The organism is Pseudovibrio flavus (assembly GCF_009711345.1).
GTDB lineage: Bacteria > Pseudomonadota > Alphaproteobacteria > Rhizobiales > Stappiaceae > Pseudovibrio > Pseudovibrio flavus.
Window position 1 is genome coordinate 102,713 of the sequence record NZ_SMMA01000065.1, and the last position, 56,776, is coordinate 159,488.

General features: G+C 53.3%; 55 protein-coding genes and 1 riboswitch (1 of these 56 only partly in view). Of the genes, 28 read left to right on the forward strand and 27 right to left on the reverse strand.

Translation table 11 applies throughout. The features are described 5' to 3' along the window. Window positions 1–100: 100 nt before the first annotated feature. Entirely contained in the window at window positions 101–1,192 is a 1,092-nt protein-coding gene (locus tag E1162_RS15620) for a TRAP transporter substrate-binding protein (protein WP_155133000.1), read from the forward strand. A 3-nt stretch (window positions 1,193–1,195) separates the two neighbouring features. Here the strand turns inward: E1162_RS15620 and mutY are convergent, their stop codons facing one another. Beyond that, window positions 1,196–2,257, reverse strand: a complete 1,062-nt coding sequence (gene mutY, locus E1162_RS15625) for an A/G-specific adenine glycosylase (RefSeq protein WP_371311996.1) — start codon at window positions 2,255–2,257, stop codon at window positions 1,196–1,198. A gap of 138 nt (window positions 2,258–2,395) precedes the next feature. Between mutY and E1162_RS15630 the strand changes: the two genes are divergently transcribed. Continuing rightward, complete coding sequence (locus E1162_RS15630; RefSeq protein WP_155133770.1) at window positions 2,396–2,917, forward strand: DUF721 domain-containing protein; 522 nt, start codon at window positions 2,396–2,398, stop codon at window positions 2,915–2,917. Window positions 2,918–2,969: 52 nt separating this feature from the next. Here E1162_RS15630 and E1162_RS15635 read toward each other — a convergent pair whose 3' ends face one another. Next, complete coding sequence (locus tag E1162_RS15635; protein WP_155133005.1) at window positions 2,970–3,467, reverse strand: hypothetical protein; 498 nt, start codon at window positions 3,465–3,467, stop codon at window positions 2,970–2,972. Between the two features lie 284 nt (window positions 3,468–3,751). Between E1162_RS15635 and E1162_RS15640 the strand changes: the two genes are divergently transcribed. From E1162_RS15640 to E1162_RS15675, 8 genes are all read left to right on the forward strand, one after another. After that, on the forward strand, window positions 3,752–4,393 hold the full coding sequence (locus E1162_RS15640; RefSeq protein WP_155133008.1) for a DsbA family protein: 642 nt from the start codon (window positions 3,752–3,754) through the stop codon (window positions 4,391–4,393). 187 nt (window positions 4,394–4,580) lie between these two features. Beyond that, the gene (locus E1162_RS15645; RefSeq protein WP_371311978.1) at window positions 4,581–5,225 is read left to right on the forward strand and encodes a DsbA family protein; all 645 of its coding nucleotides are present in this window, start codon (window positions 4,581–4,583) and stop codon (window positions 5,223–5,225) included. A gap of 78 nt (window positions 5,226–5,303) precedes the next feature. After that, complete coding sequence (gene smc / locus E1162_RS15650) at window positions 5,304–8,762, forward strand: chromosome segregation protein SMC (protein WP_155133012.1); 3,459 nt, start codon at window positions 5,304–5,306, stop codon at window positions 8,760–8,762. A gap of 200 nt (window positions 8,763–8,962) precedes the next feature. Further along, entirely contained in the window at window positions 8,963–9,334 is a 372-nt protein-coding gene (locus tag E1162_RS15655; RefSeq protein WP_155133015.1) for an AtpZ/AtpI family protein, read from the forward strand. 54 nt (window positions 9,335–9,388) lie between these two features. After that, complete coding sequence (locus tag E1162_RS15660; RefSeq protein WP_371311979.1) at window positions 9,389–10,156, forward strand: F0F1 ATP synthase subunit A; 768 nt, start codon at window positions 9,389–9,391, stop codon at window positions 10,154–10,156. Between the two features lie 78 nt (window positions 10,157–10,234). Next, window positions 10,235–10,462, forward strand: a complete 228-nt coding sequence (locus E1162_RS15665) for a F0F1 ATP synthase subunit C (RefSeq protein ID WP_008549639.1) — start codon at window positions 10,235–10,237, stop codon at window positions 10,460–10,462. Window positions 10,463–10,569: 107 nt separating this feature from the next. After that, entirely contained in the window at window positions 10,570–11,130 is a 561-nt protein-coding gene (locus E1162_RS15670; RefSeq protein ID WP_155133018.1) for a F0F1 ATP synthase subunit B, read from the forward strand. Window positions 11,131–11,144: 14 nt separating this feature from the next. Then, complete coding sequence (locus tag E1162_RS15675; RefSeq protein WP_155133021.1) at window positions 11,145–11,630, forward strand: F0F1 ATP synthase subunit B family protein; 486 nt, start codon at window positions 11,145–11,147, stop codon at window positions 11,628–11,630. 78 nt (window positions 11,631–11,708) lie between these two features. Here the strand turns inward: E1162_RS15675 and rnhB are convergent, their stop codons facing one another. After that, on the reverse strand, window positions 11,709–12,356 hold the full coding sequence (rnhB, locus tag E1162_RS15680; protein ID WP_155133024.1) for a ribonuclease HII: 648 nt from the start codon (window positions 12,354–12,356) through the stop codon (window positions 11,709–11,711). Between the two features lie 44 nt (window positions 12,357–12,400). After that, window positions 12,401–13,516 (reverse strand): PA0069 family radical SAM protein, encoded by a 1,116-nt coding sequence (locus E1162_RS15685; protein ID WP_155133027.1) that lies wholly within the window; start codon window positions 13,514–13,516, stop codon window positions 12,401–12,403. A gap of 114 nt (window positions 13,517–13,630) precedes the next feature. Between E1162_RS15685 and E1162_RS15690 the strand changes: the two genes are divergently transcribed. The 5 genes from E1162_RS15690 to E1162_RS15710 all read left to right on the forward strand — a co-directional run bounded on the left by E1162_RS15690 (window position 13,631) and on the right by E1162_RS15710 (window position 20,033). Next, the gene (locus tag E1162_RS15690) at window positions 13,631–14,227 is read left to right on the forward strand and encodes a glycosyltransferase (RefSeq protein ID WP_155133030.1); all 597 of its coding nucleotides are present in this window, start codon (window positions 13,631–13,633) and stop codon (window positions 14,225–14,227) included. An 89-nt stretch (window positions 14,228–14,316) separates the two neighbouring features. Then, window positions 14,317–15,006 (forward strand): ceramidase domain-containing protein, encoded by a 690-nt coding sequence (locus E1162_RS15695; RefSeq protein ID WP_155133033.1) that lies wholly within the window; start codon window positions 14,317–14,319, stop codon window positions 15,004–15,006. A gap of 34 nt (window positions 15,007–15,040) precedes the next feature. Continuing rightward, the gene (locus tag E1162_RS15700; protein ID WP_155133037.1) at window positions 15,041–17,332 is read left to right on the forward strand and encodes an NADP-dependent malic enzyme; all 2,292 of its coding nucleotides are present in this window, start codon (window positions 15,041–15,043) and stop codon (window positions 17,330–17,332) included. Window positions 17,333–17,516: 184 nt separating this feature from the next. After that, window positions 17,517–17,716: riboswitch (Lysine riboswitch) on the forward strand. An 86-nt stretch (window positions 17,717–17,802) separates the two neighbouring features. After that, window positions 17,803–19,395 carry a Na+/H+ antiporter NhaC family protein gene (locus E1162_RS15705; protein ID WP_155133040.1) on the forward strand — a complete coding sequence of 531 codons (1,593 nt, stop codon included), beginning with the start codon at window positions 17,803–17,805 and terminating at the stop codon, window positions 19,393–19,395. 155 nt (window positions 19,396–19,550) lie between these two features. After that, entirely contained in the window at window positions 19,551–20,033 is a 483-nt protein-coding gene (locus E1162_RS15710; protein ID WP_155133043.1) for an Mpo1 family 2-hydroxy fatty acid dioxygenase, read from the forward strand. Between the two features lie 27 nt (window positions 20,034–20,060). Here E1162_RS15710 and E1162_RS15715 read toward each other — a convergent pair whose 3' ends face one another. The 3 genes from E1162_RS15715 to alaE all read right to left on the reverse strand — a co-directional run bounded on the left by E1162_RS15715 (window position 20,061) and on the right by alaE (window position 23,561). Further along, the gene (locus E1162_RS15715; protein ID WP_155133048.1) at window positions 20,061–20,516 is read right to left on the reverse strand and encodes a GNAT family N-acetyltransferase; all 456 of its coding nucleotides are present in this window, start codon (window positions 20,514–20,516) and stop codon (window positions 20,061–20,063) included. A 112-nt stretch (window positions 20,517–20,628) separates the two neighbouring features. Continuing rightward, the gene (glyS, locus tag E1162_RS15720; RefSeq protein WP_155133051.1) at window positions 20,629–22,866 is read right to left on the reverse strand and encodes a glycine--tRNA ligase subunit beta; all 2,238 of its coding nucleotides are present in this window, start codon (window positions 22,864–22,866) and stop codon (window positions 20,629–20,631) included. 278 nt (window positions 22,867–23,144) lie between these two features. Continuing rightward, a complete protein-coding gene (gene alaE / locus E1162_RS15725; RefSeq protein WP_155133054.1) occupies window positions 23,145–23,561 on the reverse strand; it encodes an L-alanine exporter AlaE in 417 nt (138 codons plus the stop codon). A gap of 186 nt (window positions 23,562–23,747) precedes the next feature. Between alaE and E1162_RS15730 the strand changes: the two genes are divergently transcribed. Beyond that, window positions 23,748–24,572: a M55 family metallopeptidase gene (locus E1162_RS15730; protein ID WP_155133057.1), complete on the forward strand. Its 825-nt coding sequence runs from the start codon at window positions 23,748–23,750 to the stop codon at window positions 24,570–24,572. Between the two features lie 284 nt (window positions 24,573–24,856). Here E1162_RS15730 and E1162_RS15735 read toward each other — a convergent pair whose 3' ends face one another. From E1162_RS15735 to E1162_RS15755, 5 genes are all read right to left on the reverse strand, one after another. After that, window positions 24,857–27,055 (reverse strand): beta-glucosidase family protein, encoded by a 2,199-nt coding sequence (locus E1162_RS15735; RefSeq protein ID WP_155133060.1) that lies wholly within the window; start codon window positions 27,053–27,055, stop codon window positions 24,857–24,859. A gap of 204 nt (window positions 27,056–27,259) precedes the next feature. Continuing rightward, entirely contained in the window at window positions 27,260–28,189 is a 930-nt protein-coding gene (locus E1162_RS15740) for a glycine--tRNA ligase subunit alpha (protein ID WP_371311997.1), read from the reverse strand. Window positions 28,190–28,405: 216 nt separating this feature from the next. Beyond that, a complete protein-coding gene (locus tag E1162_RS15745; RefSeq protein WP_155133066.1) occupies window positions 28,406–28,618 on the reverse strand; it encodes a hypothetical protein in 213 nt (70 codons plus the stop codon). A 39-nt stretch (window positions 28,619–28,657) separates the two neighbouring features. Next, a complete protein-coding gene (locus E1162_RS15750; RefSeq protein ID WP_155133069.1) occupies window positions 28,658–29,518 on the reverse strand; it encodes a S49 family peptidase in 861 nt (286 codons plus the stop codon). Between the two features lie 160 nt (window positions 29,519–29,678). Then, window positions 29,679–30,620 (reverse strand): uracil-DNA glycosylase, encoded by a 942-nt coding sequence (locus E1162_RS15755; RefSeq protein WP_155133072.1) that lies wholly within the window; start codon window positions 30,618–30,620, stop codon window positions 29,679–29,681. Window positions 30,621–30,997: 377 nt separating this feature from the next. On the opposite strand from E1162_RS15755, the gene E1162_RS15760 reads away from it, so the two are divergent. After that, window positions 30,998–32,677, forward strand: coding sequence for an electron transfer flavoprotein-ubiquinone oxidoreductase (locus E1162_RS15760; protein ID WP_155133079.1), 1,680 nt, complete (start codon window positions 30,998–31,000; stop codon window positions 32,675–32,677). A gap of 75 nt (window positions 32,678–32,752) precedes the next feature. Continuing rightward, window positions 32,753–33,049 (forward strand): hypothetical protein, encoded by a 297-nt coding sequence (locus tag E1162_RS15765; protein WP_155133082.1) that lies wholly within the window; start codon window positions 32,753–32,755, stop codon window positions 33,047–33,049. Window positions 33,050–33,127: 78 nt separating this feature from the next. On the opposite strand, the gene E1162_RS15770 is transcribed toward E1162_RS15765, so the two are convergent. The 4 genes from E1162_RS15770 to nadA all read right to left on the reverse strand — a co-directional run bounded on the left by E1162_RS15770 (window position 33,128) and on the right by nadA (window position 37,631). After that, complete coding sequence (locus tag E1162_RS15770; protein ID WP_155133085.1) at window positions 33,128–33,571, reverse strand: glyoxalase superfamily protein; 444 nt, start codon at window positions 33,569–33,571, stop codon at window positions 33,128–33,130. A gap of 378 nt (window positions 33,572–33,949) precedes the next feature. Next, window positions 33,950–34,810 carry a carboxylating nicotinate-nucleotide diphosphorylase gene (gene nadC / locus E1162_RS15775; protein WP_155133088.1) on the reverse strand — a complete coding sequence of 287 codons (861 nt, stop codon included), beginning with the start codon at window positions 34,808–34,810 and terminating at the stop codon, window positions 33,950–33,952. After that, window positions 34,810–36,444, reverse strand: a complete 1,635-nt coding sequence (locus E1162_RS15780; RefSeq protein WP_155133091.1) for an L-aspartate oxidase — start codon at window positions 36,442–36,444, stop codon at window positions 34,810–34,812. Before E1162_RS15780 ends, nadC begins: the two co-directional genes overlap by 1 nt. A gap of 134 nt (window positions 36,445–36,578) precedes the next feature. Then, the gene (nadA, locus tag E1162_RS15785) at window positions 36,579–37,631 is read right to left on the reverse strand and encodes a quinolinate synthase NadA (protein ID WP_257099078.1); all 1,053 of its coding nucleotides are present in this window, start codon (window positions 37,629–37,631) and stop codon (window positions 36,579–36,581) included. Between the two features lie 408 nt (window positions 37,632–38,039). Here nadA and E1162_RS15790 point away from each other — a divergent pair, with 408 nt between their 5' ends. After that, window positions 38,040–39,263 carry an MFS transporter gene (locus E1162_RS15790; RefSeq protein WP_155133097.1) on the forward strand — a complete coding sequence of 408 codons (1,224 nt, stop codon included), beginning with the start codon at window positions 38,040–38,042 and terminating at the stop codon, window positions 39,261–39,263. Between the two features lie 114 nt (window positions 39,264–39,377). Then, window positions 39,378–40,373, forward strand: coding sequence for an acrylyl-CoA reductase (NADPH) (gene acuI / locus E1162_RS15795; RefSeq protein WP_155133100.1), 996 nt, complete (start codon window positions 39,378–39,380; stop codon window positions 40,371–40,373). A gap of 134 nt (window positions 40,374–40,507) precedes the next feature. On the opposite strand, the gene E1162_RS15800 is transcribed toward acuI, so the two are convergent. The 6 genes from E1162_RS15800 to E1162_RS15825 form a co-directional block, all read right to left on the reverse strand. Continuing rightward, on the reverse strand, window positions 40,508–41,413 hold the full coding sequence (locus E1162_RS15800) for a cell wall hydrolase (RefSeq protein ID WP_257099046.1): 906 nt from the start codon (window positions 41,411–41,413) through the stop codon (window positions 40,508–40,510). A 400-nt stretch (window positions 41,414–41,813) separates the two neighbouring features. Further along, on the reverse strand, window positions 41,814–42,800 hold the full coding sequence (locus E1162_RS15805) for an NUDIX hydrolase (RefSeq protein ID WP_155133106.1): 987 nt from the start codon (window positions 42,798–42,800) through the stop codon (window positions 41,814–41,816). A gap of 37 nt (window positions 42,801–42,837) precedes the next feature. Next, the gene (locus E1162_RS15810) at window positions 42,838–43,362 is read right to left on the reverse strand and encodes a tyrosine phosphatase family protein (RefSeq protein WP_155133109.1); all 525 of its coding nucleotides are present in this window, start codon (window positions 43,360–43,362) and stop codon (window positions 42,838–42,840) included. Then, window positions 43,363–43,998 (reverse strand): YfbR-like 5'-deoxynucleotidase, encoded by a 636-nt coding sequence (locus E1162_RS15815; protein WP_155133111.1) that lies wholly within the window; start codon window positions 43,996–43,998, stop codon window positions 43,363–43,365. Between the two features lie 24 nt (window positions 43,999–44,022). Next, complete coding sequence (gene ygfZ / locus E1162_RS15820; RefSeq protein ID WP_155133114.1) at window positions 44,023–44,886, reverse strand: CAF17-like 4Fe-4S cluster assembly/insertion protein YgfZ; 864 nt, start codon at window positions 44,884–44,886, stop codon at window positions 44,023–44,025. Window positions 44,887–45,036: 150 nt separating this feature from the next. After that, window positions 45,037–45,696: a hypothetical protein gene (locus tag E1162_RS15825; RefSeq protein WP_257099047.1), complete on the reverse strand. Its 660-nt coding sequence runs from the start codon at window positions 45,694–45,696 to the stop codon at window positions 45,037–45,039. Between the two features lie 160 nt (window positions 45,697–45,856). Between E1162_RS15825 and E1162_RS15830 the strand changes: the two genes are divergently transcribed. Continuing rightward, a complete protein-coding gene (locus E1162_RS15830) occupies window positions 45,857–46,513 on the forward strand; it encodes a LysE family translocator (protein WP_371311980.1) in 657 nt (218 codons plus the stop codon). A gap of 25 nt (window positions 46,514–46,538) precedes the next feature. Here the strand turns inward: E1162_RS15830 and E1162_RS15835 are convergent, their stop codons facing one another. From E1162_RS15835 to E1162_RS15845, 3 genes are all read right to left on the reverse strand, one after another. Then, window positions 46,539–46,859: a hypothetical protein gene (locus tag E1162_RS15835; RefSeq protein ID WP_306455047.1), complete on the reverse strand. Its 321-nt coding sequence runs from the start codon at window positions 46,857–46,859 to the stop codon at window positions 46,539–46,541. 218 nt (window positions 46,860–47,077) lie between these two features. Next, window positions 47,078–47,554 (reverse strand): TIGR02301 family protein, encoded by a 477-nt coding sequence (locus E1162_RS15840; RefSeq protein ID WP_371311981.1) that lies wholly within the window; start codon window positions 47,552–47,554, stop codon window positions 47,078–47,080. Window positions 47,555–47,875: 321 nt separating this feature from the next. Further along, window positions 47,876–48,388 carry a hypothetical protein gene (locus E1162_RS15845; RefSeq protein ID WP_155133120.1) on the reverse strand — a complete coding sequence of 171 codons (513 nt, stop codon included), beginning with the start codon at window positions 48,386–48,388 and terminating at the stop codon, window positions 47,876–47,878. A gap of 77 nt (window positions 48,389–48,465) precedes the next feature. Here E1162_RS15845 and E1162_RS15850 point away from each other — a divergent pair, with 77 nt between their 5' ends. After that, window positions 48,466–49,263 carry an SOS response-associated peptidase gene (locus E1162_RS15850; RefSeq protein WP_155133123.1) on the forward strand — a complete coding sequence of 266 codons (798 nt, stop codon included), beginning with the start codon at window positions 48,466–48,468 and terminating at the stop codon, window positions 49,261–49,263. A 114-nt stretch (window positions 49,264–49,377) separates the two neighbouring features. Here the strand turns inward: E1162_RS15850 and E1162_RS15855 are convergent, their stop codons facing one another. After that, window positions 49,378–50,790, reverse strand: a complete 1,413-nt coding sequence (locus E1162_RS15855; protein ID WP_155133126.1) for an FAD-binding oxidoreductase — start codon at window positions 50,788–50,790, stop codon at window positions 49,378–49,380. 175 nt (window positions 50,791–50,965) lie between these two features. Here E1162_RS15855 and fabI point away from each other — a divergent pair, with 175 nt between their 5' ends. The 3 genes from fabI (at window position 50,966) to E1162_RS15870 (ending at window position 53,079) form a co-directional block, all read left to right on the forward strand. Then, complete coding sequence (gene fabI, locus E1162_RS15860; RefSeq protein WP_155133129.1) at window positions 50,966–51,787, forward strand: enoyl-ACP reductase FabI; 822 nt, start codon at window positions 50,966–50,968, stop codon at window positions 51,785–51,787. Between the two features lie 228 nt (window positions 51,788–52,015). Further along, on the forward strand, window positions 52,016–52,642 hold the full coding sequence (locus tag E1162_RS15865; protein WP_155133132.1) for a histidine phosphatase family protein: 627 nt from the start codon (window positions 52,016–52,018) through the stop codon (window positions 52,640–52,642). Continuing rightward, window positions 52,639–53,079, forward strand: a complete 441-nt coding sequence (locus tag E1162_RS15870) for a GNAT family N-acetyltransferase (protein WP_257099048.1) — start codon at window positions 52,639–52,641, stop codon at window positions 53,077–53,079. The genes E1162_RS15865 and E1162_RS15870 overlap by 4 nt, the downstream gene beginning before the upstream one ends. Here the strand turns inward: E1162_RS15870 and E1162_RS15875 are convergent. After that, window positions 53,076–53,654, reverse strand: coding sequence for a YbhB/YbcL family Raf kinase inhibitor-like protein (locus E1162_RS15875; protein WP_257099049.1), 579 nt, complete (start codon window positions 53,652–53,654; stop codon window positions 53,076–53,078). The two genes, E1162_RS15870 and E1162_RS15875, sit on opposite strands and share 4 nt — an antisense overlap. Before the next feature lie 220 nt (window positions 53,655–53,874). Here E1162_RS15875 and aroC point away from each other — a divergent pair, with 220 nt between their 5' ends. The 3 genes from aroC to ribB all read left to right on the forward strand — a co-directional run. Next, entirely contained in the window at window positions 53,875–54,960 is a 1,086-nt protein-coding gene (gene aroC / locus E1162_RS15880) for a chorismate synthase (RefSeq protein ID WP_155133135.1), read from the forward strand. A gap of 4 nt (window positions 54,961–54,964) precedes the next feature. Beyond that, window positions 54,965–55,414 carry a VOC family protein gene (locus tag E1162_RS15885; RefSeq protein WP_155133138.1) on the forward strand — a complete coding sequence of 150 codons (450 nt, stop codon included), beginning with the start codon at window positions 54,965–54,967 and terminating at the stop codon, window positions 55,412–55,414. Window positions 55,415–55,590: 176 nt separating this feature from the next. Further along, on the forward strand, window positions 55,591–56,776 hold the 5' portion of the coding sequence (gene ribB / locus E1162_RS15890; RefSeq protein ID WP_155133141.1) for a 3,4-dihydroxy-2-butanone-4-phosphate synthase. Its footprint extends 134 nt past the window's final position; only the first 1,186 of its 1,320 coding nucleotides appear in the window; it begins with the start codon at window positions 55,591–55,593; its stop codon lies beyond the right edge, outside the window.

Consider the following 56,776-nt stretch of genomic DNA (forward strand, 5'->3'; position numbering starts at 1 on the left):
CCATGCCTAAACAGCACTGTAGAAACTTTTATCTTGCTGGTAGGCTTTGGTGTTCATTGCGGCTTTTCCGGCAAGTTATGGTGCCGGATAGGAGGATGCAATGGACCGACGCACGTTCATTAAAGGCGCAAGCTTTGCTGCCGGAACAGGTATTGCAACGAGCGCGCTCGCCAAGCCGTTTATTGCAAAAGGCATCCTCGAACTGCGCATGGTCACATGCTGGCCAAAGGACTTTCCTGGTTTAGGCGAAGGCGCTCAGCGTATTGCGGATCGCATCTTCCAAAACTCCGGCGGCAGAATTCTCATTAAGGTCTATGGCGCAGGCCAACTCGTTCCGGCGCAAGAAAGCTTTGATGCTGTTGCCGGTGGCTCTGCAGACCTCTACCACGGCGCGGACTACTACTGGCACGATAAGCACAAAGCCTACAACTACTTCGCCTCCGTTCCTTTCGGCATGACAGCAGATGAATTCAACGCATGGGTTCGTTTTGGTGGCGGTCAGCAGTTGTGGGATGAGCTAGGTGTAGCTTACGGCGTCAAGCACATGATGGCAGGCAACACCGGACAGCAACTCGCAGGTTGGTTTACCCGTCCAATTAATTCTGCTCAGGACCTTATCGGTCTGCGTATGCGCATTCCCGGAATTTCTGGCGAAGTACTGCGTCGTTTGGGTGGTAGTGCAGTAACCATTGCAGCAGATGAACTTGCCCTTGCTATGAAGACAGGCGGTCTCGACGCAGCTGAATGGATAGGCCCATGGTCAGATATGCGCCTTGGCCTGCATAAGGTGGCTAAGTACTGCTATTATCCGGGCTTTCACGAGCCGGGCTCGGCGCGCTCCCTCGGCATTAATCTGTCTCTTTGGGAAGGGCTTTCCAAGGAAGATCGAGCCATCATCCAAGGCGCCGCTGATGCAGAAAATGACGTCATGCTTGGCCAGTTCAATTGGCACAACGCACAGGCTCTTTCTCAGCTCGCCAAGTATAGCGGCGTCACTATGATGGAGATGCCGCAGGATGTTATGGATGCCTTCTCTGTAATGGCGCGGGAGGTCCTCCTCGACATCTCATCCGAAAGTGAGCTCTCCCGCCGTATTCACATGAGCTACTTCGCTGCGCGCGATAATATGGAGCGCTGGAGCGCAACCAGCTACCTGCCATATATGGCGGCGCGAATGAAGGCGAACAGCTAACAGCTAGGCGCGGCAGCCAATCTCAACGGCTTTCCTCATCACAGTTGGCAGCGCTTCTCCGGAAATCTCGGAGGGGCTCGACCACCAATGATCTTCCGGTGTCTCAAAGTCTTGGGCAACACTTGCGGTGTAGACACTCATTTCCAGATGGAAATGGGTAAACGTATGCCGCACCAATTCATCCCTTAGATCCCAGTCGAGAGTAAAAGGGGCCAACTGCAAATCATCAAGCGGGGCGTCAACGCTCCAAGGTGTGGTGAGGGGTTCACTCATACCTGCAAGCAGACCCTTGTCTGGACGCTTGCGCAGCAGTACCGCACCATCACTGCGCACCACCAAGAAGGCCATCCCGCGCCTTAAAGGTTTTTCCTTCTTGGGTGCCTTTCTTGGAAGGGTTTCAGCGATGCCAAGCTTTCGCCCTTCGCATACATCCATCCATGGACAGATGAGGCAGTTAGGGCTACGCGGCGTACAAACGGTTGCGCCAAGGTCCATGATGGCTTGCGCAAAATCGCCCGGGTGCTCATCGGGCGTTAGTTCGCCCATCAACTCCTTAACTTCTTTCTTCAGCGCGGGCAGGGGTGTCTCTATAGCGAAGCGACGGCTGAGAACGCGCTCCACGTTGCCATCGACAACTGCTGCGTGGCGTCCAAAAGCAATGGCGGAGATGGCTGCTGCGGTGTAAGCGCCAATACCGGGAAGCTTCAGAAGGCGTGCTTCTTCCTCGGGAAATCGCCCATTATGGTTAAGTTGGACAGTTTTTGCACATTTGAACAGGTTGCGCGCGCGGGAATAGTACCCCAAACCGGCCCATGCCTTCAGCACATCCTCTTCCTCAGCGCTTGCGAGGTCGGAAAGATCTGGCCAGTTTTGGGTGAAGTGTTCAAAGTATTTTTTGACAGCTGCAACGGTAGTTTGCTGCAACATGATCTCTGACATCCAGACATGGTAAGGGTTTGCTTTTAAACCGTTTTCCCTGTCACAAGGGCGAACGCGCCACGGCAGGTCGCGTGCATTTAATTTGTACCAGTCCAGTAGAATTCTGCTGTCAGATTTCACTTGTATATGCCCTGTCAAGTATGCTCCCCAAAAATCTATGGGATCCTTGGTATTTTAAGGTATCGCGGAAGTTATTCGTCGTTTAAAACTATAAATATCTAAAGGTCACATAAGCGCCGTATTTTTATGAGGTTGTGATAAGTGATGGTCAAAGCTGTGCAAAGACAAAGAGGAAAGCAATCCCAGCACCAACTCAGCGAGTTGGTTCGCTCCGCTATGCACCCTCTTGCCCGCAAAAGGGGCTTTGCTACTGCTGACCTTATCGGATCTTGGCCGGACCTTGTAGGTGAGCGCTACAAAGACAGCGTTCAGCCGGGTAAGTTGATTTGGCCTCGCCGTCAAGATGTTGACGGTATGTCTGTGCCGGAGCCTGCAACCCTTGTTGTTCACGCTGATGCCGCCTCCGCCTTGCTGTTCGCTCATGAACTACCGCAGCTCAGAGAACGCATCAATTCGTTTTTGGGTTGGAATGCCGTGGACCGTATCAAAATCGTCCAGCGTTATGCTCGCCCAAAGCCGAAAGTAGAACGCGCAAGGCCGCGTGCTTTGTCTTCGCAGGAACAGGCCACCATCAAAAACAAGGTGCAGAAGATTTCCAACCCGCGCTTGCAGGAAGCTCTTGAGCGCTTGGGTAAGGAAATTGCCTCCCGTTCTCCGGCAGCTTGAATTTCCCAGCAGTAGAAACAAAAAAGCGGCGCATATGACGCCGCTTTCTTCGTTATTGATGGCTTAGAACAAGGTCATGTCCCAGCGCTGTGTAGCCAAGCAGAAGGTCTGGGCGCTCCATCAGCAAAAAGGCGAGGCTGGTGTCGCTTTCGTCATGCAGTTCAATCGTGTCGCCATTGATCTGCCAGCCAACCGCCTTCGGCAATTCCTCGCTGGTGCAACCTGTTGCGGCCGCTTTGCCCTCTGGCCACATTAGGCCGTTGGCGCCTGCCGAGCTTGCAGTGCCCGCTGGCACTGTGCCTTTTTCAAAGCGGAGCCTGCAGTTACTGCTGCCGCCCCCTTCACTGACAACCCAGCTTCGACCGGTCAGTTCTTTCAATTCCACTGTACCAGTATAGACCTGTTGATTTGTCGACGCGGCCGCATCTGCATCACCTGCAGGCGTTTCAGCAGTCGTTCCCGCCTTGGTATCGACAAAATCTTCTTTCATTGAAGCTTGGCAGCCTGCAAGTGCAACGCCAAGTAGAGCAAGTAGTGTTAGCCGCAGCATGTTCCCCGGAATCGATTAGAATTTTAATGAATTAGATTATCTAATGGTTTATGACCTAGCGTGAAAAGAAATGGAAGCTTCCTCGCGCATAAACCATGAAAAAATCGCCGTTTTACAAAGTTTGAATGGCCACTTTAAACGAAATGTGCAAAGTGCGAAATTAGGTCACTAGGGCTAGAAGTTCACCCCTTTAAAAATACAATGGTGGTGGGCACACTGTCCAAAATTTGCCCCTAAAAGGTGCAGGTACAATAACGATAAACTTGATCCTGAAGGACAGAAGAATGAAATACTCCCGTCGTGCATTCGTTAAACTTTCGGGAGCTGCGTTGATCGCTGGTGCTCTTACTCTGGCGCTTCCATTCAAGGACGCAGCTTATGCAGCTTCGCAAGACGAGCTGATGGAAAAAACACAGCTCAGCGATATGGTTCTAGGTGATGAGAATGCGCCGATCACTATGATCGAGTATTCGTCTTTGACCTGCAGCCACTGCGCTTACTACAAAACGAACATCTACCCAAAGATCAAAGAGAACTACATCGACACCGGTAAAGTTCGCTACATCTACCGTGAACTCCCGCTCGATATGGTGGCGGCAGCAGCATCCATGATTGGCCGCAGCCTGCCGGAAGACCGTTACGACGCGTATCTGGGTGTTATGGCTGAGAAGCAGAAAGACTGGGCATTCACTGACAACCCTTATCAGTCGCTGCTAAAAATGGCGCAGCAGATGGGCATGACAGAAGCACAGTTTAAAGAAGCTGTCAGCAATCAGGAGCTTCTCAACGGCTTGAATGAAAAGCGCGAAAAGGCAATGGAATTCGGTGTGAATTCTACACCAACTTTCTTCGTGAACGGAGAAATGGTCAAAGGCGCGCTGCCCTATGAAGAATTCGAAGCGATCTTCGAGAAAGACCTGAAGTAATTTTGACAGGGCTTTGAGCTGGTTAAGCCACTCAAAGCCCTTATTGCATCACGAGTGCGTGAGTCAGGTGTGAGGGGACAACCAAAGAAGCGCTAGACAGGTGGGGTTGCAATCTGCTTTTGTGTAACTAGTTGGTATCACTAATGATGATGATACTCATTCGGTTTTACGAGGCAGGACGATAGTTGTGACCATTACCCGCAGAACGTTTCTTGAGCATAGTAGCGCCCTGAGCATTGGCGCAGTTTCCCTTTCTGCCGTTGGCTTTTCTTCAACGGGCGCTTTAGCGGCGACCGAAGAACAGCTGATGTTTGCTGGCCCGCTTGGTGAAAAAGAGCTGGGCTCCAAAGACGCCCCGGTCACAGTTATCGAGTACGCGTCCATGACTTGCGGACACTGTGCCACCTTCCACAACACGACTTACAAGCCATTTCTTGAAAAGTACGTGGATACCGGCAAAGTCCATTTCATTTTCCGTGAATTCCCGTTTGACCCTGTTGCTGCGGCAGCGTTTATGTTGGCTCGCTGCGCACCTGAAGAAAAATATTTTGATATCATTACCTTCATGTTCGAGCAGCAGCGCCAGTGGGCCTTCAGCGACAACCCGCGCGGTGCGATTTTCAATCTAGGCAAGCAGATCGGTTTCACGCAGAAAGAAATCGAGGAATGCTTGACGAATCAAGAAATTCTCGACGGAGTAACGACCGTACGTAACCATGCGGCAAATGTTTTGGGCGTAGACGCTACGCCGACATTCTTTATTAATGGCGAAAAGGTGAGCGGAGCGCTCTCGATTGACGAAATTAGCAAGTACGTGGACAAGCACCTGTAACAGGCTGTGGGCGGCTAAAAGCGCTGCCTGCTTTGCTACGTCTATTGCTCTTGCAAGCGTCTTTGCGGAGGGCGGGAAATGAAGTTCTCCCGCCTTCGCGTTCTCGGGTTCAAATCCTTCGTTGAACCCATGGAACTGGTCATTCAAGACGGTTTGACCGGTGTGGTCGGTCCTAACGGCTGCGGTAAATCCAATCTCGTAGAAGCGCTGCGCTGGGTTATGGGAGAGAACTCCTATAAGAACATGCGCGCCTCCGGTATGGATGATGTCATCTTCTCCGGCAGTTTGAATAGGCCAGCGCGTAACAGCGCAGAAGTTACTCTCTTTCTCGATAATACTGACCGCACAGCACCAGCAGCCTTTAATGACTCTGATATGCTGGAGGTTACGCGCCGCATTGAGCGCGAGTCCGGTTCTACCTACCGCATTAATGGGCGGGAAGTGCGTGCCCGCGACGTGCAGCTGCTGTTTGCTGATGCTTCGACTGGTGCCCGCTCTCCGGCAATGGTCCGTCAGGGCCAGATTGGCGAGATGATCTCGGCAAAGCCAACCGCACGCCGGAAAATTCTTGAAGAAGCGGCAGGTATTTCCGGTCTTCATTCCCGCAGAAACGAAGCCGAAAGCCGATTACGTGCTGCAGAAACCAACCTAGACCGTCTTGAAGATGTACTGGTGCAGATAGAGGGGCAGCTTGAGGGCCTGAAGCGTCAGGCACGTCAGGCCGTGCGCTATCGCAATCTTTCATCAGAAATTCGCAAAGCCGACGCGGCCATCTCTTATCTGCGCTGGCAAGAAGCGACACAGGCGCTTGAAGTCGCTCGCAAGCAGTATGTCGAGGCAGAGGTGGGACTGCGCGATATCAGCGTTACGCAAGCCCAGACTGCCCGAGAGCAGGCGATAGCTGCGCATGAGGTGCCAAAGCTTCGTGAAGCTGCTGCCGCAAAAGGTGCTGCTGTCCAGCGTTTGACCATTGCGAAGAACGATCTTGATGGTGAAGAGCGCCGCATCAAAGAGCGTCTTACAGATATCGCTCGCCGTCTTGAGCAGATTAATGAAACGCTCAGCCGTGAAGAAGAGCTACTGGAAGAAAACGCTTCCGTTCTGGCAAAGCTGGAAGAAGAGGCTGAAGGCCTAACTGAAGAAGCCGAGTTGGAAGAAGAACGTGCTCTGACAGCGCAAGAGACCGTCTGGCAGGCGCGTGGAGCTCTTCAGGAAATCGAAGTAGAGCATACAAGGAAGACACAGGAGCAGGCTGGCCTTATTGCCAAGCGACAGCAGCTCGATATGAATATGAGCAGCTCTCGCGCCAAGGTGCAGCGTTTTCAGAGCTTGTCTCAAGAACTTTCAGAGCAACTGAAGATCGTAAGTGAAGAAATCGCAATGGCGAGCGGTCCGCGCGAAACGCGAGAAGCTCTTGAGATGGCTCGCGAGGCACTTGCAGAGGCAGAAGAGGAGGCGGAAGCCGCCGCAAGCGAGGTTGTTGGCGCTCGTGATGCAGTGGAAACTGCAAAGGAACCGCTTGCGAACCAGCGGGCAAAGCTGAGCGAAGCCGAAACAGAGGCGCGCACGCTCTCGCAGATCCTTTCTGCTGGACAGTCGGATCAATGGACCGCCATTGTCGATGAAATCGAGGTGGATGCAGGGCTTGAGCAGGCTTTAGGCGCTGCTCTGGGCCAAGACCTCGATGTGCCACTGGAAAGCGATGCTCCGTCCCATTGGTCTGGTGCCAAGATACTGCCGGGTGATCCTTCTCTACCAAAAGGTGCCGAGCCTTTCAGTACGTTCGTTCGTGCGCCGAAAGCGCTTGGGCGTCGCCTTAGCCAAATTGGCTTGGTAACGGCAGAGCTGGGGCAACAGCTCTCACAGGAGCTGAAAACCGGTCAGGCGCTCGTAAGTAAAGAAGGTGCATTCTGGCGCTGGGACGGCCTCGTTGTCGCACCGGACGCTCCAACGCCTTCTGCAATCAAACTTTCTCAAAAGAACCGCTTGGCTGAGCTGGAGATCTTAAGAGAAGAGCTGGAGGAGCAACTTGAGGTTCTCTCTGAGCTGGTCGAGGACGCGCAAACCAAACTTGCTGTCGCAAGCGAGCGTGAACACGCAGCGCGTCAGAGTTTGCGTGTACAGCAAAGCAACGTTATGGCCGCGAATGAAGCCTTTGCTGCTGCCGAACGTGCGCTCACCCAGCTCTCCATGAAGCGCAGCAGTTTGGAAGAGCAGCAGCGCCGCGCCGAGCAGGACACAGAAGAAGCGCAGATGCTCGTTGAAGAGCTTATGCTTCAGCTTGAGGAGCTGCCGGAGACAGAAGAGTTGGAAGAGGCTCTGGCGGAGCTCGCAGCTTCCGTCGCAGCAAAACGCTCGGATTTGTCTCAGGCGCAACTCGCTGCCGATAGCATCGAGCGGGATCGGCAAAGCCGAAAACTACGCCTCGGGGCGATTGTTCAAGAAAAGCAGCGCTGGATCGAGCGTGGGGCAAAGGCCAAAGAACAACTCGAAACCCTGAAGGCACGCGAAACAGAAGCTCTTGAAGAGCGTGAAATGCTGCTTGAAGCACCTGAGGAGCTTGAGGGGCGACGGCTTATACTTTCTCGTGAACTAGATAAGGCGGAGCAGGAACTCAAAGCTGCTAACGACGCTCTTGTTGAGGGTGAGGCGAGACAGACTGAGGCTGATCGCAAGGCCAAAGAGGCACTGGAAGGCCTCTCCGGTATCAGAGAGCGAAAAGTCCGCGCTGAAGAGCGTCTTGAAGCTGCGAAAAGTCATCGCCGCGAGATTGAACGCTGGGTCGATGAGACCTTGGAAATTCAGGTCACGGAGCTCTTCTCTGTTGCTGAGCTCAAAGAAGGTGCGCCTCTGCCAGATCAGGCTGCTACAGAGCGCAAACTGGAGCGCCTCAAAGCCGAGCGTGAGCGTTTGGGTGGGGTCAATCTGCGGGCAGAGCAAGAGGTGAGGGAAGTTGAGGAGCACTTCTCTACCCTTATTACTGAGCGAGATGACCTGATTGAGGCGATTAAGCGCCTACGCGGTGGCATCGGCAATCTCAACAAAGAGGCACGTGAGCGACTTTTGACCTCATTCGAGATCGTCAATGATCACTTCCAGCGTTTGTTCACCCATCTGTTTGGTGGGGGTACGGCTGAGCTCAAATTGGTGGACTCTGAAGATCCTCTGGAAGCGGGTCTGGAGATCTTCGCGCGGCCTCCAGGGAAGAAGCCTCAGACAATGACGTTGCTATCGGGTGGCGAACAAGCCCTAACAGCAATGGCACTTATCTTCGCGGTGTTCCTGACGAATCCTGCGCCTATATGCGTACTCGATGAGGTCGATGCACCACTCGATGACGCTAATGTAGAGAGGTATTGTTCCCTACTTGAGGACATGTCAGCCAACACAGAAACGCGTTTTGCCGTAATTACCCACAATCCAATTACGATGGCGCGCATGAACCGATTGTTCGGCGTAACCATGGCAGAACGGGGAGTTTCTCAGCTTGTTTCTGTGGATTTGGAGACCGCAGAAGGCTTCCGAGAGGCCTCCTGAGTCTTTTTTGATCAGGCAAACCGCCGCACTTTGGGTGGTATTCCTTGTTAATAAAAGGCGAAAACTCAATAAAAACAACGATCTATACGAGATATGGTCGATCTTGACAGCTTTTATACTGCCTACTATGGTGCCCCCGTCTTTCAGGGGCAACGCTGACGAGATCAAAGCTGCTTGACACTTAAAGGTAAAATAGACACATGCCTGAAGAAGAAAAGCGCGAGAACCAGTTGGCTGATGACTCTGATAGTCACCTGTCTGAGCGATTGAAGAAGCTGGGACAGACGCTTGAATCCAAGGAGGAAGGTTCACGCAAGGGACCGTCTAAGGATACGGGTGCTGTTGCCGGGTTGTCTCAGGCTTGGAAGATGTCTTCCGAGTTTATTGCCGGTGTCTTGGTGGGGGCCGGTATGGGATGGCTAGCTGATACTTGGCTCGGAACCAAGCCATGGGGAATTGTTATATTCCTTCTGCTTGGGTTTGCTGCGGGGATTTTAAACATGCTGCGCTCACTTGGCCGTATGGCTGAACCAGAGCGCCGTTTAAATCAGCGCAAAGAGCAGGATAAATAATTCATCGCGCTCTTTGGGCGCACGTCTTTTAAGGCACTCTAGGGGATTTAGCCGGTGGCTGGAAATTCAAGCAACGCGATCGATCCGATCCACCAGTTCCAGATCAATAAGATCTTTGATTTGAATATCGCTGGTGTGGATTTCTCCTTTACCAACGCCTCTCTTTTCATGGTTGCCACAGTCGCTGTCGCGACTTTGTTCTTGGTCATGTCCACTTCTGGACGCGGCCTCGTACCAAGCCGCATGCAGCTATTGGCGGAAATGTCTTACGAGTTTGTAGCCAGCACGCTGCGTGGCTCGGCAGGCAACGACGGAATGCGATTCTTTCCGTTGGTCTTTTCCCTGTTCATGTTTGTTTTTGTGGCAAACCTGATCGGGATGGTTCCGTACTTCTTTACGGTAACCAGCCAGATCATCGTCACCTTTGCACTGTCTTTGGTGGTTATTGGTACGGTAACAATTTACGGGTTCTTCAAGCATGGCACTGGCTTCCTGAAGCTTTTCGTACCAAGCGGCGTTCCTGCCTACGTGGTTCCATTGGTTACCACTATTGAAATCATCTCGTTCCTCTCTCGTCCTGTCAGCCTGTCTGTTCGTCTTTTCGCAAACATGCTGGCCGGTCACATCACCCTGAAGGTTTTCGCAGGCTTTGTTGTCATGCTTACCGGCCTCGGTGCTATCGGCATCGGCGCAGCTATCATGCCGCTCATCCTGACTATTGCGATTACAGCTCTCGAGTTTCTGGTCGCGTTCCTTCAGGCCTACGTCTTCACAGTTCTCACTTGTATGTACCTGGCAGATGCGCTCCATCCGAGCCACTAACAGGACTACAGCTATCCGGGTCGTCAAACACCCACACTTAGTTACACACGCAATTTGCTAGTTTTAGGAGCACGTGTCATGGAAGCAGAAGCAGCAAAATACATCGGCGCTGGTATTGCCTGTCTCGGTATGGGCGGCGCAGCTCTCGGTCTGGGTAACATCTTCGGTAACTTCCTCGCAGGCGCACTGCGTAACCCTTCCGCAGCTGACGGCCAGTTCGGTCGCCTCATCCTCGGCTTCGCGGTAACCGAAGCTCTCGGCATTTTCTCCCTTCTGGTCGCTCTTCTTCTCCTGTTCGCTGTATAAGCAGCAGCCTAGAAGATTAGACGCCTAAAGAGTCTAGCGGTGCATCTCAAACAGGATGCACCGTCTCTTTAACAAACGGCGTTTTTAGAGCGTTCACGGAGAAGACCATGTCCAATACCCAGGGCGAACAACTGAATACCGGAACATTGGTACCAGCTGACGGTCATGCGGCGGAAGGTAACTTCCCTCCATTCGACAGCACTACCTATCCATCTCAGCTGTTGTGGCTGGCAATTACTTTTGGCGTCTTCTACTGGGTGATGGCAAAGGTGGTTCTGCCACGGATTGGCGGCATCCTAGAAGATCGCCGTGATCGAATTGCCGGTGACATGGCAGAAGCCTCTCGTCTGAAAAAAGAAACAGACGACGCAATTGCCAGTTACGAACAAGCTCTAGCTGATGCGCGCAAAAAGGCCAATAACATGGCCAGTGAAGCACGCACCAAGCTGTCTGCAGAAACTGAAGCCGCTCGCGTAGCAGCTGAAGACAAGCTGGCAGCAAAGCTGAGTGAAGCAGAACAGAGTATTGCCAAGATCAAGGCAGACAGTCTGGCTCAGGTGGGCGACATTGCTGCAGATACGACTGGCGACCTTGTTAAGGTGCTGATCGGCGGTAAAGCCCCAACCAAAGCTTCGGTAACTAAAGCCGTAGCTGACGTGCTGAAGTAAGGAGAACCCCAGACATGATGAGTGATTCCTTTTGGGCACTTACTGGCCTGATCCTTTTCTTCGCGCTTCTGGCCTATCTCAAGGTTCCTGGTAAAGTTACCGGTGCTTTGGACCAGCAGGCGGACAACATCAAGCAGGAGCTTGAAGGTGCCCGTAAGCTGCGTGAAGAGGCTCAAGCACTTCTTGCTGAGTATCAGCGTAAGCGTACTGAAGCAGAAGCTGAAGCCGAGCAGATCGTTGAAGATGCAAAAGCTGAAGCTGCCCGCATGGCAGAAGAAGCAAATGTTGCTCTTCAGGACATGATTGTCCGCCGTACAAAAGCTGCAGAAGCAAAGATTGCACAGGCTGAAGTGAATGCTATCGCTGAAGTACGTGCAAAGGCTGCTGACGTTGCAGTTGCTGCCGCCGAGCGTATCGTAGCCGATGCCCTCGCTGACAGCGCGAAGCAGGACGAAGTCCTCAAGGCAAGTATCAAGCAGATTTCCACTCGCCTTAACTAAGCGCGAGACAACGGATTTCATTAAAAAAGGCTCCGAATTCGGAGCCTTTTTTTATTGGCCATTAAAGCCGTTATTTCTTCAAAGCATTGCTGCAATAGGCCGGAACGAACGGCGGTGGTGCTCGGTCACGCCCAGCTTTTTAAGCGCTTCTTGATGGTCTTTAGTGCCGTAGCCTTTGTGCTTGGCAAAGCCGTACCCTGGAACGGTTTCTTCAAGACGAACCATCATACGGTCCCGCATAACTTTCGCGACAATTGAAGCCGCTGAGATTGCCAGACAGCGACCATCACCCTTAATCAGCGCCTGCGCCTTTGGCAGCAGCGGGGCAGGAGCATCGCGGCCATCGACAAAGAACATCTGTGGCTCGACGGCAAGAGACTTGGCGCATTTGACCATGCCTTCAAGTGTTGCACGCAGGATGTTTAGACGGTCAATGGTTTCTGGCGACTGAACGCATACGCTCACATGGGCCGAGCGCAAAATATCATCAAACAACGCTTCACGTTTCGCTTCGCTTAGCTTCTTGGAGTCATTCAGCCCGTCTGGCAGAGCATCGTAGTCTAGCGACACCGCCGAGATAACGACAGGGCCTGCCCACGGACCGCGGCCAGCTTCATCAATGCCAGCGATAATGCCGCCAAGCTGCTTTTGCACATCGCGTTCGTGTGCCGCGTCTGGCGCGTCTGGAAATGGAATGTCGAAAAGGGAACCGAATGCATTTGTCATGGTTCTGCACTAGGACAAGCACTCCGACACTTCAAGCAAAACCGTCAGAACAAGGAGAGCTGCACACCGCCTTTGGAAGGACGTTGGAACTGCTCGCAGTCCAGCTTGCTGCTGCGCGCCTTCAAGCCTAGCCGTTTACAGGCGAGTTGGAAGCGTTTCGATAGCTGGTCAGCATAAGGGCCTTCGCCGCGCATTCGCTTGCCCCACTCTGCATCGTAGTCCTTGCCGGAGCGCATGGATCGAATGAGGGAGAGGACATGACGATAGCGGCCCGGAACCTCCCGAAGTAGCCAGTCTTTGAATAGCTCACTTACTTCCATAGGAAGGCGCAGCAGAATGTAGTTCGCCTCTTGCGCACCTGCCGCCTGCGCTTCTTCCAGAATTGCTTCAAGTTCATGGTCTGTTAGGCCCGGTACCACAGGAGCGACCATAACACTGGTTGGAATGCCAGCATCCGACAGCGCTTTAATTGCACCAAGACGGCGGGCAGGGGAGGAGGCACGCGGCTCCATACTGCGGGAGAGCTTGTGATCAAGCGAGGTTATAGACAACGCAACCTTCACTAGGTTCTTCTGTGCCATCTTTTCCAGAATGTCGATATCACGCTGAACGAGCGCGGACTTGGTTACAATGGTAACGGGATGGCTACAGCGCTCTAAGACCTCCAGAATTTCGCGCATGTTTTTATGTGTGCGCTCAATGGGCTGATAAGGGTCTGTGTTGGTGCCGATAGCGATCGGGCGAGCCTTATAGGATGGAGAGGAAAGTTCCCGCTCAAGAACTTCCCCGCAATTCTCTTTGGCAAAGAGGTTGGTTTCAAAATCAAGCCCTGCTGATAGCCCAACGTAAGTATGACTAGGCCGGGCAAAGCAGTATGTGCAACCGTGTTCGCAACCTCGGTACGGATTGATAGAGCGGTCAAAAGGGATATCCGGAGAGGTATTTCGGGTAATAACAGATCGCGCCTTTTCAACTTGCACACGCGTTTTCAAGGGTGCAACGTCTTCAAGTGTTTCCCAGCCATCGTCGAAAGGAACAGCTTCTTCCTTTTCAAAGCGCCCTTTAGGGTTGGTTGCGGAGCCTCTACCACGGTGAAGATTCGTTGGTAGCGCTGCGCCTGCACCTGCCTGTTGCTTGGAAATCTGTGGGGTTATACCCATTTTCCGCTCTCTTTTATTCCGAGAAAATAGAACATAAAGAGAACATGTCCGAATTCACATGGAAATTCAAGCCTTCACGTTTTAGTCGCTCGCAAACGTCGGGTAAAAGAAGTCATGCTTACTGTGATTATTCCCAGCCTCAATAGTGAGAGCACTCTTGTGCCAGTCTTTTCTGCCCTTGTGCCAGCTTCTGCTGAAGGCGTGGTGAAAGAGGTAATCGTTGTGGATGCGGGTTCCAACGACAAGACTGCTGAGATTGCAGATGCTTGCGGCGCTCTTTGGCTTGAGCATTCCGGCACCGTTGGAGAGCGAGTTTCGTTCGCGGTGAGCCATGCCACCCGGGGCGAGTGGTTGATGTTCCTGTCGCCAGCAGCTGTTTTGGATGCCTCATGGACAGGCGAATTTACCGCCTTCACTGATCGCTTGGCGCGGATAGGCCGGCTCAACAAAATGGCAGCGACCTTCAGCTATCGAAGTGAGGACTTCGGTTGGAAGCCAAGGCTGAGAGAAAGGTCTTTGTCACTGAGCACCCAGCTTTTTGCTAAGCCTTCGGATATGCAGGGCCTTTTGCTGTCAAAGGCGCTTTATGATGCTCATGGCGGGCACGATCATTCAGCCCGTAGCGGAGTTGTCTCTCTGAAGCGCCCTCTAAAGCGCAGCGAACTTAAACAACTCGCATCTTGCGCAACGGACTTCTCCGCCATCGCTTAGTATAAGTGACCTTGCGGAAATAAGTTTGCCCGCGGCGCCCTCCAGCTGTTAGCCTACCCGAGATTAATCCCGTGGGGAGGGGCTGCACGATGGATTTAATGGCGCAAGTCAATCATTACTGCGAGCGGACCAATGCTGCGTTCTGGTCTGAACCGCTGAATGCCATAACCAACCTTGCTTTTATCATCGCGGCCTTTGCGCTTTTCCTACTGTGGCGCAAGCAAGAAAGTAGAGACTGGGCGCCCCTGTTGCTCATGGCGATTATCGCAATTATCGGCATAGGCTCTTTTCTATTTCATACCTACGCAACCATTTGGGCGATGCTCTCGGACACCATCCCAATAACCATCTTTATGCTGGTGTATTTTTACTTCGCTTTCACCCGCTTCTTGCATGTCAAATGGTATTGGGGGCTGGTAGGGGTGCTGGTGTTTTTCGCGTTCCTTTCCAGCGGCCCAATGCTGTTCGGCGCATACGTGGGCTCATCTGCTGGCTATGTGCCCGCACTACTGGCGATATTCGCATTTGCATTAATAACCAGTTTTACGCAAAGGAATGTTTCACCAGCCTTTTTGCTGGCAGGCATTGTGTTCACCATTTCTCTATTTTTGCGCACAATGGACACGCAAATCTGTGCTTCACTCCCCATTGGTACACATTTCCTGTGGCATATGCTGAACGCGGTTGTACTATACGTACTTACTCGCGCTTTGATCCTGTACCATGTGCATGCGGAACGTAAATTGACTTCTTCTTCTGCGCAGCAAAGAGCGGGCTGATAAAGTCATATATGGGACTGGCAAGAGCTGACGAATGACAGAAAATAACAAGCCTAAATCCGGCAATCTGGACGAGAACGCCCTTTTTTACCACGAATATCCAAGACCCGGTAAACTTGAAATACAGGCAACCAAACCGCTTGGAAACCAACGAGATCTCGCGCTGGCCTATTCGCCTGGTGTTGCCGCGCCTTGCCGCGAAATAGCAAAAGATCCTGATAAGGCAGCGCTTTATACAGCTCGCTCCAACCTTGTCGGCGTCATCTCCAACGGCACCGCAGTTCTGGGTCTTGGGGCCATCGGCCCGCTTGCCTCCAAGCCAGTCATGGAAGGTAAGGCGGTCCTTTTCAAAAAGTTCGCAGGCATTGATGTTTTCGACATCGAGGTAGATGAGCGCGACGTCGATAATTTTGTCAATTCCATTGCGGTTCTGGAACCGACCTTCGGCGGTATCAATCTGGAAGACATCAAAGCGCCAGAGTGTTTCCAGATCGAAGAGCGCTTGCGGGCGAAAATGAATATTCCGGTCTTCCATGACGACCAGCATGGAACGGCCATTATCGTGGCAGCGGCAGTTAGCAACGCCATGGAGCTTTCGCGCAAATCCATCGAGGACGTTAAGATCGTCGCCTCTGGTGCGGGTGCTGCAGCTCTAGCCTGTTTGAACCTGCTGGTTTCTCTTGGCGCTAAACGCGAGAATATCTGGGTAACCGACATTGAAGGCGTTGTTTATGAAGGCCGCGAAGCCCTCATGGACCAATGGAAGTCCGTCTTCGCCCAGAAGACTGACAAGCGCACCTTAAACGATGTGATCGAAGGGGCAGATGTCTTCCTCGGTCTTTCCGCAGCCGGTGTGTTGAAGCCTGAAATGGTTGCCAAAATGGCAGCACGGCCGCTGGTGCTGGCCCTTGCCAACCCGAACCCTGAGATTATGCCGGAAGAAGCGCTGGCCGTTCGTGATGACGTGATGATGGGCACGGGCCGGTCTGACTACCCGAACCAGGTCAATAACGTCCTTTGCTTCCCTTACATCTTCCGTGGCGCGCTGGATTGCGGCGCAACAACCATCAACGAGGAAATGAAGCTTGCAGCCGTTCGGGCCATTGCAGAGCTAGCACGGGAAGAGCCAACAGACGTTGTTGCCAAGGCTTACGGCGGCAACATGGAGACTTTTGGTCCCAAGTACCTCATTCCACTGCCATTCGATAACCGCCTGATCCTGCGCATTGCACCCGCCGTTGCAAAAGCTGCGATGGAAACAGGCGTTGCGACGCGTCCGATTGAAGACTTTGAAGCCTATATGGACCGGTTGAACCGGTTCGTGTTCCGCTCTGGCCTTGTAATGAAGCCGATCATCCAACAGGCGAAATCAGACATTAAACGTGTGATTTATGCCGACGGTGAAGACGAGCGCGTGCTGCGTGCTGTTCAGGTGATCATTGAAGAACGCCTTGCAACTCCAATTCTTATTGGCCGCCCAAGCGTTCTGGAAAGCCGCTGTGAGCGCTACGGTCTGAAGATCAGACCGGGTAAGGACTTCGAATACGTCGATCCGCAGGATGACCCTCGTTACCGCGATTATGTCGATACTCTGTTCTCACTGGTTGGCCGCAAGGGCGTAACGCCGGAAGCTGCACGAACCATCGTACGCACCAACAATACGGCGATTGCCGCTTTGGCGGTGTATCGCGGCGAGGCTGACGCACTGATTACCGGTCTTGAGGGGCGATTTGAAAAGCACCTGCGCGATATCTCCAACATCATCGGTCGCAAGGAAGAGGTGGACGACTTCTCGACACTCTCCCTGCTTATCAACAGCAAGGGCGCATTCTTCCTTGCAGATACCTACGTAACGGGGAACCCGTGCGCTGAGGAAATCGCGCAGATCACCGAGGCCGCTGCACGCCAGATCCAGCGGTTTGGTATCACCCCGCGCGCAGCCCTTCTTTCTCACTCCAACTTCGGCTCTAGAAATACCGAGACGGCTCGCAAAATGCGTGAGGCTCTGGAACTGCTTTGCCAGCGTTGTCCTGAGCTGGAGGTGGACGGTGAGATGCACGGCGATGCCGCTCTGAGCGAGGATGTGCTGACACGCTACATGCCGAATCCACGGCTTTCAGGGCCTGCAAACCTCTTGGTTTTCCCAACACTTGACGCGGCAAACATTGCCATGAACCTCATCAAGGCAATGACAGAAGCGCTTCACGTTGGCCCAATTTTGCTTGGCCCGAAAAAGCCTGCTCACATCATCACGCCGTCGATTACATCGCGCGGTATTGTAAACATGACAGCGCTTTCGGTTGTGGATGCACAGTCCGCGAAATAGGCTTCATTTCACGATAGAATAGTTGAAACCGGCTTTGCTAAACGGCAGAGCCGGTTTTGCTTTTTATGAGCAACTTCGCGTTTCTTTACGCTGCGAGAGTCATCCTCAATACACCTTATAGGTGTTTTCTCCATATTGATTTGCCAAGGTATGCCATGGTCATTAGTGGCCATCCCCCGAAAGGGGAGCAAGTAGAGGTGCATTGCCTATCAGTACTTTGGAAGAGGGGGGACCCTTAGAGGCCAAAGGAAAGGAGACGATGCCGAAGGATTTTGGGAGAGCCATCTCCGTATCCTGGGGCTGCATTTAACAGATGTAGCACTGTCATAGGAATTAAACCCCGTATTGCGGGGGCAACAATGACTATGGAGCGCTACTGGAGTAAAAAGCTGAGATTGCTCGGCGTTTACATCCACGACCAAAAAGGTCGTTCAGCAGCCTCCATCGTTTGAGAACAAGAAGTATAAACGATGGCACTCGTGAGCTACGCCGACTCGGCATTCTCCATTCTTCCTCCTGTAGTCGCAATCTCCATGGCGATTGTGACACGTAAAACTCTTATTTCGCTCGGCGTTGGTATTCTCCTCGGCGTGTTTATGCTCACTGATTTTTCCGTTGGTTTTGCATCCTCCGAAATCGTTCGCCGCGCAACCAATCTGTTCTGGGACGGTAGCTCCCTTCAGGTCTGGAACCTGAACACCATTGGCTTCCTGCTTTGCATGGGCGCACTGATGGCACTGATCTCCATCAGTGGCGGTACCCGCGCTCTGGCAGAATATGCTCGCTCCCGCATTTCCCGTGGTCGTGACGCAAAGCTGCTCACCATTGGTCTGGGCGTTGTTATCTTTATCGATGACTACTTCAACGCACTGCTCGTTGGTAACGCTGCCCGTCCTGTAACCGATCACTACGGCGTTTCCCGCGAAAAGCTCGCTTACTGCATCGACACCACTTCCGCACCTGTTTGCGTTGTGTCTCCAATTTCCACTTGGGGTGCGTACATCATGTCCCTGCTTGCTGGTCTTTTGGTGACCTACGAGCTTACCGATGCAACCCCGCTGTCCATCTTTGTTCAGCTGATCCCGATGAACTACTACGCGCTCACCGCTTTTGCGCTGCTGATCTGCGTTGCTGTGATGCGTCTGGATATTGGCCCAATGGCTGCTGCTGAAGAACGCGCTGCTCGTGGTCAGCTGTGGGATCCTGAAAAGGGCATTCCAGCAGGCGAAGAAGTTGGTCTTCCAGAAGCAGACAACGGCCGTGTTCTCAGCTTCATGGGCCCGCTCATCATGCTCGTGGTTCTCGTTGTAGCGCTGATGCTTTACTCTGGTACTCAGGGCCTAAACGGTAAGGGCGAAGCATTCTCCGTAATCGGCGCTTTGGAAAACGCAAACGGTTCTTGGGCAATGGTCACCTCCGGTATGATCACTGTAGCGGCAACCATCGTTGCGCTGCTTGCTCAGAGCACTCCGGTTTCCCATATCGTGATCGCACTCGGGAAAGGCATGAAGTCCATGCTGCCAGCTGTTTACATCCTGCTCATGGCTTGGTCTATCGCAGCTGTAGTGTCCGACCTTGAAACCGGTAAGTATCTGGCAAGCCTTGCAGAAGGTAACCTGCCTTCCGGCCTGCTGCCTGTGCTCATCTTTATGCTTGCAGCAGCTGCTGGCTTCTCCACCGGCACCAGCTATGGCACCTTCGCTATCATGCTTCCAATTGCTGCAAACATGTCCGCAGCACTTGACCCGACCCTGATGATGCCTGCAATGGCGGCAGTTCTGGCTGGCGGCGTATTCGGCGACCACTGCTCTCCGATCTCCGACACCACCATCCTGTCCTCCACCGGTTCTGGCTGTCACCACATCGACCACGTTTCCACCCAGTTGCCATATGCACTGTTGGCAGCAGTGGTTGCTGGTGTTGCGTTCATCGTGATTGGCTTCACCGGTTCCCAGCTTATCGGCTTTGCAACTGCTGCTGCTGGCCTCGTGGTTCTGGTTCTCGGCCTTCGCCGCGCTGCTGCTAGCAATGCAAGCGATACGGTAGCCGCTCCAGCTGAATAAGCTCGGACATACCAATCAAATCAACGAAGCGGGAGGCTCGAAAGGGCCTCCCGTTTTTTATTGCCTGACAGCGCGAAAACCGATCCTAAGAGGCAACTTGAAAGCGCTTTCCCTTTACGGCACCATGATCGCTCCATGAAACTGGGGAGGGAATCATGGGAGTATCCAATACAAACAGCCGCCGGATAGACCGACTGCTGGCAGAATACGGCGAGAGCCACCAAAACCATCAGAACAAGCTGATCCACTGGATCTGCGTTCCAGTTATTGTCTGGACCGTGACAGCATTGCTCTGGAGCATTCCAACACCTGCCATGTTCGAAGCTGTGCCTTACCTTAACTGGTGCACCTTGGTGATCGCTCTGGCATTCATCTACTATCTGACGCTCAGCTTTACGCTAGCGCTTGGCATGGCCGTTATCTCGGGCATCTGTATCGCCATTAACGCCAGTTATTCTGGCCCGCTACCGCTTTGGCAAACAGCGCTCATCGTGTTTGTTGTGGCGTGGGTTGGTCAGTTCATCGGCCACAAGATTGAAGGTAAAAAGCCGTCGTTCTTTAAGGACGTACAGTTCCTGCTGGTAGGGCCAGCGTGGCTTCTGTCGTTCCTTTATAAGAAGATCGGCATTCCCTACTAGGTTCGCCACATTGGAAGCGGTGCAGGGCTAGGACATGCGCCGCTTTCTAAAATATATGCGGTTGTAGCCGTCTTCTTCCCGCCGCTCGGTCTCTTCGTATCCAAGGCGGGAGTAGAGCGAGAGGTTATCGCTCATATGCTCGTTGGTGTAGAGCTCAATGGCATTCAGCTCATTCTTCTGAGCTAGCTTTTCTGCAAAGTGCAGCAGCGTTTTGCCATGTCCTTTTCCTTGGTGGACTGGGTGCACCGCGATGTTTTCGATGAAGAGATGATCATCCTGCGGGTAGACAACGATAAAGCCGCAGTCTTCTCCGTCAGTTCGCAGAATATGCAAAATGCCAGCACCGACCTGCGCATGATAGTCCGCAAACATCGGCGCAGGCTTCTTGCCTATCCGCGCCTCGTAAATGGTGTAGGCGCGGTTGGCGCACTCCTGCACCCATTCGATGTCTTTATGCTGCGCTCGCCTGATACCTGTTCCCATGGGCAGTTCTCCATGGCTGGTTTCCGATAGCCTAGAAGCAAGCATAGCACAAAATAAAAAGGCCCGAAGCGTACCTTCGGGCCTTTTCTTGTCTTCCTTAAGCGGGTGTCGCTTAACCGCTGATCTTGGAGAAGTCTGCCACCTGGTGTACAGCTCCGCGGATCTGGGAGAGAATTCTCAAGCGGTTGTCGCGGATCTCGGCTTTCTCTGCGTTCACATGGATATCTTCAAAGAAGGTGTCCACTGGAGCGCGAAGCTTAGCAAGCTCTGCCATAGCGCCGGAATAATCTTCTGCTGCAATGAGAGAAGACAAAGAGGTGAGGGCAACGTTGATCGCCTTGGTCAGTTCGATCTCTGCAGGCTCTTCAAGTAGGCCTTCTTCAGCTTCGCCATCAAAGGTTTTGCCGTCTTTCTTCTCTTCCGCACGAAGGATATTCGCCGCACGCTTGTAGCCCGCCAGAAGGTTCACACCATCTTCGCTGCCAAGCAGTTCTGCCAGCGCATCAGCGCGTTTAACGATAAGTGCGATGTCGTCCTGATCACCAAGTGCGTAAACCGCATCGATAAGGTCATAACGTACGCCCTTGTCTTTCAGAACCACTTTCAAGCGGTCCGCAAAGAAGGATAGCAGGTCGTCGATAAGGCCCTTTTCCATTGGCGCTTCTGGTACGATTTCGGAGATCTTGTCCAGAACAACGTCAGCCGCTTTAGAAACCATAGCGAACACGTCTTTAATGACATGGCCGGCTTTTTCGCTTTCCTTCACAAACGGCAGGTCAGCAAGTGCACCTTCACCGCGTGCTGCAGCAATGTCCGCAAGGTTGCGGCGCAGGCTCTGCACGAGCACATGGCGCAGTGGCAAACGCAGATCGTTTTCAAGCACAAGGCGGATAACGCCAAGCGCAGCACGGCGCAGTGCGTAAGGGTCTTTAGAGCCGGTTGGCTTCTCGTCAATCGCCCAGAAGCCGGTCAGAACATCGATCTTGTCTGCAAGGGCAACTGCAACGGAAACAGGGTTGTTAGGAACGCTGTCAGAAGCACCTGCTGGCTTGTAGTGATCTTCAATCGCCTGCGCTACTGCTGCATCTTCACCCTGAGCTGCTGCATAGTAACGGCCCATCAAACCCTGAAGTTCTGGGAACTCGAAGACCATTGCCGAGACAAGGTCAGCCTTACAAAGGCGGGCTGCACGCTTTGCCTGATCAACATCTGCGCCAACCAGCGGAGCCAGCTCTGCTGCAAGGTTTTCAAGACGCTGAACACGCGCTGCAACAGTACCGAGCTTTTCGTGGAACACGATGTCGGAGAGCTTGGCGTTGTTGGATTCCAGCTTGGTCTTCAGATCGGCATCCCAGAAGAATTTCGCGTCAGAAAGGCGAGCGCGAACAACCTTCTCGTTACCGTGAATGATCTGCTCGCCGCCATCTTTTGCAATGATGTTGGTGGTGAGCGCAAACTTGTTGGAAAGGCGGCCGGAGTTCGGGTCACGCAGAACGAAGTTCTTCTGGTTCACCTTAATGGTCAGCTGTACAGCTTCATCAGGGATCTGCAGGAACTCTTCTTCAAAGGAACCGATCAGCACGGTTGGCCATTCGTTAAGGCCAGCCACTTCTTCCAAAAGGCCTTCATCTTCAACAAGCTCTAGACCCAGTGCCATAGCAGCGTTCTTGGCATCGTTTAGGATGATGTCTTTGCGGCGGTCAGCGTCCAGAACAACCTTTGCGGCTTCCAGCTTGGAGACGTAGTCATCAAAGCGGCGCACTTCAAAAGCATCCGGTGCCATAAAGCGGTGACCACGAGAGACATTACCGGACTTGATGCCGTCAATCTCGAAGTGGATCACTTCAGGCTCTTCGGTTTCAGGACCGAAGGTGCAAACGATGGAGTGCATCGGGCGAACCCACTTCAGGCTGCCTGAACCCCAACGCTGCGGCTTCTGCCATGGGAAGTTGCGGATAATGACCGGCATAGCCTCGGCAATGATCTCGGTTGCCTCGCGCCCCGGCTTTTCGATAACCGCGACGTAGAAATCACCCTTTTTCGGGTCAGACTGGATCTGTGCTTCGTCGATAGAAGACAGGCCTGCGCCTCTCAAGAACCCCTCCAGCGCTTTCTCGGGAGCGCCAACACGCGGGCCTTTACGCTCTTCACGAGTTGCTTGGGATGCTTTGGACACGCCTGCGACGGTCAGGGCAAGCCGACGCGGAGTTGCGAACGCCTTGGCCCCTTCGTAGGTCAGGCCCGCGTCAACAAGAGCATTGGTCAGGAGGGACTTCAAATCCTCTGCTGCACGGCGTTGCATGCGGGCAGGAATTTCCTCACTAAAGATCTCTAGGAGTAGGTCGGGCATTGGAGAGACACGCCTTCAAATGGTGATCGTTTCTAACAAATATTGGGCTAGTGCCTAGCAATCCTAGGCCAAAAAGTCACCCCTTATTCAATAGTCGTGTCTACTTTTCGCAGGTTTTACGACGCCAAGGCAGGCAAGCTTCGCAAGAGCTCCGTTAAAGAGGCGTAATTTAACCAATCCTGCGGATTTTATCTCTCATACCCACCGGTTTTGAGGTGTCTTGCTGTGACTTACGGGGAAGAGGAAAAACCTTCTTAGCTCCGCTGAAATTGTACGCCTTAACTGCTGGGCGCTGCCTGCACCTTTGCCAGTTTGCGAACTAGCTCCAGAAAAAGGCCAAACGGTCTACTGCCAAGTACCATAAAGAAAATGCCGGAACTTACGGCCAGTGCGATCTCCTTCACGCCTGTGCCGGAGATAACAAGCGCACCGACATAAACCGGAACCTGAAAGCTGATGAAAGCGGCCACATCCACAAGTGTACGACTAAGAGTTCTGTTAGGCGCCAGCTTGGCAAATACCCAATCGCGCCAAAGGCCATAGGGCCTACCGGTTGCAATCATCATGGGGATCATGATTGCGCGGGTCATAACAACCTGCATCGGTTCCATACCCGCGATGAAAAGCTCTGTTGTAGCAGCGGCAATGGTGAAAAAGACAATCGTGGCAATGGTATCAACGAGAAAGGCATACATGCCTCCCACCTATCTGATTCCGGTAGGAAAAGTTAAGCCCAGCTCCATAATCACTTCGATAAAGGTCCCTTGAGGAAAATACAGGGAGTAGACATCTCCATTTTCCCAAGTCTTGTAAGGTGATACAAGGAACCACCTTTCCTTTAGCCCAAAATGGGCGCTCTCCTACTTACCGCTTGGGGTCCAATGCGTATTTTTATTAGTGTCGATATTGAAGGTGTGGCTGGCGTTTGCGAAGTAGAGCAGGGCCGACGTGGCAACGCGGAATATGAAGCTGCACGCCGCCTTATGACGGAAGAAGCCAACGCTGCCATTCGCGGTGCCTTTGCAGGCGGCGCAACCGAGGTGGTCGTGGCAGACTCCCATGGTCCGATGCACAACATGCTCAGCGAGCAATTGGACCCGCGTGCAAGCGTTATCAACGGCTCAGGCCGCGCTCTTTCCATGATCCATGGTATCGATAAGACCTTCGATGGCGCGATCCTCATCGGCTACCATGCATCTGCTGATCATATCGGCGTTCTTGCTCACACCATCAGCGGTGGTGCATTCCGCCGGATCGAGTTTAACGGTGTGCAGATGGGCGAGACTGCTCTGTTTGCTGGCCATGCGGCTGAAATCGGCGTTCCTCTTCTGGCTGTAAGCGGTGATGACCAGCTTGCAGCTGAAACCAAAGTACAGTTTCCAGAAGCTGAGTGCATCGTGGTGAAGAAGGCAATCGGCGCCGTTTCCGCCCATAGCTTGTCGCCAACCAACGCCCGCAAGCTGATTGAAGAGAAGGTAACCGAGGCGGTTGCTAGCGCAAAGACCGGCAAAGCTGCGGTTCCAACGCCGGCACCGCTGGATGTAACCGTTCACCTCAACAAGCAGGTCCTCGCTGACATCGCTTGCTTCGTTCCAACTGTTGAGCGTGCAGGTGCTCAGGCTGTCCGCTATCAGGCAGCATCCTACAAGGAAGCGATTGCCGTACTTCTGGCATTCATGTGGATGTCTGCTGGTGCGCTCAAGTAGACAAGTTCGCTTGTAGTGAGCTGCTGAGAGTTCCTTTAAAAAGGCGAGGGCAATACTGAAGCTTAAGTCTTCATTGCTCCGCTCTCGAAGCTCTAGTTCAGTTCTAGTAACTGAGTGGCGCAGGTGAATGCCTGCGCCTTTTTGTTTGCCAATTAAAGGTTATTGGGCGGGGTTGTTCAAGTCATGCAGCTAGCGCCATAGTTCTTTGCGCCAGTTAAACCTTCAGCCATCAAGCCTCTCAGCTGCTCTAGAAGTGCCGCAAGTGCTGCTCGCGATAGCAACACCTAACCCGCATCGCTGAGAGTGAAAGGCACCATAAGCCCATCGGGATCGTGGCTATGCTGCCCAACGAATAACTCATAGGTCGCCGGTTCAAGAAGAAGTCTGTCAGACTGCTCACAGTAATACGCAAGTCGCGAAAGAGGGATCGTCAGAGTGACTTTCTGCTTCTCTCCAGCTTTCACTGCCACGCGTTGAAACGCCTTAAGCTCCCTTGGAGGGCGCTCAATTCCGGAATGTGGCGTGTGAACATAGGCTTGCACTACACTCTCGCCATCCATCAGGCCGGTGTTTTCAACCATGAGATCAGCAAGCAGAACAGGAGTTTCGGGCTCTCCATTGTGGCGAATACTCAGCTCGCTGTAGCGATACTGGGTAAAGGAGAGCCCGAAGCCAAAGGGGAAGGCAGGGATAATGCCTTCCCGATCCATGCGCCGATATCCGTGCCAAAGCTCGATAAAGTCACGAGGCGTGTTCTGCGGATATTCGGGGTAATCTTCTTCCCGGCGGGCAAGGGCGAAGGGTAAGCGACCGCTTGGGTTTACGAGCCCTTGAAGCAGTCGGGTGAGGGCGATGCCGCCTTCTTGGCCGGAATACCAATTGAGAATGATCGCCTGAGGCAGGTCTTGCCAGTCGCCTGTCACGATTGGCCCGCCTCCTACCACCACAACAATGCAGCGGGCGTTAACAGCGCAAACTGCCTCTATCAAACGCCTGTCGTGAAGACTGAGGCGCAAATGATCGCGGTCGCCGCCATCCAGCTTAGTGGGCTTGCGTTTATCACTGTAGAGTTTTTGGAAAGCTTGAGCTGTGCGGGCGTCTTCCGTGGTCTCCGGCGATGGTATGCGCGTCTCGACAAGCTCATAGAGGTTATGGGGAACGTGTTCTCCCTCCTCTCCTTTAGCAAGGCCAACGAAAACAACAGCAGCATCCGCCAGCCCTGCGATCTTGCTGGCATCAGCCAGGTCTGTACCCCGCGTATGCATGATGTTGAGCTGGTGGCTAAAGTTCCGCTTCATAGCTTTCAGCGCACTGATAGTGCGTTCGGGAAATGTTGCGCTGCTGCCGCTATCGCCAAGGTTCGGCTCACCTGCCATGACGCCAATAACAGCGAGAGAGCTGATGTCGTCCAAGGGGAGGGCATCCCCTTCGTTTTTCAGCAAAACGAGAGACTTTTCAGCGGCTTCTTGCGCCAGCTTTCTGGCGGCACTATTGCCCAGTTCTTTACGGCTGTATTGCCCACGGCCTAGATGCTTGAGCTGGGGCAGTAATGCGCGGCTTGCGCTGCGTTCTTGTGAATGCGGATCATTCATGCCTTGAAGGACACTGTGCATCATTCCTTGGAAGGGCAGCTCGACATCTACACCCGCTGCGATGGCCTCATGAGCGTCTTCAATGGCAAATAAGAACGGCGTGACTACCATTCCCTGATAGCCCCAATGCTCCCGAAGAATATGCTCCAATAGCATGGAGTTCTGGCTGGATAGCGTTCCATTGACACGGTTGTAGCCACACATCACCGCTGCAATATTATCTTCTACCGCCATGCGGAACGGGAGCAGGTGGATTTCATGGAGCGCACGGCGCCCGATAATCGTATCGCCAGTAAACTTCGCGCGCTCTCTTATGCCGACGGTAAAGTACCTGCCGCAGGCCATCGCGTGCTTTTGGATGCCGCGAGCAAGAGCGCTACCCATTTCACCTGTAACAATGGGGTCTTCTCCATAGCTCTCCTGAGCCATGCCCCAACGAGGGTGATAGAGAAGGTTAAGGCAAACACTGGAAACGAAAGTTGCGCCGCAGGCGCGGGCTTCATAGCCCATAACAGCACCGATACGTTCTTCTAAGTCACTGTCAAAAGTTGCCGCTCGCGCTATGGGAACGGGAAACGTTGTTGCTCCCTTTGCCGTGATACCTTTAGGCCCTGCTATATAGCGTAGGCCGGGAATGTTCCGGTCTGGCAAAGCGCCTGCTTGAAAAACTGGCGGCCCACGCGAGGCGGAAAGCATCTCCTGAAGACCTGCCCAAAACGGCAAGCCGCTGGAGCGCAGAGCAAGCTTTTCACTGTCATCAAGGCTTTGTAGTAGCTCACGAGCGAAGTGCTCCAGATTAGGCACATGTGGACCAAAACCGTCAGCGACCCTTTCAGGTGCTTCGTGTTCGGATGGTTCCACAATAACGCTGTTTTGACGCTCGCCTGTCACTCATTGCCCCTTACGGCCTCGTTCTTGAGAGCACTCTAGGACGGGGCGAACGCTGAGCGAAACTGCTCAATACAGGGAGTGAAATCCGGCCTTGTTAATAATATTTAGCCAGAAAATATGAGCGCAATCAAAGGGCTGGAAACAAAAAAGCCGGAGGGGTTCCTCCGGCTTGAATTCAATAAAGCTGCAAGAAGCAGAGGGGGCTTAACCTTTGTAGTTTACGCCGCCTGCTTCAGTCTTCAAGAATGCGGTACCGCATGCTTTTGCAAGCTCTCGTACGCGCAAAATGTAGCTCTGACGCTCGGTCACGGAAATTACGCCGCGTGCATCAAGAAGGTTGAAGACGTGGGATGCTTTGATGCACTGGTCATAAGCTGGCAGAACCAGTTTATGAATGCCATCACCAGCTTCTTCCATCGCCTTTTCACCAGCTTCCAGAAGGCGAATGCACTCTTCTTCGTGGTCTTTGAAATGACGGAATAGAACCGCAGTGTCAGCGTATTCGAAGTTGTGACGGGAGTATTCCTGTTCAGCCTGAAGGAAAACATCACCGTAGGTGACTTTTTCATCGCCTTCGCGGCCGTTGAAGTTCAGGTCGTAAACATTGTCTACGCCCTGTACGTACATGGCCAAGCGCTCAAGACCGTAGGTCAGCTCACCGGAAACCGGATTACAGTCAAAGCCTGCAACCTGCTGGAAATAGGTGAACTGGGAAACTTCCATGCCATCACACCAGCATTCCCAGCCAAGACCCCAAGCACCCAAAGTCGGGCTTTCCCAGTCGTCTTCTACGAAGCGAACGTCATGGATTTCGGTGTCGATGCCAATGGCACGCAGGGACTCAAGGTACAGCTCCTGAAGGTTCTCAGGAGAAGGCTTGAGGATTACCTGAAACTGATAGTAGTGCTGCAGACGGTTAGGGTTCTCACCGTAGCGGCCGTCGGTTGGACGGCGGGATGGCTGCACATATGCTGCTTTCCAAGGGCGAGGGCCCAAGGAGCGCAAAGTGGTAGCAGGGTGGAACGTCCCCGCGCCAACTTCCATGTCATAGGGCTGAAGGATGACACAGCCTTTATCGGCCCAGAACTTCTGCAGAGTCAGCAAAAGACCCTGAAAGGACTTGGTGGGCTGCATGTGAGCAGGAACGGCGTCGTTAGACATCTGTTTAGCTTCCTAAAATCGAACAGGTAAGCGCTGGCACCGCGCAAATACATTGGCAGGACAGGTGCCATGCCCAGCAGCCAAGGTCAAGCATTGCCGCACGTTTAGGGCCTCCTCCAAACAGCAAAATGGAAAAGGAACCCCGGTTTCGAAAGAAACAGGCGCAGCCCTATGGATAACAGGTGGAAATTAACGCTCGATCGGGCGGTATTTACCGGTAATCGGATCCTGTACGAGGGTAGGGTAATCATTCTGCGGACGGCGTGCCTTTGCGTAGGCGTAGGCCGGTGCAGGCTTGGCTTGGTTCATGGCTTCACGAAAACGCTCGGCGTTCTTCTTAGCCATTTTGTAAATCGCATAGCCACCAGCAAACAGAGCAGCAGCACCCAATACTTCGGTCATCCAGCTTTTCCTTTTCTTCTTCCTGTCCCCACTCTCGCTCTACAGGCCAAAACGAGCCCAGAGCGAACGCTCTTCAACAACAGACAGAGCAGAGGCGGGAAGTGTCTCGCAAACCTCGTGGATCTGACTACCCAAATTTGACTTTGTCATGACCTTGCCAAAAAAACCGCGTTTGGCACTGAGGTATTTGGGTTTCACATCCTTACCGTACCGCTCTTGCAGCACTGAGTAGAGGTCATTAACGCCATCTACCAGTCCCAGCTCATGGGCACGGTGTCCGGTCCAGAACAGACCGGAGAAAATGTCCTTGTCGTCGCTTAGTACGTCACCGCGACGAGATTTGACCATATCGATGAAGACTTCATGGATCTCGCCTTGCAGCGACTTGATGTATTCAATGTCATCTTCTTTTGCAGGGGCAAACGGGTCCAGCGTAACCTTCTTTTCGCCGGCGGTATAAACGCGGCGCTCAACACCAATCTTGTCGATCAGATCGGTAAAGCCAAAGCCTGCCATAACAACGCCGATAGAGCCGACGATGGAGGTTGGGTCAACGTAGATCTCATCCCCTGCCAGCGCGATCATATAGCCGCCGGATGCCGCAACATCTTCAACGAAGACCAGAACGTCTTTGTTGTGTTCTTCAGCCAGCTGGCGAATGCGCTTGTAAATCAAGTGAGACTGGGCAGGTGCCCCGCCTGGCGAGTTGATCACAATGGCAACGGCAGGCGTGTCTTTTAGCTTGAAAGCCTGATCCAGAAGCGGCGCCACACTGGCGATATTCAGGCCCTTGCGGAATGTTGAGGGCGCGCCAATTGCTCCTTGCAGGCGAACAACCGGAACAACGGGTTTGATCTGACCCATCTTACCCGGAAGGTATTTTCGCAGCGAGTTCATCATGGCTTGAGGCGCTCCCGTTCCAACACTGTTAAACTGTGGTACGCCAACCAATATAGGAACATTCTGCGCGGATTTAAGAGGCAGAATTAAAGAAGATGCGCCAAAGGCAACTTGCCCACACGTTTAAAGCGCACTAGAGCCAGTGAAACCGGAAAATCAGTTACTTATCAGCCAATGCTTCCCTTAGGGCGAGCAGGTCGCGCCAAGAGTACCGCTTTTCAAGCGGAGATCGTAGTAGATAGGCCGGATGGAACGTCGCCATTGCCCGTCTTTCTCTAACTGGACTTGCATAGCTGATCCAGCGTCCGCGAAGACGGCGAATGCCCTCGCTGGCACCGCTCAGCGTCTTGGCAGAGGCAGCGCCAAGGAACACCACAAAGTCAGGGTTCACAAGCTCGATCTGCTGCTGAATGAACGGACGGCAGATCTCTGTTTCTTGCGGGGTAGGGGCGCGGTTCCCCGGTGGGCGCCACGGAACAACATTGGCAATATAGACCGAGCTACGCTCCATGCCTGCTGCTGCCAACATGCGGTTAAGCAGTTGACCAGAGCGGCCCACGAACGGAACGCCTTGCAGGTCCTCATCGCGGCCCGGAGCTTCACCAACAAACATCACACGGGCATTCGGATTACCGTCGCCAAACACAAGGTTCTTTGCAGTGAGGCGAAGATTGCAGCCGTGGAAGTCTGCCAAAATTGCCCGCAGTTCATCCAGCGATCCGGCTTTGGAGGCCATCTCACGGGCAGACGATACCGCTTGTGCATCCGGCACCACCGCGCCTGACCCTATAGGGGCAACAGAAGAGCCTGCTTGATCAGAAATCTGTTTCTGTCGCTGCAAAATCGTTTGTGCTGCTTTATGGGCATCAAAGTCTTCTGGCGGGCGATTTGGAACGGATACGGTGCGGCCGCGCGGTTGCTCAGGCTCGCGAAAATCTGACGGCATTGCAGATGCAACGCTGGCTGGCTGACGGGCGACTTCAGCAGAAACGGTAAAGCGATCAACAGGGGCATCGTCTAGACAGCAGTCAAAGCCTGCTGCCACCAGAAACTCCAGATAGGCCTCAAGTTGAGCCGAATCTATTTCGTGCGTTTCTGTCATTACCCGTGTTTACATCCAGCTAGTGTACCGTGAGGGATAAGCGCAGTACTTTATAACACTGCCTCATTCCACAAAGTCGCAACTTACCCCGTTGCGGTGCTTTTCATAGGTCTGTAGGACCAATCATGCGTAAAAACATAAGTTATCACCGTCTACGTGTGGAGAACTAGCCAGTCGTTCGCACGCCCCTACGGCATAACGTAGATCGCACTGCAAAAATGGGACCTTAATCTCATTGCATGAGGGGTTTCCCTCAACTAAAGAAAAACTAAGGTATTTTTGGCGGAGTGCTCGGAGGGGGCTTCCGTCTCGGGAAACTGCCCATCTTCTGGCATACGCGAATTTGCAAGAAGGGTCGGGCAGAGAGGGAGAAGCATATGGTTGAGGCTGAGGGCCTTCCTCCACGCGAGTCTATGGAATTCGACGTTGTGATTGTCGGCGCAGGTCCTGCGGGTCTGTCTGCTGCAATCCGTATCAAGCAGCTGGCTAACGAGCGCGGCGAAGATATCAGCGTTGTCGTTCTTGAAAAGGGTTCTGAAGTCGGCGCGCACATCCTGTCCGGTGCGGTTATCGACCCTATTGGTCTCGATAAGCTCATTCCTGACTGGCGCGAAGACGATAGCGCACCTATCAAAACACAGGTAAAGCAGGACAAGTTCCTTGTTCTTGGCCCTGCCGGTTCCATGCGCCTGCCAAACTTCATGATGCCTAAGCTCATGGATAACCACGGCAACTACATCGTCTCTCTGGGCAATGTGTGTCGTTGGATGGCAGAACGGGCCGAGGCGCTGGGCGTGGAAGTCTATCCGGGCTTTGCTGCTGCTGAAGTGCTCTACGATGATGAAGGCAAGGTCATCGGCGTTGCGACCGGCGACATGGGCGTTGGCCGTGATGGCCAGCCAAAAGACAGCTACATGCGTGGTATGGAGCTGCTTGGCAGATACACTCTCATCGCAGAAGGCGTGCGCGGTTCCCTCGCAAAGACCCTCATCGACCAGTTCGATCTGGACCGCGACAGCGATCCGCAGAAATTCGGTATCGGTATCAAAGAACTTTGGGAGGTCGACCCAGCGAAGCATCAGCCGGGGCTTGTACAGCATACCCTCGGCTGGCCGCTGAACAACAAGACCGGTGGCGGTTCTTTCCTCTATCATCTTGAAGATAATCAGGTTGCCGTCGGCTTCGTGGTGCACCTCAACTACGAAAACCCGTACCTGTCTCCGTTTGACGAGTTCCAGCGCTTCAAAACGCATTTGGCAATTCGCGATGTCTTTGAAGGTGGCAAGCGCATTTCCTACGGCGCTCGCGCGATCTCCGAAGGTGGTTACCAGTCAGTACCGAAGCTGTCCTTCCCGGGCGGTCTTCTCATCGGTTGTTCCGCAGGCTTTGTGAACGTGCCGCGCATCAAGGGCTCTCACAACGCAATGCTCTCCGGCATGTTGGCTGCTGAGCACGTTATGGAGTCTCTGGCTGCTGGCGAGAGCCATAAGGAGCTGGATGCCTACGATGCTGCGTGGCGTGCAAGCGAGATCGGCGCAGACCTGAAAAAGGTTCGCAACGCCAAGCCTTTGCTTTCCCGCTTCGGCACCATGCTCGGCACTGCGCTTTCCGGTATGGATATGTGGACCAACGAGCTGTTCGGCTTCTCGTTCTTCGGCACTCTGCATCACACCAAAACGGATGCGGCGAGCCTGAAGCCTGCAAGCGCGTGCAAGCCGATCGCCTATCCAAAACCGGATGGCAAGATTTCCTTCGACAAACTTTCCTCTGTGTTCCTATCCAACACGAACCACGAGGAAGATCAGCCGATCCATCTGAAGCTGCGTGATGAAGCGCTTCAGAAGCTGTCCGAGCATGACAAGTTCGATGGTCCATCAAACCGTTACTGTCCGGCTGGTGTGTACGAGTGGGTTGAAGAAAATGGTCAGGAGCCACGCTTCCAGATCAACGCCCAGAACTGCGTACACTGCAAGACTTGTGACATCAAAGACCCGAACGGCAACATCACTTGGACTGTGCCAGAGGGAACAGGTGGCCCGAACTATCCGAACATGTAATCGAAGTATTTGATTGGTGGCGGTGGGTTAAATGCTTCTTTACCCATCGCTTCTCAGATGATGGAGTTTTACTTTATGATGACTAAGCAAGAAGAGTTCCTATGGATTGTTCAAACTGCTATTTTGAGTAACTCCATTTCTTTGGCTGCAAATTCAGATACCTCGCACGCAAAAAAATACAGCTATGTGTACTCCGAGCGTGGTGTTCGCATTGTTATGCGTGAAGCGGTGCGTGCGAGCAGAATCATTCCCTCGACGATGGATGCCGCAGATGCGGCAGATGAGTTCAATGTCTATATGTTGAAGAACCTACGAGATATATTGGATAGTGATAGCTCCCTAAAGGAATGCCCTTCTTGGTTTGCGAGATAAATTTGTTTTAATCACGAGAAACCAAAAAAGCGGCTCCAAACGGGGCCGCTTTTTGTATTTGCATCAATAGCAGAAGCGCTAGTTCATACTCGCCAAATCCAGCTCAAGGTGCGGTTCGCCGTCAGAGCGCTTTTCGGTGGTCTTTCCATCCGGATTAACAGTCGCGTTGATGCGGCTACGGAACGAGGAAAAACTGTCAAAGCTCACCACATCAACCGGCTGATCAAGCTGAATGCTAAGCCGTGTGCGGTCATTGGTTTGAAGCGATGCACTCACCACTTTTCCAGTAAATGCCTGCCCAAGATAGGTGCCGTTAACGCGAGCTCCCGGAGTAAGTGAGAAAACCGGAGACTGGTCGCCAATAGCTGCCACAAACGTGTTCCAGTCACGGTACCCATGTTGCTTGGAAACAAGCTCCAGCGACTGGGAGTGGGAAACGGTGGTGCCTTGGTCAGCAAGACTTGTGCGAAGGCGTTTAGCCTGCGTCTTTACACCCGTAAGGGTAGGAAGTGCCTGTGTCATGAATATACCTCATGTCGCGCGGGGGCTGCATGATGGGGCTCGCATTTCCATCAACCCGCAAAACAATGGGTCGATTCAAGAAAACTCTAAGGCTGTCTTCACCAATGCCATAATCGGCACGCGAGCGGCAGGAGCCAGCATCCTGAGCGCATATTTGGGATGAGGAATACGTATTGTCAAGAGGTGGTGGAACCGCTTGTTCTGGATGCCGGATCGTAGTCCGGCATGACAGCAAGACGTGAGCTTGTGCTCTGCCTTGTTCTCTTTGTCAATTTGGGCAAGCCGAAAGCGCAGATCTTATATCCGGCGATCCCTGCAATAAAAAAGCCTCCCGTTCTTTCAAACGGAAGGCTCAAATCTTCAAGCTCTAAAGCGGGTTCAGAGGATCTCGATATCCAGACCAAGGTCTAGCACTGGCGCGGAGTGGGTGATCCAGCCAACGGAAACAAGGTCAACGCCGGTTTCGGCAATCGCCTGAATCGTAGAGAGGTTCACGCCGCCTGATGCTTCCAGTACAGCCTGTCCATCGTTGATCCGTACCGCTTCACGCAGCATGTCTGGGCCCATGTTGTCGAGCATGATCACGTCAGGGTTGGCCGTTAGCGCTTCACGCATCTGATCCAGTGTATCCACTTCCACCTCAACGCGTACAAGGTGACCAGCGAATGCGCGGGCGCGCTCGATAGCTGTCACCACACCGCCAGCAACCGCAATGTGGTTGTCCTTGATGAGGATCGCATCATCCAGACCGAAACGGTGGTTTGCACCGCCGCCACAACGCACTGCGTACTTCTCAAAAGCACGCAGACCCGGAGTGGTTTTGCGGGTACACACTACACGGCAATCTGTATGGGCAATCTTGCTTGCAAACGCATGCGTAGCAGTCGCAATACCGGAAAGGTGACCAAGGAAGTTCAAAGCCACACGCTCTGCGGAAAGCAGCGCTTGAGCGTTGCCTTCAATGCGCATGACTACGCTGCCCGGATCAAGCAACGCGCCGTCTTCTTCCAGAACGTCGATCTCGAAGTCGGGATCGCACTGGGCAAGGGCGCTGATTGCCAGATCAATACCGGCCAGAACGCCATTCTGACGGCTGACGATGGCTGCGCGGGCAGTAGCTTCCGCCGGAATGGTTGCCTGCGAAGTGATATCACCTGCGCGGCCGAAGTCTTCCAGCAGAGCTGCCTTAACAGCGTCGTCCACCTTGATCTGCGAGAGTGTTGGAAGGGATGCCAACATTATAGACCCTCAGCTTTAATCGCTGCCTGACCAGCTTCAGAAGCCTGCGCTTCTTTCACCAGTTCGTTGATCTGCTTGATGGTAACAGTAGAGCGTTTTGCCAGCTCTGGGTTCTTTATCGGGAAGTCGGAGCGGAAGTGACCGCCACGGCTTTCTTCACGAAGAAGCGCAGAACCAGTGATAACTTTTGCAGCTGTAACCATGTTGCGGATGGATGCGCGGCGGCACATCGCATCAGCCTGACCCAGAAGCGCAAGAACTGCCTGCAGGCCATCTCTGTCACGCACAACACCAACATGCTTGGACATGTTGTTGCGGATAAGGTCCACAACAGCGCGTTCCTGAGGGTTGCGGCGGGAATCCTGATCTTCGCTGTCGTCGATCTCTGCCCAGTGGTGAACACGTGGGTGAGGCATCAGGCCAGAAATGTCTTCAGCAATACGAGCTGCAAACACAACAGCTTCCAGCAGAGAGTTGGAAGCAAGGCGGTTTGCACCATGAGCGCCGGTGGAAGCTACTTCGCCACAAGCCCAGAGGTTGTCAACGGAGGTACGGCCAGAAGCGTCAGTCAGCACACCGCCCATGTGGTAGTGAGCTGCCGGGCTGATTGGCAGAAGCTGGGTAACAGGGTCGATGCCTGCTGCTTCACACGCTGCATAAACAGTCGGGAAATGTTCAGGGAACTTCGCACCGATGGCGCTGCGGGTGTCCATGTAAACGCTTTCGCCGCGAGCGATTTCGCTATGGATCGCGCGGGCAACAACGTCACGTGGTGCCAGCTCTTTAAGTGGGTGGAGAGCTTCCATGAAGCGCTCGCCCTTGCTGTTGACCAAAATAGCGCCTTCACCGCGCAGCGCTTCGCTGGCAAGTGGGGCAGGGTCAAGCGCAACGTTAAGAGCTGTTGGGTGGAACTGCACAAACTCCGCATCGGAGATCAGCGCGCCAGCACTTGCGGCGATTGCAAGGCCGTGACCGTTCGCTTCAATCGGGTTCGTTGTCGTACGATAAAGATGGCCAACACCGCCGGATGCAAGAACCACAGCCTTTGCAGGAATGGTGATGCGCTGGGTGCCGCCACGACGACGTGCGGTGATGCCGGTTACATAGCGGCCGTCGCGAAGAAGTTCGCAACCGATGTAGCCTTCGATAACGCGGATGGAAGGGGTGTTACGGGCAGCTGTAACCAGCGCCTCCATAATCGCCTTGCCTGCCATGTCACCACGCACGCGTACAACACGGTTTTCCGAGTGCGCCGCTTCGCGGGAAAGTTCCAGCTTGCCAGCCAGATCTTTGTCGAAAGGCACGCCATAGGAAAGAAGGTCGCGAATGCGGTCCGCCGCATCGCTGGTCATACCTTCTACAATCGCTTTCACGCAGATGCCGTCACCGGCTTCCAGTGTATCGAGTGCATGCTTTTCAGCTGTATCACCATCAGCCACAGCTGCTGCAATACCGCCTTGCGCCCACGCAGAGGAAGCGCCGCCGCCAATTGGGGCGTTGGTTACAATGGTGACCGGACGCGGTGCCAGCTTAAGGGCACAAAATAGACCGGCAAGACCGCCGCCGAGAATAACAACGTCATCCACGCCGCCGTTGACAACAGCGGGGGCCAGCAAAGATGAAACTTGAGTCATTGGCGCTCAATTCTGCTTCAGGAGTTCGGGTTTGGTGCAGCGTATAACTACGCTGCACGAAATTGGGGAGGTGGTAAGCCGCCGCACATTTCAAAACGGGCGGCACTTTACCCAAATCAGACCCGCAGGACTAGTTAGTTCTTGAGATTAATCATGCGTTCAACAGATGCTCGCGCTTTTTCCGCGACATCAAGGTCAACCACAACCTCGCCGGACATATTGACCAGTGTATCAAGGATCTTCTGCAAGGTGATGCGCTTCATGTGCGGGCACAGGTTGCACGGACGGATGTAGCTCACACCCGGCGTTTCAGAGGCAACGTTGTCTGCCATGGAGCATTCAGTAATCAGCATAACTTTCTCAGGCTGATTTTCCTTAACCCAATCAATCATATGCGCGGTGGAGCCAGCAAAATCTGCCTCATCGACTACCTCTGGCGGGCACTCAGGATGGGCAATGATTTTCACGTCCTTGTCGATCTGGCGGTAGTCGCGCAGCTCCTGTGCGGTGAAGCGTTCATGCACCTCGCAAGAGCCTGCATAGGTCAGAACTTCAACGTCTGTCTGGCGCGCAACGTTCGCTGCCAGATACTGGTCAGGAACGAGGATAACTTTGTCTGTCCCCATTGCTTCCACAACTTGCACAGCGTTGGAAGAGGTACAGCAGATATCACATTCCGCTTTTACGTCGGCAGAAGTGTTCACATAGGTGATGATAGGCACGCCCGGATGCTGCTCACGCAGCTTGCGTACATCAGCGCCGGTGATGGATTCAGCGAGGGAACAACCGGCATCCATATCAGGGATAAGAACGGTCTTCTCCGGGCTGAGGATCTTAGAGGTCTCGGCCATAAAGTGCACGCCGCACTGAACAATCACATCAGCGTCGGTTTTGGTTGCTTCTTTGGCCAGCTGTAAGCTGTCGCCAACAATATCGGCAACGCCGTGGAAGATATCCGGCGTCATATAGTTATGCGCCAGAATAACCGCGTTACGCTGCTTCTTGATCTTGTTGATGGCGTGGATGTACGGCGCAAGGGCAGCCCATTCAATGGCCGGAATGAAATCCTTGACCTTCTCATAGGCTTCGGCAGTGGCCTCGGCTACTTCTGGGGTGTAGGCAAGGTCTGGATACGCAATTGTTTCAAATCGCGCAGCGCCTGTTGCTGACGCGTTTGTTGTTTTCATTTCTTCTTGCGTTGCCTTGTCCAAGAGGGCTCTCATGCGCTGTTCCTTTGGCGACCCGATCTACTCAGCTACATATGCTCATTTTGAGCAAAAGGGGGTCAATAAAAATTGCGGCCTAAGCCGCCCTTATGCTCATTTGGTGCATATATAAGCATTGAACTTCGGAAAGCAAAGGTTTTCTCGCTCTTCCAACTTAAAATTCGCTGATGGAAACCTGTCTAATTGCCTGCAATTTTGCGTAAAATGCCGTCTCAAACAAAAAATTACTCAGCGGCTTCTACAAGGTGCTTCTATTTGGCATCTAGAAGCTTTTCTTATGAATGTCATTCATATTTGTAATTTCACTTATTTTATGCGTCCGGTTAAAGTAGTGGGTAATTGATCCTCTCTATTTTCTAGGAATTTTATATGAGTACGACCCGCTCGGATGCCGCTTACACAGCGCTTCTTATCTTCTGTGGCTGTATGATCGCCATGATCTCCTTTGGGCCGCGCTCAGCGATGGGTTTGTATCTGTCTCCAATGACGATGGAGCATGGCTGGACTCGCGAGAGCTTTGCCATGGCCTTGGCAATCCAGAACCTTGCGTGGGGCGCAGCGCAGCCGTTGGCAGGCGCGATTGCTGATAAGTTTGGCGTTGGCCGTACGGTTATCATCGGCGCGGTTCTTTATGCTGCTGGCCTCTATCTTATGACGCAGGTTTCCTCGCCACTGGAGTTCCAGTTGACCGCGGGTGTGTTGATGGGGGCGGGCATTGGCTTTAGTTCTTTCGGTATTATTCTGTCTGCATTCGCTCGCACTATCCCTGTCCAGCAGCGTTCCATCGCGTTTGGCCTTGGTACGGCGGCAGGTTCCTTTGGTCAGTTTCTGTTTGCTCCACTTGGACAAGCACTGATTGACGGGTTTGGTTGGCAGCAGAGCTTGTTGGTGCTGGCTGGCTTGTTCGTACTGCTGCCAATTCTGGTCATTCCGCTTAGAGGCAATGCTCAAAGCACTCCTGCGCAGGACAGCGGTGAAATTGAAAATCTACCTCAAGCACTGGCGCTGGCTTTCAAGACGCGCAGCTACCTTCTTTTGACAGCGGGCTTTTTCGTCTGCGGCTTCCATGTCGCCTTCATCACCGTTCATATGCCGGCGTACATCTCTGATCTTGGGTTTTCACCGGCATGGGGCGCGTGGGCTCTGGCGCTGATCGGCCTCTTTAATATCGTGGGGTCTATTGCCTCTGGCTTTATCAGTGGGCGCTATTCGAAGCCTTACTTCCTCTCGCTGATCTATCTAGGAAGATCAGTGGCCATTCTGGCGTTCATAATGTTGCCGATCACGCCAGCCAGCATTCTCGTTTTCTCTGCGGTCATGGGGCTACTGTGGCTATCAACGGTGCCACCAACCTCTGGCCTTGTTGTGGTGATGTTCGGTCCGAAATTCATGGGAACGCTGTTCGGCATCGTCTTCTTCTCCCATCAGGTCGGCTCGTTCCTTGGCATCTGGCTGGGCGGCAAATTTTATGACGAGACGGGCTCCTACGATCCAATCTGGTGGCTTGGAATCGCCCTAGGTATTCTGGCAGCGCTCATCCATTGGCCAATCCGCGAAACGGCGGTATCTCCAGCAAAAACTGCCTTAGCGTAAACACAGGCAAGTTGACGCATTGGTCACCCGATGTTTCTACCAGTGTTGTGTTCGTTTTTGGGGTATGGCAGTGTCATTCGGTCATACCCTAATCTTATAGGCAGGTAATACAACATGGATGCTTTCAAGGCTCTCTGGATTACAAAAGAAGAAGGCGCGAAAAAGCCAAATCCGGCCGAGTGGAAGGACATTACCATCGATGACCTTTCCGAAGGCGATGTGGTTGTTCGCGTAACCCACTCTACCGTCAACTATAAAGACGGTCTTGCAATGGCGGGCAATCCGGGCGTTCTGCGCAAATTTCCAATGGTGCCGGGCATCGATGTGATCGGTGAGGTTGTCTCCTCCCAGTCCCCTGATTTCAAAGAGGGCGACGCGATCATCATGAACGGCTTTGGCGTTGGCGAAGTGCACACTGGCGCTTACGCAAAATACGCACGCCTGAAGAGCGAATGGCTGATCAAACGTCCAGTTGGTCTTTCTCCTGCACGCGCTGCTGCTATTGGCACAGCTGGCTACACCGCAATGCTTTGCGTTATGGCGCTTGAGCGTTATGGCATCACCCCATCCCACGGCCCTGTTGCTGTAAGTGGTGCTGCTGGCGGCGTTGGATCTGTTGCTGTTAGCCTGCTTTCCAAGCTCGGCTTCCACACTATTGCAATCACTGGCCGTGAGAGCGAAACCGAATTCCTCAAGAGCCTCGGCGCTGCTGAAGTTCTGCCACGCGCTGAGTTCTCCGAAGCGGGCCGTCCTTTTGGCAAAGAACGTTGGGCAGGTGCTGTTGATGTGGCTGGTAGCCATACTCTGGCGAACCTGCTGGCACAGACCAAATACGGCGGAGCAGTAGCAGCATGTGGCCTTGCACAGGGCGCAGATCTGCCAACCACCGTTATGCCGTTCATCCTTCGCGGCGTCTCTCTGCTGGGTGTAGACAGTGTTCAGGCTCCTATCGCTTTGCGTCAGGAAGCATATGACCGTCTGCTCGCAGACCTTGATATGGACAAGCTTGACGCTCTGTCCACCACTTGCAAGCTCGATGACGTTCCAGAAAAGACCTCTGCGATCCTCAAGGGCGAGATTCGTGGTCGTGTGATCGTAGAAATCGACTAAGCACTTCAGACTGTTTCGGGAAAGGTCCAGTTTCCTGAACTAATGAAGGCGAAAGAACAAAAAACCGGCGTCAGATTTGGCGCCGGTTTTCTTTTATGAAACTCGCTAGGAAGCAGGCCGCTTTCGCGTTGCGATTAACTCCAGCCGCCTTTGTAAGTGCGGTAGAAGATGTGATCGCCAACCTTGCGAAGGCGCTTCATGTGCGGTGCCCACTTAGGGCTCACGTATGTAGCGTGGTAGTGAGTGGATGCACCAACTGAATCAAGGTGCACCTCACCATCAACGGCTTTGGCAGCAATTGCCTTTGCCTGACGCCAAGCGCGGCCAGGGAACACTGCTTCTGGCTGGCCGTCACAAGCGAAGGAGAACTGGCAGGCATTGCGCATGTGCTCGTTCTGGTAAACCACATCGCAAACTGTTGCTGGGTAGGCCGGATTTTTCACGCGGTTCAGAACAACCTGCGCAACAGCAACCTGTCCGTCGTAAGGCTCGCCGCGTGCTTCGAAGTAAATTGCTTCAGCTAGGCAGCGAAGTTGCTTCTTGTCTTTCACGGAGGCTGGCAATGGGGTGTGGTACCACCAGTGCGGGTTCGCCTCGGAAAGCTTGAACATGTTTGCCCGCGGTTCCGGTACAGAGATTTCCGTCTGCTGCTTGCCCTTCAAAAGAGCGTTGAACGGCGCGGAAATGTCTTCGCCAGTCGCTGGCGCGTAAGCGGTCACGAGAGAGGTGGTGGTTGGTGTTGCAACCGGCACCGCGTTCTCGTCAGCATCGATCATCGGCTTTGCTGCTGGCTGAAGAACCGCATGGGCGATGGCGATACGCTTCCGTGGAGGGATAAAGGTGTTTTGAGGCAGCAGGTTATGGTCAGGCTTCTGGAACATGGTGTCGAGTGTCACCATCGGCTGAAGCGTTTCGATACCCGTCTGCTTGGAGGTTTTCTCCGCCGCACCGCTGGCAAGGGAAGCAACCACGACAGGCGCTTCCGGCTTTGCTTCTGGCACAACACCTACTGGAATTACGGTTGCCGCGACAGACCACATCCACCGCGGCTTCTCCTTCTCTGCCACCTCATATGCGCTGCCCACATCTTGGAGGGCAATAGGCGCTGCTGAAGCTAGAAGAAACAGAAGGGCAGCTGCAGAACTGAAAGTCCAAGTCTGGCAATGTGCGCGCAAATAACCTGACCTGTTAAGTGGATCGCCCGACATACGCAATAAACTCCAAAATACTCAAGCAGCCCCATAAAACGCTGGGGTGTCGCAGCATGCAGAGAACTATCATCGGTAGATCTGCTAAACTGCAGGATGTGCCAATGATGTTCTGTTATGCTTTATAGATCGTTAAGAGCGTAAAGAAATGCTGCGAGAGGGGAAACTGGCAGTTCTCGTAGGTGTAAAGGCGCGGTAGAACAAAGCGCTGAAAAGAAGACCGAATTTTAAATCAGGAGCGCGTAACTCTAAGGCCCATGGATGGGCGTTCTTTGAGGATTTCTCTGCGAAAACGATACATTGCAGCGGGCCGACCTCCGGTTGTGGTGGAGGTTCTGCCGTTGGGTTCCACTAGCTTTGCAGCATCCACAAGGCGTCTGAAATTTTGTTTGTGAAGATGATGCCCTGAGATTGCTTCAACCGTTCTTTGCAGGTCCGTCAGCGTAAATTCAGGCGGCATAAGCTCGAAAACCACGGGTCTGTACTTCAGCTTGCCACGCAGGCGAGATACGGCTGTTGCCAGTATTCTGCGGTGATCGAAAATCAGCGGCTCGCCGAAGTCGGGCAGGGTAGAGCGAGTTACTGCCGAAGGGCGGAAGTCGTGAAGGGCCTCCTTGATGATTCCCGCACCGTACATCAGCTCATAGCGCTCAAGAACGCGCTCTTCATCCCAAGAGCTTGGGTTCTCGCCAAAGGCTAGGGAATATTGCAGCTGGCGGCGCGTAACCGTTGACGGGTCGTCGTGGTCAGCCTGTGGGTCCGCGCAGTAAGCTTCCAGTAGCGGGTAAACTTGCTCTTCAAGTATCTTGGGAGCGCCGGAGCGCCAGTCTTCCCATGGAAAGAAATCGTACCAAGGGCGCCAGCGGGCACCTTGAGCACTCAGCATTTCCTTGGATTCTGGCGTTTGACGGGTCAGGGCCAGATAGCCAACAGACACCATATGGCTTTCGCCTTCTTGCAGTGTCATGTGCCGGCCGCGATCACCAAAGGTGTAAAGCTGCTCAACGTGGCCGAGGCGTAGGGCTGTCTGCTGCTCCACAAACGCGCGCAGGCCTACCTCGAATGTGCGATGTTCCAGTGGGTCAAAGTGGCCGAAAGGAAGGCCCTCATAGCCGTCATACTCAGCGTGTGGAATGGTCAGAACATAGGGCGTCGACTTCTCTACAGAGACGATTACCGCATTCAAACCAATCTCGATAGGCGCATGAGTGGCGACCATGAGTATCAAACCCTTTTAAAATCAATCAGTAGCATGGCTACGCAGCTGAAACTGTCAGTAAAAACGGTGTCCCGCAAGACGTCTCCGCGCCTCTACCTATCTTGCTGACAGCTTCAATCAACGCCCCCTGCCTACCAAGCAGCTTATCTGCATGGGCAATCATAAGCGGATTTGGTGTCGCAAAGGGCGCCGCTTTCCGTAGCTCTAAGGCAATGCTATCAGTGCAAGCGTCAGGTTCACAGGCAGCTTTTACAATCACAGCCGCTGCTGTGGAGCGGCTAACCCCGAACCAGCATTGGCAAAGCAGAGGCTTATGTTTCGGCCAATTGCGAGCAAAAGCAATAATGGCAGCAACATCGTCTTCGCTGGGAGCAACGAGCCCTTCCTGCGGCGCTGCTATATCATTGAACCGCAGCACCAGCCGCTCACCCGTAAATCCGGCTGGCAGATCAGGCACGGTGTTTGCCTGCGACAGCAGACAAATGATGTGCTGGGCGCCTGTTTCCTTCAAAACCTTTTGAAAATCATCCAACGCGCAAACGTGGATTTCGGCCTCATGCATTTACTGCTGCCCGCTAAACGCTTTTTCGATTGCCTGAAAGCGGCCAATAAAGGCGGCCTGAGCAACAACAGGCTCCTGAGGAGTGACCATCTCTGCAATGATCTTCTGCTGGCTTGGCGTTAGATCATCAGGGGAACCGAAAAGCTCCTTAGCCTCATCCTTGGAGAACCCTGCAAGCTCAACTGCCTCGAAATAAGCGCTAATGATATCTGCGCGTTTGGCCAGCTTTGTAATCTTGACTGGAGGATCAGCTGGAAGGGAAAAACGCAGGTGTATGGCTTGGTGCAGGCCATGCTCCACTTCTCTGTAGTTTCCGCCAAGCACGTTCTTGAAGGGCGAGATCATGTCGCCAATCACATACTCTGGCGCATCATGAAGAAGTACCACCAACTGCCAGTCAGGTGTCAGTTCAGGCTCCAGCATTCTGGCAATTTCTTCAACGACAACGCTGTGCTGGGCAACGGAAAAAGCATGGTCGCCAATTGTCTGGCCATTCCAGCGTGCAACGCGGGCAAGGCCGTGGGCAATGTCTTCCAGCTCTACATCAAAAGGGGACGGGTCAAGCAGATCAAGACGGCGCCCAGAGAGCATTCTCTGCCACGCGCGTGCATTTGTTTTGCCTGCCTTCTTCGCCATAACCTTTATTCCTCCAATGCTTTGCTAGTCTTGGTTCTGAGGCCAATTGAACGTCGCGTACTGGGGAATGGAAAGGCGAACCTTCGTCTCGTCCACCATTAAGTCCGTATCTTGATCCATCGCGGTCTTGGCGCGGTCTAGCCGAATAACCGCAACGGCATGGTTGCCACTTGCGGGTCCCATGGTGCCAACGGGCTTTTCACCTGCATAGATTTCGCCGCCACCGACTGGCAAAGGCCCGTCAGCTTCAACAATCACCACACGCTTGCGGGCAGTGCCTCGGTGCTTCATACGCGAGACAACTTCTTGCCCCACAAAGCAGCCTTTCTTGAAACCAACGCCGCCGAGTTCATCCATGTTGACATCGTGCGGGAACACATCCCCCAAGGCGAAGTCCGTGATGCTTTCCGCAATTCCGAGCTGCACGCGGTGCGTGTCGTAAGCTGCCTTGTCTACAACAGTTCCCGTCTTGGAAAGCTCGCCGAATTGCTCGGCGCTTAGAATAGCGCGAGCACCAAGAGCTGCGAGGCGCGGATCTGCCGGAAGGTACTGCGGACTATCTTCTCCCCAAAACGCGGCCACAATCATCGCGCTGTCATCAGGTGAAATGGTAAGCTTGGAGCGGAGCTTATAGAGCGTAAGGCGCTTTTGCAGCGCATCTACTTCTTGCTTTGGCGCATCAATCAAAAAACCGTCTGGCGCGGTTTTGAAAATGAAAAAGTCCCAAAGGATTTTGCCTTGAGGCGTGAGCAGGGCGGTAAAGGCTGACTTGCCAACCTCCAGCTGCGAAATGTCCGCGCTAACAAGGTTTTGCAAAAAGTGCTCGGCTTCGGCGCCTTCAACCTTCAAAAGCGCTCTGTCTTCGAGAATGACTGCATTGAAAGCCATGATACCAAAATGCTCCGAATCTTGTGCCGCTTTAGATATGGGGTCCCGACAGATATAGGCACTCTGCTCACGAAAAGCAGCCCGTCTCTAACAACAATTGTTAGAGACCTGTCGCATGGTCTGTTTGCGCTTGGGTAAGCCGTAGTCGGCTTAGTCTCCTGCTACGAAATAAAGCAGATCACCCTTTGGAGAAATGGCGACCTTATAGAAGGTCCATGCACCATAATCGCGCATCTCGAAATAATCGATGGAGGTCACAACGCGGTACATCTCAACCAGCTGCTTGTTGTCTAGGCTGTCGAGCGGGTACTGCGCAAAGTACGGCCACACGTAGGCTTCGTCTTCTTTACCCTCGTTGATGTGAACGTATCCGGTCTCGAGAATGTCCTGCATGATCGCAAGAAGCTCCAAACCTTCACCATCACCTGATGTGTCTTTCAAGAAGGCGATCGGGTCTTCAACGCGGTCATAAGAAAGGATCGGCTTTACCTGCTGTGCATCGAAGATTGCGCGGAAAGCTTCGATGTTGCCTTCCTTGGCCGCATTGTTCAGCTTCTCGCGCATTGCCACAACAGGTGCGGGCAACGTCTCAGCCGAATACAGAACCTGCGGAATTGGAAGCGGTGCCCGTTCCTCGGTTTCCTCGTAAAACTCCTCTGCCGGGTCAAATTCCATGTGATTTGGAATTGACGGAACGTCAATTGCCGGAGGCGGGGTAATACGAATGGTTTCCGTCTCTACCGCGCGCGCAAAAGCGTTGGAGCAAAGACCAACTGCAACAACTGCAGCGAGAAAACCGGCTGGGAACATTTAAAACTCCGCGGGCAAAATTTAGAGGGCGAGTAATCATACTTTAGAAGCACCGGAGCCTTACTGCCAGATTCCAGATAGCTTCTTCACAAACCTTATCTGTTGAAGACTTCATCCGCGCCGTTGTATGCATGGTCCAGCCCACGATCAGAGGAAAAAAGTGACTAGCCTACTCGACAGTGAACTCGTTCTAGCCGGACTCGCAATTGGTGTGCTGACTTCAGCACCAGTGGGGCCGGTCAATGTAATGGTAATTAGAAGGGCGCTTCACTACGGGTTCTGGCCGGGCTTTTTTTCAGGCCTTGGGGCCGTGTTTGCAGATGGGCTATTCGCTGCCGCTGCTGCCTTTGGCATCGCAGCCGTAGTGCTGGTGGTCGATGACTACTTTACCATCATAGAGCTGGTAGGCGGTTTGCTGCTGCTCGTCTTCGGGGTGAGCGTGATGCGCTCACATCCACATCTGGAAGGGCAGGACCGGCCACGCTCGATAGCCCGTGGTTCTATCGCGGCCTTCTTTATGACGATTGCAAATCCGGGAACGTTTTTGGGCTTCGTTGCGATCTTTGGATCGCTCGGTTCGCTCGCCCTCAAACCCGATGATCCTGAAGCAACGGGCCTGCTTGTACTTGCAGTTATGGCGGGAGCAGTTTGCTGGTGGGCCTTTTTGTCATTCACCGCAGCGCGCCTGCGCGTTGCTATAAAGGACGAGTGGCTGGTTTGGATAAACCGTTGTGCCGGAGGTTTATTGCTTTTGTTCTCCGGCGTCATTCTACTTCGGGCATTTTGGAACATCGCGGTGCATATGAAGTGGCTTTAGCCTCCGCGATCCTGCCTTGGTAAACTTAGTGAACCAGACGATCGACGGAATAGTCACCCCGTTCCACGCGCATTGGCAACTCTTCCGCAAACTGTGTGACAGCTTCTTCGCCAAACTGCGAAACCAAGTCCATCATTGCACTAAAAAGGGCAGCGTGAGCCAGAGCAGAGGAGTCAATGCCGTGGGCCAGTCCTTCGTCCCAAGCTTCGCGGATAAAGCTCAGGGCTAATCTGCGCACGTCTGCGTCTGTGATCTCTACTTCTTCGCCATTGGCATCGACCATAACGCAGCTTGATTGATCTTTGATCATTGTATCCGGCAGTCCTCTCGTGTCTTCGCGCCGCATATCGACTGCCTCCATTATGGACTGGAAACAAGCGTTGCGACTCAATATCCGCGAATTCACGTTAACAAGGGTGCCGTTGGCGGGGAAGCGAATGTAAATGAAACCTAAATGCTGTCCAAAACTTCGCGAAGTTATGGTTAACGACTAAAATTACAACCATATATACACCGTTCATCAACAATGAAACCTGTGGATAAAGGGTGTAAGTTTTCAGGGTGCTATTCTCGGCTGTACCTGGCGGTCACATCTCGGGTAATCTCCGCGCCTTCAAACGCGTATCTGCGCGAAGCTTCCATCGCAGAAGCCGTACAGCGACGATAAACAGCCGCGAATCCCCTGTACCCTTGATTGAACCGCTCCACAAAACGGCGCCGGCGCAGCTCGTTTTTGACCTCTGCATCAAGCAGGGCCTGCATTCGTCCGCTCCATTCATTCGCCTCGGAGTGGCCGCATAGCGGGCGCAGGTAATGCAATCCGCCAAGAATTTCGGCAAGTCGCATAAGCTGCTTTTCATAGGGCGGGGAGAGCGCTTCCAGTTGCTCGGTCGGGCTTTTCTCTGCCTCCGTGCTTTCCTGCTGCTGAGCAGGTTCGCCTTCGCTTGTTTCCTGCGCATGAACTGTTCCCAGACCAAACAGTGAGATCAGTCCAAAAACGATCATTGGCTTTGCAAGTTTATGTCGAAGACGCAGATACACACGTCGCCCCTTTTGGTGCTCTTCAAGATGGTGTCGCTGAGTGTAGTCTAAGGCTGCAAACGGAGTCTTTAAATAGAAACAATTTCCCAAAGGAAACTGGAGGCCGCGAGCAGCAGGCCGTAACCTCTAAGAATTGAGGGCCCTTGGGAGAATCTTAGGCGCGGCTAGGGCAATGCTTGGGTTGAAACGTAAAGCTAGAGTGAGGTGTGCTTGGGTAGTATTCTTGGTAACCGGCAGCGCTAAGACGCTGTAGAGCCACATACGCCCGAATGGGCTCCGCGCTCGCGCAGTGCCAAAATCAATCCTAAGCGTTTGGGCAAATCAGTCGAACAGCGCGTCTACTGCCGCCTGTGCTTCCTCATAGGCAGGGCGAACGCCTTCTGGCAGCTTACCGTGAATGATGCCGCTGGCCTTCATAATCATGGGATGGAGTACGCTTGCCGTTCTCTCGCTGGCTTCAAGCAGCCGTGCCTCTTGGGGGATACTTTCATCCACGAGCAGTTTTTGCAGGCTGATAACTTCCCCATCTATTTCTGCGGTGGCTTGCTCAAGTGCCAATCGCAGGTGCGCAGGCCCCGTGTGGTAGGCTTCAATTGCTAGGTCTTTGGCAGAGAAACTGGAGGCTTTGAAGTGTTCTTCATAGGTGCGCGGATGCCATTCCACCACATCTTCAATACACTCCGGCATGGCTGAAATCATCTCAAGCAACATCACAACCTCATTGAAATGATTGAGGTAATCGGTTGCCAGTCCCGTCTCGGGATGTATATTGGCGCGCTCTAGGCACTGTGGGGCCAAAGACCCTGAGCCAAACTGCGAGCTTGTTTGCGCCATTAGAATCTCCATAAATTAATGGTTAGGGTGTCCTACAGAACTAGTAAGTATTACACACTAAAAATTAAGGGGTTACTATGTGCGGACGATTTGCACTCACAGCGACACCGGATCAGGTCCGGCAACTATTTCGCTACATAGAAAAACCTGAATTTCCGGAGAGATACAACATTTGTCCGAACCAACCAATTGCTATTGTTAAAAATGAGCATGGTGGTCGGCACTTCGATTTAGCCAGATGGGGATTAATTCCCTCATGGGTAAAAGATCCAGCCAGCTTTACGCTTCTGATCAATGCACGAGCAGAAACGATTCTAGAAAAGCCCTCCTTTAGAAATGCGATGAAGCATCGTCGCTGTCTCATTCCGATGTCAGGTTTTTATGAATGGCGACGGACACCGTCCGGCAAGCAGCCATACTTCTTTGCCCGCCCTGATGGTGAACCCTTCGCGGTGGCAGGAATATGGGAAACCTTCTGCGATCCTGCAGGTGGTGAGCTTGATACAGCGGCGTTGATTACCGTTGAAGCCAACGGGGTAATGAAGCCGATCCACCACCGTATGCCTGCAATCATCCAGCCGGATGGTTTTGACGAGTGGCTCGACACCGGAAACATTCGCGATAAAGAAGCGTTCAAGCAACTGCATGCAGCAGCTGATGACGTTCTTGTCGCGTGGCCTGTATCCCAGCGCATTAACATGCCAACCAATGACGACCCGTCGTTGATTGAGGAGTACAGCCCGCAGGACGAAGAGGAAAACTATCTGCCAAACCAGCTTGCCAAGCGCAACGCGGTTAAGGAGCGCGAACTGAAAGGCGCTCATGCTGACGATAGTGATGATGAGCCTGCTCAGGAACAGCTAAAGCTCATTTAAGGAGTGCGCGTGTGAAGGGGCTGTCGCCCTCAAGATATCAACCCGCACTCTCTATATATAATGTCGAATGCGCCGAGCATGCTCAGCGCTTGCTAGACAGGAATGCTCCGGGCCCTAAAGAATGCGGCCCGGACTCAAGATGCCTTTAGGGTCGAGCGCGTTTTTGATGGTGCGCATCAGATCCATCTCCACCTGACTTTTCACATCCGGCAGCAGGTCTTTCTTCAAGCGGCCAATTCCGTGTTCTGCGGAGATCGAGCCGTTATATGTGGCCACGATACCGTGCACCAGTTCGTTCACTTCATCCCAACGAGCGAGGAAGGCGGCTTTGTCTGCACCTTCAGGCTGGGTGATGTTGAAGTGGATGTTGCCATCGCCCATATGGCCAAATGGAACAGGACGGCATCCCGGTACCCGCTCTTCAACGGCGGCAATGGCTTCAATCAGGAAGTCTGGCACCTTCTCGACCGGAACGGACACATCATGCTTGATGGAACCGCCTTCATGTTTTTGCACTTCAGACAGGCCGTGACGCAGCTTCCAGAAGTCCTCCGCCTGTGCTTGGCTCTGGGCCAGAACCGCATCCAGAAGCATTTCCTTCTCGAAAGCCTCTTCGAAGATGGTCTCCGTCATGCTCTCAAGGTCAATGTCAGGTGAACCTGCAGAGATCTCCATGAGGATGTACCAGTTAGCAGCCTCGGACAGAGGCATGCGCGCACCGGGCAGATGCTTGAGAGCGAATTCCATACCCACGCGCGGCATAATTTCGAAGCCAGTAAGCATCGTTCCGGCGTGTGAGCGGGCCAGCGAAAACAGCTCCAGAGCCTTGTGAGGCGAATCTAGACCGCAGAACGAGACGTGCGTAGCGACCGGCCGAGGGAACAACTTGACGCTAGCGGCGGTTACGATGCCCAGAGTGCCCTCTGATCCAATAAATAATTGTTTCAAATCGTAACCGGTATTGTCCTTGCGTAAGGTGCGTAGGCCGTTCCAGATTTCACCGTTCGCAAGCACCACTTCAAGGCCCAAAATGAGGTCTCTGGTGTTGCCATATGAGAGCACCGCAGTACCCCCTGCATTGGTCGAAATATTGCCGCCAATCTGGCATGTGCCCTGCGAGGCAAGGGTCAACGGAAACAGTCTGTCAGCCTGCTCCGCAGCGTCATGAATGGCCTGCAATGTAACCCCTGCATCCACTGACATGGTGTAACCAGAGGCGTCTACGCTGCGTATTTTATTCAATCTATTCAGAGAGATAACAATCTCGCCGCTATCAGGAACAGGGATCTGTCCGCCCACCAGTCCGGTGTTGCCCCCTTGCGGTACTACTTTCAAACCGTGTTGGTATGCCAGCTTCATAATTGCACTGACTTCTTCGGTAGACCCCGGACGCAGCACCATGGGGGTATTTCCAATGAACTTGTCTCGCCACTCCACCAGGTACGGAGCCTGGTCGCCCGGAGCGGTCAGAACATTGTTGTTACCTAGAATGGTTTCAAACTGAGAGCGGATTTGATCGAGTGTCATGATAAAGTCATTTTAGTGAAGATTGATCTGGCGATGCTTATCAGATATTGGGGGCAAAACAACGTGTCCAACCCGACTTGGGTATAATAAGGGCGCCTTGATGCAAAGCCATCAGTATGTAATAGCAACAATAGTCTGATAGGCTGATCAAGAAATATTCACTCAGGAGAAGAATATGGCAGAAGCGAAAGGATTGATGGAAGGCAAGCGTGGCCTCATCATGGGTCTCGCAAACAATCGGTCTATCGCTTGGGGTATAGCTAAGGCTCTACACAATGCCGGTGCAGAGATTGCACTGACCTACCAGGGCGACGCCCTGAAGAAGCGCGTTGCGCCGCTGGCCGAACAGCTGGACGCATTTGTCGTTGGTGACTGTGATGTAACCAATGAAGCTTCTATCGACGCTACTTTTGCAGCTCTGGAAGAGAAATGGGGCACCATCGACTTCGTCGTTCATGCGATTGCCTTCTCTGACAAGAACGAGCTGACCGGTCGTTATCTGGACACCAGTTCCGATAACTTCGCAAAGACCATGCAGATTTCCTGCTACTCTCTGGTTTCCGTTACCAAGCGCGCTGAAAAGCTGATGTCTAACGGTGGTTCCATCCTTACTCTCACCTACTACGGTGCAGAGAAGGTAATGCCGAACTACAACGTTATGGGCGTTGCTAAAGCTGCACTGGAAGCAAGCGTTAAGTACCTTGCCGTTGACCTTGGCCCGCAGAAAATCCGCGTTAACTCCCTTTCCGCAGGCCCGATCAAAACCTTGGCAGCTTCCGGTATTGGCGATCTGCGCTACATCATGAAGTGGAACGAGTACAACTCTCCACTGCGCAACAACGTGACCATTGACGAAGTCGGTAACTCCGCACTTTATCTGCTTTCCGACCTCAGCTCTGCTGTAACCGGTGAAACCCACCACGTTGACTGCGGCTACCATGTAGTTGGTATGAAGGCGGTTGATGCGCCGGATATCGCAGTGGTCATGAACGACTAATTTTTAAGGTAAGGCCGATAACGGCTCTTAGTCTTTGAAAAGTTCAAAAGGCGCCTTGCAGAAGGGCGCCTTTTTTGATTCCACTGGATGATGCATTTCACCTATCTGATGCCCTAGGTATTTAAGGTATGGTGCACACCGGAAGCGTTACACACCAACGTTACGTTTGATACGTATACCGTGGAAACCGTGTCACATCAGGATTTGTCGAGAGCCAACTTGGAAACAATGACCGTAAAAGCCACCCGCGCTGCACAGCTTGCCCCAACGCCGATTTTCTTCATTCGACATGGTCAGACCGACTGGAATGCAGAGGGGCGAATGCAGGGGCAGCAGGATATCCCGCTCAACGAAAAGGGTAGGGGGCAGGCCCGCAGAAATGGTCAGGCGCTCAAAGCCTATCTGGAAGAGCATAATCTAAAGCCTGAAGACCTTACCTTTATGTGTTCTCCGCTCATCCGTACCCGCGAAACCATGGATTTGGTGCGTGAGGAAATGGGACTTGAAGCGGGCGACTATAAGCTTGATGACCGCTTGAAAGAGATTACCTTCGGTTCGCTGGAAGGTAAGACCCTTGCCGAGATCGACGAAGAAGCGCCGCACTTAGGCGAAGCGCGCAAAGCCGATAAATGGGGTTTTGTTCCGCCGGAAGGTGAAAGCTACAAGATGCTTTCTCTTCGTATTGAAGGCTGGTTGATGACCCTTTCCAAGCCGTTGGTAGTTGTTTCTCATGGCGGCGTCATGCGCGTTCTGCGCGGCTTGCTGCTGGACTATCCTTCCGATGAAATTCCGGTTCTCAACGTACCGCAGGACGAGATCTTCCTCTGGAAGGATATGCAGGAAAACTGGATTTGATCGTCTACCAAAAAGGACCGCTTTGCGAACAGCACGTTCCGGCGGTTCTTGATATCTGGCTCGAAGCATCCTCAAAGGCGCACGACTTCATGCCGCGTATCTTTTGGGAAAGTAACCTTGAAGCAATGCGTGATGTTTACCTGCCGATGGCTGAAACCACGCTCTGCATGGCTGACGGCAAGGTTGTTGGCTTCCTCTCCATGGTGGAAGAAACCGTCGCTTGTTTGTTTATAGAGCCGAGCTGGCAGGGCAAAGGAGCTGGCCGCTTCTTGATGGATGTTGCTAAAGCCTCCCAACCCCGCCTGACGCTTTCCGTCTATAAAGAAAACGAGCAAGCGCGCCGCTTCTATGAGCAGAGCGGTTTTCGTATCACCCTAGAGCAACAGGACGCCCACACAGGGCACCCTGAGCTGATTATGGAATGGGCTGCTAACTAGCGTGCGTTGGTTGGCGCGGTTAGAACGGCCTTGCCAAGAACGTGCTGCAAAATGAAGTAGCCAGCCATGGCTGGTGAAGCGCTCGGCTTTACTTCAATCTTTGGAATGTCCAGCGCGTAAACGGTGATCTCGTAATTATGCGGTTTCGAATTCGGCGGTGGGCATGCGCCGCCGTACCCTTTAAAGCCAAAGTCGTTGGTCAGCATCATTGCGCCATCAGGCAGATTGCCGCCGCCTTCTGATCCAGCGTCTAGCTGCAGTTCCCTAGCACTCTCTGGAATATCGATGACCACCCAGTGCCACCAGCCGCTGCCAGTTGGAGCGTCAGGATCATACATCGTCACTGCAAAGCTTTTGGTGCCTTCTGGCACGTTGCTCCATGTCAGCTCTGGCGATTTGTTGTCGCCTGTGCAGCCCCAAGAATTATAGATCTGTCCGGGTTTGAAGGTTTCGCCGTTGGTAACTTCACCACTTGTGAGGTCCAGCGTCGCTGGCTCACCTTCCTTCGACAGTGCTGGGGCGGTAAACATTGCAGCCATGGCGCATGACGCGAGTGCAGTTGCTAGATAGTTCATCGCTAGAGATCCATTTTGTTATTGTTGGACCAGAGCCTAGTGGTGGAGGTAGGTGATTATACGGCAGGTCAATGATGTTCGAGGAACATGACTAATGGTATGCCGCAGAGACGCCGCTTGAGAAAAACACATCCATACAACAAGGCCGCGATTATTGACCCGAAGCACGAAGCCTCATACAACCAGCGCGTAGGTTCTGTTTGTATTTGAGAATTGGTCAATGTCCCATAACAGCTTCGGCAATTTGTTTCGCGTAACCACTTGGGGGGAAAGCCACGGACCAGCGCTTGGCGCTGTTGTTGATGGATGTCCTCCGCTTCTGCCTATTACAGCGGAAGAGATTCAGGTTTATCTGGATCAGCGCAAGCCGGGGCAGTCCAAATATACAACCCAGCGCCGCGAACCTGATGCGGTGAAAATCCTGTCTGGTGTGATGGTGGATGAAGACGGTGTTCAAAAGACCACCGGTACGCCCATCTCTCTGATGATCGAAAACACAGACCAGCGCTCCAAAGACTACTCCGAGATCAAGGAGCGTTACCGTCCGGGCCATGCTGACTATACCTACGACGCAAAATACGGCATTCGCGATTATCGCGGCGGCGGCCGCTCTTCCGCCCGTGAGACCGCAGCACGCGTTGCAGCCGGTGCAATTGCTCGCAAGGTGCTTGGCGACATTAAAATCCGCGCTGCACTTGTGCAGATAGGCCCGCACAAAATTGACCGTGATAACTGGAACTGGGACGAGGTTCACAACAACCCGTTCTTCTGCCCAGATGCAAAGGCTGCTGAGTTCTACGCCGAGTATCTTGATGGTATCCGCAAGGCTGGCTCTTCCATCGGTGCGGTAATCGAAGTTGTTGCAGAAAACGTTCCTGTCGGCCTTGGTGCGCCGATTTACGGCAAGCTGGATCAGGATCTTGCCTCCGCCATGATGTCCATCAACGCGGTTAAGGGCGTGGAGATCGGCAACGGCTTTGAAGCGGCCTGCCTGACAGGTGAAGAGAACGCTGACCAAATGCGTATTGGCGAAGACGGTAAACCGGTATTCCTCACCAACCATGCAGGCGGCGTTTTGGGCGGTATCTCTAGCGGTGCCCCACTGGTTGTGCGGTTTGCAATCAAGCCAACCTCTTCTATTCTAACCCCGCGCCAGTCCATCACACGCTCTGGCGAAGAGGTGGATGTTATGACCAAGGGTCGCCACGATCCATGCGTCGGCATTCGCGCGGTTCCTGTAGGCGAGGCAATGATGGCTTGCGTGCTTGCAGATCACATCCTCCGTCATCGTGGGCAATGCGGGTAAATTCATGAACACACAGCGCGTCACACTCATTACTCTTGGTGTTGAGGATCTCAAACGGTCTCGCGCCTTTTACGAGGCTATCGGTTGGCGCGCTCATGCCAGTTCAAATGACGACATTGTCTTCTTTCAAGCAAATGGCATGGTATTTGGCCTCTATCCGCTGGAAGCGCTGGCAGACGATCAGCAGCGTCCAGTTGAAGAGCTAGGCAAGGGCGCAACGACCCTTGCAATCAACTTCTCCAGTGAGGAAGAGGTTGATGCATTCTTTGCGCTTGCCCTCGGCTCAGGCGCAAGCCTCGTTAAAAAACCTCAGAAAGTCTTTTGGGGTGGTTACTCCGGTTACTTCGCTGATCCCGACGGTCATCGTTGGGAAATCGCTATGAACCCGTTTTGGCCGCTTAGTGAGGACGGGAGCCTGACGCTTCCCGATGTCCAGCCAGCCTCGGCAGACTGACGAGCCTTCTGAGCGGGTTTATCCCCTCTGACCTTGGGAAATCTCCTTATACATAGGTGGAAAGCAGCTTCGGCTGCTTTTGTTTTCACTTGCGCTTTGCATATAAACGCCCCATATTTCAGGGATACTGAAATAAGTGGTTCTCTAATACAGAGCCGCTAATCGGGATGATCAGAATGCAACTGTCCAAGTGGTTGGAAAAAAGTAAGGAATCGCGCATCAGTTTTGCACGCCGCGCAGGTCTTTCCCCTGCCTCCGTTACAGCAATGTGCAATGATCCTGACGTCTGGATTTCCCGCGAAATGGCACAGAAAATTGCCAAGGCAACCAAAGGGGATGTTACCCCGAATGATTTCCTTGGCCTTAGTAAATCCAAGGAGTTAGCGGTGTCTCAAGCGCGTGTTGCGGAGGCCCTTCGGGCATTTGAAAATGGTGAAATGGTTGTTGTGACCGATGATGATGATCGCGAAAACGAAGGCGATCTCATTGTTGCGGCCAGCAAGATTACACCGGAGCAGATGGCATTCATCATTCGCCACACTTCGGGTATCGTTTGCGCGCCGATGACCAACGAAACGGCAAAGCGCCTGCAGTTGAACCCTATGGTCGCTTCCAACGATGCGCCTTTGGCTACCGCCTTCACTGTTACCGTAGACTATGCGCCGGGCCTAACCACTGGCATTTCCGCGGAAGAGCGCTGCGCAACCGTTCGCGGTTTGGCAAACCCTAATGCTGGCGCGGCAGACTTTGTTCGCCCTGGTCATATCTTCCCGCTTATCGCCAAGGATGGCGGCGTCCTCATCCGCTCCGGTCATACCGAAGCTGCGGTTGATCTGTGTAAGCTGACAGGCCTGCCAGAAGTCGGCGTGATCAGTGAGCTAGTCAACGATGATGGCACCGTTAAACGCGGCGATCAGGTTGCAGCATTTGCTGAAGAACATAACCTTAAGATGGTGTCGGTCGCAGACCTCATTGCTTGGCGTCAGCGCAACGAGTCCTTCGTTGAGCGTGTGGGCGAGCAGGAAGTCGAAACCCCATTCGGCAAGGCTATGGCCATCTCCTACACCACGCCGTTTGATAGTATGGGCCATCTGGCGCTCGTCTACGGTGATATCCGTGACGGCTCTGATGTTCCGGTCCGCCTGCAGCTTGAATCTGTCCTTGATGATGTCTTTGGTGAAACAAAAGCGCTTCATGATGTAATGGAGGACTTTGCCAAACGCGGCCGCGGGGTTATCGTTTACCTTCGTGAAGGCGCTGTTGGTGTTGCCCGTTCTTCTTCGCGTCAACGTTCCGGCTTGGAAGCTGCTGAAAACGAGCAGCATCTGTCAGCTCAGGCGCGTAACGAAGACTGGCGCGAAA

Coding starts and splice junctions, on each gene's coding strand:
- E1162_RS15620 (WP_155133000.1), top strand. CDS start 101: ATGGACCGACGCACGTTCATTAAAGGCGCAAGCTTTGCTGCCGGAACA.
- E1162_RS15630 (WP_155133770.1), top strand. CDS start 2,396: ATGGTCAAAGCTGTGCAAAGACAAAGAGGAAAGCAATCCCAGCACCAA.
- E1162_RS15635 (WP_155133005.1), bottom strand. CDS start 3,467: ATGCTGCGGCTAACACTACTTGCTCTACTTGGCGTTGCACTTGCAGGC.
- E1162_RS15640 (WP_155133008.1), top strand. CDS start 3,752: ATGAAATACTCCCGTCGTGCATTCGTTAAACTTTCGGGAGCTGCGTTG.
- smc (WP_155133012.1), top strand. CDS start 5,304: ATGAAGTTCTCCCGCCTTCGCGTTCTCGGGTTCAAATCCTTCGTTGAA.
- E1162_RS15655 (WP_155133015.1), top strand. CDS start 8,963: ATGCCTGAAGAAGAAAAGCGCGAGAACCAGTTGGCTGATGACTCTGAT.
- E1162_RS15665 (WP_008549639.1), top strand. CDS start 10,235: ATGGAAGCAGAAGCAGCAAAATACATCGGCGCTGGTATTGCCTGTCTC.
- E1162_RS15670 (WP_155133018.1), top strand. CDS start 10,570: ATGTCCAATACCCAGGGCGAACAACTGAATACCGGAACATTGGTACCA.
- E1162_RS15675 (WP_155133021.1), top strand. CDS start 11,145: ATGATGAGTGATTCCTTTTGGGCACTTACTGGCCTGATCCTTTTCTTC.
- rnhB (WP_155133024.1), bottom strand. CDS start 12,356: ATGACAAATGCATTCGGTTCCCTTTTCGACATTCCATTTCCAGACGCG.
- E1162_RS15685 (WP_155133027.1), bottom strand. CDS start 13,516: ATGGGTATAACCCCACAGATTTCCAAGCAACAGGCAGGTGCAGGCGCA.
- E1162_RS15690 (WP_155133030.1), top strand. CDS start 13,631: ATGCTTACTGTGATTATTCCCAGCCTCAATAGTGAGAGCACTCTTGTG.
- E1162_RS15695 (WP_155133033.1), top strand. CDS start 14,317: ATGGATTTAATGGCGCAAGTCAATCATTACTGCGAGCGGACCAATGCT.
- E1162_RS15700 (WP_155133037.1), top strand. CDS start 15,041: ATGACAGAAAATAACAAGCCTAAATCCGGCAATCTGGACGAGAACGCC.
- E1162_RS15705 (WP_155133040.1), top strand. CDS start 17,803: ATGGCACTCGTGAGCTACGCCGACTCGGCATTCTCCATTCTTCCTCCT.
- E1162_RS15710 (WP_155133043.1), top strand. CDS start 19,551: ATGGGAGTATCCAATACAAACAGCCGCCGGATAGACCGACTGCTGGCA.
- E1162_RS15715 (WP_155133048.1), bottom strand. CDS start 20,516: ATGGGAACAGGTATCAGGCGAGCGCAGCATAAAGACATCGAATGGGTG.
- glyS (WP_155133051.1), bottom strand. CDS start 22,866: ATGCCCGACCTACTCCTAGAGATCTTTAGTGAGGAAATTCCTGCCCGC.
- alaE (WP_155133054.1), bottom strand. CDS start 23,561: ATGTATGCCTTTCTCGTTGATACCATTGCCACGATTGTCTTTTTCACC.
- E1162_RS15730 (WP_155133057.1), top strand. CDS start 23,748: ATGCGTATTTTTATTAGTGTCGATATTGAAGGTGTGGCTGGCGTTTGC.
- E1162_RS15740 (WP_371311997.1), bottom strand. CDS start 28,189: ATGCAGCCCACCAAGTCCTTTCAGGGTCTTTTGCTGACTCTGCAGAAG.
- E1162_RS15745 (WP_155133066.1), bottom strand. CDS start 28,618: ATGACCGAAGTATTGGGTGCTGCTGCTCTGTTTGCTGGTGGCTATGCG.
- E1162_RS15750 (WP_155133069.1), bottom strand. CDS start 29,518: ATGATGAACTCGCTGCGAAAATACCTTCCGGGTAAGATGGGTCAGATC.
- E1162_RS15755 (WP_155133072.1), bottom strand. CDS start 30,620: ATGACAGAAACGCACGAAATAGATTCGGCTCAACTTGAGGCCTATCTG.
- E1162_RS15760 (WP_155133079.1), top strand. CDS start 30,998: ATGGTTGAGGCTGAGGGCCTTCCTCCACGCGAGTCTATGGAATTCGAC.
- E1162_RS15765 (WP_155133082.1), top strand. CDS start 32,753: ATGATGACTAAGCAAGAAGAGTTCCTATGGATTGTTCAAACTGCTATT.
- E1162_RS15770 (WP_155133085.1), bottom strand. CDS start 33,571: ATGACACAGGCACTTCCTACCCTTACGGGTGTAAAGACGCAGGCTAAA.
- nadC (WP_155133088.1), bottom strand. CDS start 34,810: ATGTTGGCATCCCTTCCAACACTCTCGCAGATCAAGGTGGACGACGCT.
- E1162_RS15780 (WP_155133091.1), bottom strand. CDS start 36,444: ATGACTCAAGTTTCATCTTTGCTGGCCCCCGCTGTTGTCAACGGCGGC.
- nadA (WP_257099078.1), bottom strand. CDS start 37,631: ATGAAAACAACAAACGCGTCAGCAACAGGCGCTGCGCGATTTGAAACA.
- E1162_RS15790 (WP_155133097.1), top strand. CDS start 38,040: ATGAGTACGACCCGCTCGGATGCCGCTTACACAGCGCTTCTTATCTTC.
- acuI (WP_155133100.1), top strand. CDS start 39,378: ATGGATGCTTTCAAGGCTCTCTGGATTACAAAAGAAGAAGGCGCGAAA.
- E1162_RS15800 (WP_257099046.1), bottom strand. CDS start 41,413: ATGTGGTCTGTCGCGGCAACCGTAATTCCAGTAGGTGTTGTGCCAGAA.
- E1162_RS15805 (WP_155133106.1), bottom strand. CDS start 42,800: ATGGTCGCCACTCATGCGCCTATCGAGATTGGTTTGAATGCGGTAATC.
- E1162_RS15810 (WP_155133109.1), bottom strand. CDS start 43,362: ATGCATGAGGCCGAAATCCACGTTTGCGCGTTGGATGATTTTCAAAAG.
- E1162_RS15815 (WP_155133111.1), bottom strand. CDS start 43,998: ATGGCGAAGAAGGCAGGCAAAACAAATGCACGCGCGTGGCAGAGAATG.
- ygfZ (WP_155133114.1), bottom strand. CDS start 44,886: ATGGCTTTCAATGCAGTCATTCTCGAAGACAGAGCGCTTTTGAAGGTT.
- E1162_RS15825 (WP_257099047.1), bottom strand. CDS start 45,696: ATGTTCCCAGCCGGTTTTCTCGCTGCAGTTGTTGCAGTTGGTCTTTGC.
- E1162_RS15835 (WP_306455047.1), bottom strand. CDS start 46,859: ATGCGGCGCGAAGACACGAGAGGACTGCCGGATACAATGATCAAAGAT.
- E1162_RS15845 (WP_155133120.1), bottom strand. CDS start 48,388: ATGGCGCAAACAAGCTCGCAGTTTGGCTCAGGGTCTTTGGCCCCACAG.
- E1162_RS15850 (WP_155133123.1), top strand. CDS start 48,466: ATGTGCGGACGATTTGCACTCACAGCGACACCGGATCAGGTCCGGCAA.
- E1162_RS15855 (WP_155133126.1), bottom strand. CDS start 50,790: ATGACACTCGATCAAATCCGCTCTCAGTTTGAAACCATTCTAGGTAAC.
- fabI (WP_155133129.1), top strand. CDS start 50,966: ATGGCAGAAGCGAAAGGATTGATGGAAGGCAAGCGTGGCCTCATCATG.
- E1162_RS15865 (WP_155133132.1), top strand. CDS start 52,016: ATGACCGTAAAAGCCACCCGCGCTGCACAGCTTGCCCCAACGCCGATT.
- E1162_RS15875 (WP_257099049.1), bottom strand. CDS start 53,654: ATGAACTATCTAGCAACTGCACTCGCGTCATGCGCCATGGCTGCAATG.
- aroC (WP_155133135.1), top strand. CDS start 53,875: ATGTCCCATAACAGCTTCGGCAATTTGTTTCGCGTAACCACTTGGGGG.
- E1162_RS15885 (WP_155133138.1), top strand. CDS start 54,965: ATGAACACACAGCGCGTCACACTCATTACTCTTGGTGTTGAGGATCTC.